This window comes from Paracidovorax sp., assembly GCF_057642795.1.
Window position 1 is genome coordinate 112,450 of record NZ_JBXYZY010000029.1, and the last position, 56,076, is coordinate 168,525.

Here is a 56,076-nt window from a genome sequence, read left to right on the forward strand (position 1 = left end):
AGGTGATGGAGATCGACGCCGCGCTCTACCCGCGCAAGCAGATCGAGCGCATCGGCATCGCGCCCTGCACCAGCATGTTCCAGCACGGCGAGAACGACCACCGCATGGCCAACGACTGGCGCCCGGAGATCCACGACTCCGACGGCCTCTCGATGTGGCGCGGCAACGGCGAATGGGTCTGGCGCCCGCTCACCAACCCGCCCACGCTGCAGTTCAACGCCTTCGCCGACGAAAACCCGCGCGGCTTCGGGCTGCTGCAGCGCGACCGCAACTTCGACCACTACCAGGACGACGGTGTGTTCTACGAACGCCGCCCCTCGCTCTGGGTCGAGCCCAAGGCCGACTGGGGCAAGGGCTCCATCCAGCTGGTAGAGATCCCCACCGTCGATGAAACCTTCGACAACATCGTCGCCTTCTGGAACCCGGAGCGCAAGCCGCAGGCCGGCGAGGAATGGCTGGTGGGCTACCGCCTCTTCTGGGGCGCTGACACGCCGGCGCACCTGCCACTGGCGCGCTGCGTGGCCACCCGCACCGGGTTGGGCGGCGTGGTGGGCAAGCCGCGCACGTATTTCTCGTGGCGCTTCGCGGTGGACTTCGCGGGCGAAAGCCTGCGGGGACTGGGGCGCGACGCCAAGGTCGAGCCCGTTATCACCGTGAGCCGCGGCCAGGTGGAGACCACCTCGGCGCGCCCGCTCGAGGCCGTCAACGGCTGGCGCGCCATGTTCGACCTGCGGCCCGGCGACGACAGCACCGAGCCCATCACCGTTCGCCTCTTCCTGCGCGAAAACGGCCGCCCGATCACCGAAACCTGGCTCTACCAGTGGGTGCCGCCTGCGCCGGCTGATCGCAAACCCTACTGAGCGCCGCCGTGCTGCGGCCACTAAAATGGACCGCAGCACGCTTGTAGCACGACGCACGCACGCCACCGCAGGAGACACGGAACATGGCCCACGACACCACCACGGCACACCACGCCAGCGAAACGCACGCCCCCGATGCCATCGAGGCCGTGGTGCCGCTCATGCCCCTGGTGCTGCCCGCCGTGGGCGCAGTCATCATGTTCCTGCTGGCATTCATCGCCATCTACATGGCCTGACGGCGCACCGCGCACCGCCCGACTGCAAGCCCCGCACCGCGGGGCTTTTTGCATTTCGGGCGCCCTGCGGTTTCGTCTTTCGCCTTCGTATCCGTATCCGTCTTTTTTCTTCGCAAGGAACCCTACCCATGAGACCCGGCCACGCACTCGTCCTCTTCTCCGGCGGGCAAGACTCCACGACCTGCCTGGCGTGGGCGCTGACCCACTTCGAGCATGTCGAGACCATCGGCTTCGACTACGGCCAGCGCCACCAGGTGGAGCTGCAGGCCCGCACCGAGGTGCTGGCCGCCGTGCGCGAGCGATTCCCGCAATGGGCCTGCCGGCTGGGCGAGGACCACATGGTCGATCTGGCCGTGCTGGGCCAGATCAGCGACACCGCCCTCACCCGCGACACCGCCATCCAGATGACCGCCGCGGGCCTGCCCAACACGTTCGTTCCCGGGCGCAACCTGCTCTTCTTCCAGCTGGCGGCCGCCGTGGGCTACCGGCGCGGCCTGCACACGCTGGTGGGAGGCATGTGCGAGACCGACTTCTCGGGCTATCCCGACTGCCGCGACGACACCCTCAAGGCGCTGCAGGTGGCCGTTTCGCTGGGCATGGGCCAGCGCTTCACCTTCGAGACCCCGCTGATGTGGATCGACAAGGCCGCCACCTGGGAGATGGCCCGCGAGCTGGGCGGCGACGCATTGGTGGACATCATCGTGCGCCAGTCGCACACCTGCTACCACGGCGTGCGCGACACCCTGCACAGCTGGGGCTATGGCTGCGGCGAATGCCCGGCCTGCGCGCTGCGGCGCGCCGGGCACGAGCAATGGGCGGCGCGCAGAGGCGCCTGAGCCGTCGCGTCAGGCGGCGCTGCCCTTGACGAGGTTCACCGCCAGGCGCAGGCCCTGCAGATAGCTGTCCACGCCGAAACCGGCGATCTGGCCCTTGGCGATCTCGGCGATCACCGAATGGTGGCGGAAGGCTTCGCGCGCATGGATGTTGGACATGTGGACCTCGACGATGGGGCACTTCAGGATGGCCAGCGCATCGCGGATGCCGTAGCTGTAGTGCGTCCAGGCGCCGGCGTTGATGAGCACGCCCTCCACCTGGTCGAAATACGCCTGGTGGATGCGCTCGGCCATCGCGCCTTCAAAGTTGGTCTGGAAGCACTCGACCGCCACGCCCAGCTCGCGGCCCAGCGTGACGAGCTGCGCGTCAATCTCTGCCAGCGTGGTCGTGCCGTATTGCTTCGGGTCGCGCTTGCCGAACATGTTCAGATTGATGCCGTGGAGTACGAGGAAGGTCATCGAGAGAGTCCTTGAGATCGCCATCCGCGATGGCGGTGGGATGGAAAAGAAGACAGCGAAAAAGAAAAAGGGACGCGAGGAGTGCCTCATCCGCCGCAGGCCGTGGCCACCCCCAGGGTGCCACCGGTGCCTGCAATGGCATGGCAATGCCGGTCTGGACAGTTGGCCGAGCCGGGATTCTCCCGCGAAGTCTGCCCGCATTCGAGCGCCGCGTCGCACAGCATGCCGGCACTTGACGCGGACCTTGCTCCGAGGGGTGTCGGGCGCCCCGAAATGCACATAACCTCATGCATCTTTTGCATGGATTTCCCGGGTGTCTGACAGACACGCCGAGGGTGCCTTCATAAAATCGTCACTCCAGCCGACCCGTGGAAGGCCAGGCGCCCAGGCTTTCGACGGTCTGAGGCCCCTGCGCATCCGACCACCCGCCGACTGAGCATTCCGCCGTTTTCTCAAAGGCAGCGCTCAGGAGTTCGATTAGCGTTTGCCGGCAGCCTGCACCGCCGTGCAGCGCGCTTCCTTTGAAAAAACGGTTTTTCAACTCCAGGAAGCTCCCGATGAACGCACCCACCATGCAAGGCCTCGATCTGCAGGCCCCCGCATACGTCAAGAACGCCCGCCTGCTGGCCTGGGTGGCCGACATGGCCGCCCTGTGCAAGCCCGCCAAGATCCACTGGTGCGACGGCTCGCAGGAAGAGTACGACCGCCTCTGCCAGCAACTGGTGGACGCCGGCACCTTCAAGAAGCTCAACCCCGCCAAGCGGCCCGGCAGCTACCTGGCCTGGTCCGACCCGTCGGACGTGGCCCGCGTGGAAGACCGCACCTACATCTGCTGCGAGAAGAAGGAAGACGCCGGCCCGACCAACAACTGGATGGCCCCGGCCGAGATGCGCAGCACGCTGCAGCCCCTGTTCGACGGCTGCATGGCCGGCCGCAAGATGTACGTCGTGCCCTTCAGCATGGGCCCGCTGGGCTCGCCCATCGCGCACATCGGCATCGAGCTCTCCGACAGCCCCTACGTGGCCGTCAACATGAAGATCATGACCCGCATGGGCAAGGCGGTGTACGACGTGCTGGGCGTCGACGGCGAGTTCGTGCCCTGCGTGCATACCGTGGGCGCGCCGCTGCAGGCCGGCCAGCAGGACGTGTCCTGGCCCTGCAACAAGACCAAGTACATCGTGCACTACCCCGAGACGCGCGAGATCTGGTCGTACGGCTCCGGCTACGGCGGCAACGCCCTGCTGGGCAAGAAGTGCTTCGCGCTGCGCATCGCCTCCACCATGGGCCGTGACCAGGGCTGGCTGGCCGAGCACATGCTGATCCTGGGTGTGAGCAATCCCGAAGGCAAGAAGTACCACGTGGCTGCCGCCTTCCCGAGCGCCTGCGGCAAGACCAACTTCTCGATGCTGGTCCCCCCGAAGGCCTTCGAAGGCTGGAAGGTCACCACCATCGGCGACGACATCGCATGGATCAAGCCCCAGGCCGACGGCAGCCTGCGCGCCATCAACCCCGAAGCGGGCTACTTCGGCGTGGCACCGGGCACCAACTACCACACCAACCCCAACTGCATGGCCAGCCTCGACAAGAACGTGATCTTCACGAACGTCGCGCTGACCGATGACGGCGACGTGTGGTGGGAAGGCATGGAAAAGGACACCGGCAGCCTGCCCGACCACCTGATCGACTGGCAGGGCAAGGACTGGACGCCCCAGATCGCCAAGGAAACCGGCGCCAAGGCCGCCCACCCCAACGCCCGCTTCACCGTGGCAGCCACCAACAACCCCGCGCTGGACGAAGCCTGGGACGACCCCAAGGGCGTGAAGATCGACGCCTTCATCTTCGGCGGCCGCCGCTCCACCACCGTGCCGCTGGTGACCGAGGCCCGCAACTGGACCGAAGGCGTGTACATGGCCGCCACCATGGGCTCCGAGACCACCGCCGCCGCCGCCGGGCAGCAGGGCGTGGTGCGCCGCGACCCGTTCGCCATGCTGCCCTTCATGGGCTACAACATGAGCGACTACTTCCAGCACTGGCTGAGCCTGGGCGAGCAGCTCGCCGCCTCCGGGGCCACGCTGCCGCGTATCTACACGACCAACTGGTTCCGCAAGGACGAAGCCGGCAAGTTCGTCTGGCCCGGCTACGGCGAGAACATGCGCGTGCTCAAGTGGATGATCGACCGCATCGAAGGCCGCGCCACCGGCCAGGAAACCGCCTTTGGCGTTGCTCCGAGCTATGCCGAGATCAACTGGAGCGGCCTGGACTTCACGGGCGCGCAGTTCGAGACCGTGACCCGCATCGACAAAGCCGCCTGGGCCGACGAGCTGAAGCTGCACACCGCGCACTTCGACCAGCTGGCCTATCACCTGCCGGCGCAGATGCTGGCCACCAAGGCCCAGCTGGAAGAGCGCCTGGGCGCCTGATGACCGCGCGCTGACCCGGCTCTGCGTCCGCACCGCGCGGGCCGCGCCGCCAAGAAGCCCCGCGCCACGCAAGTGGCCGGGGCTTTTTCATGCGCTGGCGCTGAAGCCATCAGCACATATAGCTATTTTTTTGATAGCAATCAGACTCCCCGGCCGTGTCACCGCCTCACCCCTGTGCCCCGCGTCAGCGCGCGACCGCGCCCAGTAGCCAGGCGCGACAAGCCGTGAGCCAGCAGGTGCCCGCTGGGGGCCGTCCTGGTAGGCCCGCCACCCGCGCAGCGAGGCCGCGTGCCGAAGGCTCGTCTTTGGACTCATTTCGCGCTGCAGCGCTTTCAACGCCTGCGCGAACAGCTATATTTTCAATAGCAGTTTTCTGCAGCACCCATGAAAAAGGGCACCTTGCGGTGCCCTGAACGCTTCTCGGGGATCGGCGGGCTCTGAGGCCCTGCGGGATCAGTAGTAGCGGCGGACGTTGTCCACGGCCATGCCATTCATGGCGCGGCTGAGGTCGGCCATGATGCGCGCATCGCGCAGGGCGGCGTTCCAGGTACGCTCATCTTCCTCTTCACGGCGCAGGGCTTCGACCCACAGGGCATACTGGGCGCGCAGGCTCAAGACCACGCGGCGGATCGGGCCGGCCAGCAGAGCCAGGGCGGCGAAGGCGACCATCCACAGCACCATCCAGGCTGCCAGCAGGTGGCCTTCGCCCCAGCTGTCGATGAACTTGTTGGCCACCACCAGCAGCGCGGCCACGATGGCGGCAAGCAGCAGGGAGGCGCCGGCACGGGCGCTGGTGACGTTGGCGTAGGCGCCCTTGAGGGTGGCGGCGGCGTTCTCGACGCGCTGCACGCCGGGGTGTTCGGTGCGGTAATCGACTTGGACGAAGCTGGTCATGATGTGAAACCCTTGTAAGCCGCTTGTGGCGAAATTGCCGGGCTAGTGGGGTGAATCATAGGGTTTACCCCAACCGCAGTCCACTTTATATCTTGAATCCCAGTCATTCATCCGAGTGATGATGAACGCATGCAGCCCCTCAATTTCAGAACCTTCGACCTGAACCTGCTGCGCGTGTTCGACGCCGTGATGTCGGAACGCAACCTGACACGCGCCGCCGAGACGCTGTCGCTCACCCAGCCGGCCGTGAGCAACGCCCTGCGCCGGCTGCGCGATGCGCTGGGCGACGAATTGCTGGTGCGCAGCGGCCAGGGCGTGGAGCCCACGCCGCGCGCGCAGGCGCTCTGGCCGGCGGTGCGCGCCGCGCTCGCGCAGCTGCAGCAGTCGCTCGCGCCGGGCGATTTCGACCCTGCGACAGCCAACACCGCCTTCGTGCTGGCAATGGCAGATGCGACGGGTGCCATGCTGATACCGCCACTGATGGAGATCCTCGAACGCGAGGCGCCAGGCGTCTCGCTGCGCGTGGTGCCGCTGACCACGCGCGACCCGCGCCAGTTGCTGGACGACGAGGCCGCCGACCTGGCCGTGGGCTACTTTCCCGCCGTGATGGCCGACCTGACGGCACGCGCGCAATCGGGCAACCTGGTCGCCTACGAGAGCACGCGCATCTACGACGGCGAATACGTCTGCGTGATGCGCCAAGGCCACCCGCTGGCGGGCGTGCCGCTGACGCTCGACCGCTTCTGCGCGGCCCGCCATCTGTTGGTGAGCTTTTCGGGCCGGCCCTACGGCTTCATCGACGAGGCGCTGACGGCGCTGGGCCGCGAGCGGCGCGTGGTGCTCACGGTGAACCAGTTCTTCACCGCCGGCCGCGTGGTGGCCGCCAGCGACCTGCTGACCGTGCTGCCGCGGCACTTCGTAGGCGTGGCCAGCCTCACGAACGAACTCGTTTGGCGACCGCTGCCCATGCCGCTGCCCACCGTGCATGTCGATGCGCTCTGGCACCGCAGCCGCCGGCACGACGGTGGCCACCGCTGGCTGCGCGACGCGATGGAGCGCTCGGGCCGCCGCAGCGGCGCACCCCAAGAGGCGCTCACGCCACAATCGGCGAAATGACGCAAGCGACGCCGACGAGGCAGAAGAAAACCACCATCCAGCTGCTGTCCGACCTGCACCTGGAAACCCACCCCCACTTCACCGCCACCCCCGCGCCCGGCGCCGACGTGCTGGTGCTGGCGGGCGACATCGGCTCCTACCAGACCGGCTCGCAGCTGGAAGACGAAGACTTTGGCCTGGCGCGCTTCTCGCCACTGCCCCAGCACGCGGGCTGGCCGGTCCCCGTGCTGTTCGTGCCGGGCAACCACGAATACGACGCACAGGACTTCGACGCCGCGCGAGTGCGCCTGCAACGCACCTGCGAGCGGCTGGGCATCGCCTGGCTGGACCGCGCCACCCTGGCGCTGGGCGGCGTGCGCTTCGTCGGCACCACGCTCTGGAGCGACTTCGACGCCCTGGCCGAACACGAGCACGCCCACGACGTCACGCGGCGCCTGCGCCTGCGCGACAAGGCCTTCCGCGCTGCGAACTTCTACCTGAAGAAGACGGGCGGCACGCGCGCGGGCGAGCCCTTCCTGGCAGAGGCCATGCGCGAAGAAGCCCTCGCCTGCCAGTCCTGGCTGCGCGATGCACTCGCAGCACCCTGGACAGAAGGGCCGACGGTGGCAGTCACCCACTTCGCGCCCAGCCTGCTGAGCGCCGACCCCCGCTACGGCCTGGTGCCCGGCACGGCCGGGTTCTGCAACGCGCTCGATGGCCTGCTGCCCCATGCCGACCTCTGGCTGCACGGCCACCTGCACGCACCCAGCGACTACACCGTCCAGGGTACCCGCGACGACGGCACGCCCTGGCGCTGCCGCGTGGTTGCGAACCCGCTGGGTTATGCCCGCAAAGGCGAGCAGGCATCGTTCCAGCCCCATGCAACCGTGACCGTATGATGGGCGGCACGGGGCACCATCCCTGCGCAGCGCGCGGCGCCGGAACCTGCCGGGCAATGACCCAGGTCAAGACGGCAGACGTTCGCCCGCTTTAGTCTGGCATTCCCCACCCTGGAGACATCGCATGAACATCCTGCTCGCCGTGGACGGCAGTCCCTACACCAAGAAGATGCTCGCCTACCTGGCCACCCACCAGGAGTTGCTGGCCGGCACGCACAGCTTCACCGCCGTTACCGTTCAGCCCCAGCTGCCGCCGCGTGCGCGCGCCGCCCTGGGCAAGCAGGTGGTGGACAAGTATTACGCCGAAGAGGGCGAGAAGGTCATGGCGCCGGTGGACAAGTTCCTCGCCCGCCACGGCGTGCAGATCAAGACCATCGTCAAGGTCGGCCCGGTGGGCGAGACCATCGCCAAGGTGGCCGACTCGGGCCGCTATGACCTGCTGGTGATGGGCACGCACGGCCACGGTGCGCTGGGCAATCTGGTGATGGGCTCGGTCAGCACGCAGGTGCTGGCCAACAGCCGCGTACCGGTGCTGCTCGTTCGCTGAGTGCTCCGGCCGCGTCAGCGCCGCGCGGCGAGGCCCGCCAGGCAGGTCTGCACCACCCAGTCCACGACCTGCTCGTCGCTGTAGCCGCCGCGTTCGCGCAGCAGAGTCAGCATGGGGTCGGCCGAGCGCGCGAAGAGCGCGCACACGATCAACTCGGCCGGCAGGGCGCTGCTGATGTCGCCCGACTTCTGCGCCTCCAGAACCCACTCCTGGACCTGCGTGCGCAGCAGGCTCAGCGATGCCTGATAGGGCTCGCACCCCCCCAGCGCGGCGGCCAGGCCCGAATTGCGGCTCAGCATGAGCGGCATCTCGTCGGTGAGCTGCAATTCGAGCAGCCAACGCAGCAGCAGACTCAGCCGGGCGAGCGCCGAGAGCGCCGGGTCCAGGCCGGCCAGGAACTGGTTGGCGCGCTCCACGGCATGCACCATGGCGGCCGCGCAGAGTTCGTCCTTGCCCGCGAAGTGTTTGTAGAGGCTGGCCTTGGCGATTCCAGCGGCGCTGGCCACCTCATCCACGGTCATGGCCTCGAAGCCCTTTTCCCCCATCAAACGGCTGGCGGCGACAACAATGGCCTGCTCACGCGCCTGGTGCATCTGCTCCTTGAAGGAGCGGCGGAGCTGCAAAATGTTCATCGCCATGATCTTATCGATAGCCTGACTCAACCCCGCCGAATCACCGGAGCGCGGCCGGCAACATGTTGCAAGACAGTCACACGTCGCACCGTCATGGCCGGCATGCGTGCGGCGTCAGCCGGGCGTGGACCGCAGCGCATGGGCTGCTGCACTGGTGAGCGCATCGGTCAGCGCGTCCAGCACGTCGGACTCCAGATTCCAGCAGTGCCAATAGAGTTGCACCGGCAGCGTATGGCCGGCAGCCAGGTCCACCAGCCGGCCATCGTCCAGCAGCGGGCGGGCCAGCGCCTCAGGAACCACGCTGGCGCCCCAGCCAGCGACCACGGCGCGGACCTGGCCTTCGGAGCTGGGCACGAACAACTGCTGCAGCGCCACGCGCTTCAGGCCGAAAGTGCGGGCGACGAATTCCGCCTGCAGGTCGTCCTTGCGGTTGAAGGCGACGAAAGCCACGTCGCGGAAGTTGTGCGCCGTCAGCCCTTGCGGGAGGTAGCGGCGAGCGAGGTCCGGCGCCGCCACGGCCACATAAGGCATGGCGCCGAGCGGCACGACCTTGCAGCCACGCAGAGCGCTCTTGAGCGTGGTCACGCAGCCCAGCACCTGGCCCGATCGCAGCCATTCCTGGGTGAAGTCCTGGTCATCCGCGATGATCTCCAGCGGCAGGCGCTGGCGCACCAGGGCGTGCAGCGCGTCCAGCGCCCAGGTGGCGATGCTGTCGGCGTTGATGGCGATGGAAATGCGCTCGTCCTCGCGCCCGCCGCCCGGCGCGCTGGGGGCGAGGTCCTGCAGGTCGCGCTCCAGGTCGGCGCGCAGCAGGCGCAGCTGCTTGGTGTGCTTGAGCAGCAGCTGCCCGGCGCTGGTGGGCTTGAGCGGCCGGCTGCGCACGATGAGCACCGATCCCACCTGCGCCTCCAGCGCGCGCAGCCGCTGCGAAACGGCCGACTGCGTGACGTTCAGGCGCTGCGCCGCGCGCTCGAACCCGCCCTCTTCCACGATGGCGGCCAGACACTCGAGGGCTGCGGGGTCGTAGGTGCTCATGGCGGACTCTCTATAAGTGTGTCTGATGAATTCGGAGCAAGTTTAATTTCGCTTTTAATTCAAGCCAACGGACAGCACACTGCACAGCTATGAAAACCATCGTTCTCGGCGCCGGCATCATCGGCATTTCCACCGCCTGGCATCTGCTTGAGCAGGGCCATGAGGTCACTGTGGTCGATCGCCAGCCCGATGCGGCGCTGGAGACGAGTTTCGCCAACGCGGCGCAGATCTCGGTGAGCTACTGCGAACCCTGGGCCAACCGCGACGCGCCCTGGAAGGCGCTCAAGTGGATGTTCGACAAGGAGGCGCCGCTGCTGTTTCGCCCGCAGTTCGACTGGGAGCAATGGCGCTGGGGCCTGAAGTTCCTGGCGCAGTGCAACGACGCCGCCTTCGAGCGCAACGTGCAGCAGATCGTGGCCCTGGGCGCCTACAGCCATGAGGCGCTGAAGGACGTGGTGCGCGCTACCGGCATCGAATACAACCGACTCGAACGCGGTATCGCCCATTTCTATACCGACGAGAAATCCTTCGACGCCGCTGGCCACGCAGTGGACCTGATGCGCCGCTACGGCGTGCAGCGCCGCCTGGTCAGCCGCGACGAGCTGCTGAAGATCGAGCCGGCCTTCCAGGCCTACGGCGACCGCATCAAAGGCGGCACCTACACCAGCACCGATGAGAGCGGCGATGCCCGCGTCTTCACCCAGGAGCTGGCCCGCCGCTGCGCCGAGCGCGGCGTGCAGTTCCTCTACGGCCACGATGTCGTGCGGCTGAACCAGGCCGGCGGTGCGATCGAATCAGTCACCGTGCGTGCCCGCGAAGCGGGCGCTGCCGTGCAGAACCTGACCGGTGACGCCGTCGTGGTGGCCTGCGGCAGCTACAGCGCGCCGCTGCTGCGCACCGTGGGCGTGAACCTGCCCATCTACCCCGGCAAGGGCTACAGCGCGACCTTCCCGCTGCTCAGACCCGAGGGCGCGCCCATGGTCTCGACCATCGACGACGGCAAGAAGATCGCCATGAGCCGGCTGGGCGGCTTCCTGCGCGTGGCCGGCACCATCGAGCTGGGCGGCTACGACCTGTCCCTGGACAGTCCCCTGGCGCGCGCCCGCTGCCACATGCTCTCGCGCCGCATCTCCGAGATCCTGCCCGGCGTGTGCGACACCCGCACCCCCGAAGAAGGCGGCAACCCGCAGTACTGGACGGGCCTGCGCCCGGCCACGCCCACCAACATCCCCTACATCGGCAAGACCCGCGTGGGCAAGCTGTGGGTGAACGCCGGCCACGGCACGCTGGGCTGGACGCACGGCGCGGGCTCGGGCAAGGCCATGGCCGAACTGCTCTGCGGCCGGCGCCCGGCCATGGCCTTCGGCTTCCTGGGCATGGGCGCGCCGGCAGGGCGCGCCTCCGCCACGCCGGTGGCCGCCTGATCACTCCGTGAACTGAACAGGGGCGCGCGGCGCCCCCCCATAGGGGCCTGGCGACCCTTAAGCCGGGAGCGGGCCCGGCACGCCGTCTTCCACCACGAACTGCGCCTGCGTGGCCACGGCGCTGTCGGCGCGCGCCACGTCCTGCACGGTGCGCAGCGTGGTCGTCCACCCTGAAGGCGTCACCTCGGCCACGCCGTAGCCGCGCTGGTCGGCCCGCGCGAGCAGCACGTGCGGATTGCGCCGCACCATGTCCTGCGCCTGTCCGGGTGTGACATGGCTGACTGAGCTGATCGAGGTGCCGCAAAACTCGCTGGCGATGGCGGGAGCACGCGCGTCAGAGACATCGGCCGGCACGCGGCAAACGTAGTTCTGATGGATATCGCCGCCGAGGAAGACGGTGTTGCGCGGGTGCGCGCCGGCCACCGCATCGAGCAGGCGCTGGCGGGCAGCGGGGTAGCCGTCCCAGGTGTCGGTGCTGTAGCGCTCCTCGGGCCAGGCGCGGGCATTGCGCTGCGAAAACAGCGTCTGCTGCGCCAGCACGCTCCAGCGCACGCCGCCGGCCGCGTCCTGCGCCAGGCCCTGCGCCAGCCAGCGTTCCTGCTCCAGACCCAGCAGCGAGCGGGCCGGGTCGCGCAGCGGCGGGCAGGCCTGGGGCGACACGCTGCCCTCGGGAGGCGCGCCGGCCGTGCGGCAGGCCTGCCGGTCGCGGTACTGGCGCGTGTCCAGCACGTGGAAATCCAGCAGCCGCCCCCAGCCGTAGCGCGCGTGCACGCGCACGGCGTCCAGCGTGCCCAGCCCGCCCAGGCCCCGGCGCAGCGCGCTGGCACGCAGCGGCATGTTCTCGTAGAAAGCCTGGTAGCCGGCGTTGCGGCGCTCGAGGAAGCCCTCGGCCGGCCCCTCGCCGAAGAGACCGGCGTAGTCGTTCTGCACCTCGTGGTCGTCCCAGGTCACGATCCACGGACAGGCGCGGTGCGCGGCCTGCAGGTCGGCATCGGTGCGGTAGAGCGCGTAGCGGTCTCGGTAGTCCGCCAGCGTCGTCGCCACCGGCAGCGTGTGGGTGCGCGCCAGCGGATGGCGCGGCGGCTTGGCCGGCATGGCGTATTCGTAGATGTAGTCGCCCAGGAACAGCACGGCGTCCAGGTCTTCGTCCACCATGTGGCGGTAGGCGGCGTAGTGGCCGTGCTCCCAGCGCTGGCACGAGGCGAAGGCCAGGCGCATGCGCTGCGGCAGCGCCTCGGGCGCCGGGGCGGTGCGGGTGCGCGCCACGGGCGTGGCCGCGTCGCCGTGCATGAAGCGGTAGAAGTACCAGCGGTCCGGCTCCAGGCCGGCCACCTCGACATGCACCGCATGGCCCAGCGGCGCCAGCGCCGTGGCCTGGCCCTGGCGCACGATGCGACGAAAGCCTTCGTCCTCGGCGACTTCCCAGCGCACCGTCAACGCGTCGTGCAGGCGGCTGCGGGGCGTGCCGACCGGCACGGTGCCAGGCACCGGGCCGTCCAGCAGACGAGTCCAGAGCACGAAGCCGTCGGGCGACGGCGCGCCGCTGGCCACGCCCAGCGGAAAGAGCGCGCGCTGGGCCAGGGTGGCGGACCAGCTCCAGCGCGGCTGCCAGGTGGCGGCAGCGGCGGCCGCTGCCAGTCGGATGAGTTCACGGCGTTGCATGGACCGGTCTCCCGGCGGCACGGCAGCCGGCCAGCCACCCGCGCGCCTGTCAATACACTACGGTTTTCATAGCAACCTGCGCTTGATATACGCGGGCTGCGGGCTTTTTCCGCCGAAGATTGCGCTCAATGCGCGTTACGGGCGGAGGCGTCGGCCAGATTGTTGTCCATCCAGCGCAGCAGGTCGCGCCACATCTGCAGCACCTGCCCGTCGTCGGGCATGTGCAGTTCGTGCTTGAGTTCGATGGTCACCACCGGCATGCCCTGGCGCACGCTGCCGTAGTGGCCCAGCGAACCCGGGAAGATGCCCAGCTGGTCCAGCCGCAGCTGCCCCAGGCGGTTGGGCGGTGGCAGCGGGCCGTCGTAGTCGAGCACGCCGTAGGGCGCGTGGATGCTCACCACCAGATCCGGCTTGAAGTCCGTGTCCATCTGCGTGTGCAGAAAGCGCGATTCGGGCTCCGACAGCGGCTGGGGCCCAGGCCAGCGGCGCGGATCGCGCCGGGTGCGCTTGTCCCAGTAGATGGGCGCGTCGCGCTCCCAGTTCGGCGTGGGGAAGTTGCGGTTCAGATCCACGCCCCGCGCATTCACACGGGTGGGCTTCTTGGCCAGCAGCCCGTCGGGATTGAGCACGGGGATGAAGCGCCAGTGCACCGGCTGGCGCGACACCACGGCGCCGTCCTGCGCCAGCTCGATCCAGCGCATCGCCAGCGCGGCGGCGGTCAGTTCGTCGCCATGCATGGCACCGACCACCAGCACGCGCAGCGGGCGCGCAGCAGCGCCTACCGCCTTCGTACCCTGCGAAGCGCCCTTGGACGGGAGCACGTCACGCCAGTAGAGCGGCGTGCCCTGCACCGAAAAGGCACCGCTCTCGGCCAGGTGCGTGGCGGCGCAATCCTTGCCGCCGATGGTGGGCAGGCGCTTGAGCAGGCGCTCGCAGGCCGCGGCGGCGGCCTGAGGCGATGCAGCCTGCACGGCTGCAGGGCCCGGGGTAGAGGCACTGCCGCGCCCGGTCGCGGGGCCCCCCTTGGCGGAAGGCTGCGGCACGGCGATCACCATCTCCACCGCCTTGGTCCCTTCGGGCAGCGGCAGCCGGGGGGCCGGGCCCAGCAGGCGCAGCGGCGCATCGGCCCCTTCCGCGAAGAGCGCCGCGCCCAGCGCACCGCGCGCGGTGTCGAGCCCTTCGTACGGCATTCGTGCCAGGCGCAGGCCGCCCGCGGCCAGAGCCAGCGCGGCGAGGGCCACCAGAGCGGCCGGCCAGCGCCACGGCATGGCCGGGGCGAAGGCGGTCCCGCCCGCCGGCATGCGGTCAGCGGCGGAGCGCATCAGTGCAGCACCCGGGCGCGAGCGGTGGCGAGGAAGTCCAGCAGCGCGCCGTCGAAGGCGTCGGGGTCTTCCAGCTGCGGCCAGTGGCCGACGTCCGGCAGCGAAATGTGGCGCGCATCGGGCAGCACATGGGCCAGCGCCTGCAGCGCCTCCGGCGGAGTGCAGCGGTCGTCGGCACCGCCCAACACCAGCGCGGGCAGCTGCAGCCGGGCGAAGTCGGCCGCGCTGCGCGCGAAGGCGGGAAGCGCCTGGAGCGCGCGCCGGTAGGCTGATGGGTTGACCTGGCCCAGCGCATGGCCCGCCAGGCGCATCCCCTCGGGCAGCGCACCCCTGCCGGCCTGTTGCGGCACCAGGGCCTGCGCCAACGACTCCATGGACTGGCCGGCGTCCAGCGCGGCCAGGCGGGGCGCCACCCAGGCGCTTTCGCCGGCCTCGTCCAGCGCCGGGCCGCCGGCGCAGAGCACCAGCCGGCGCACGGACTGCGGCTGGCGCAGCGCCACTTCCAGCGCCAGCATGGCACCCAGGCCATGGCCGACCAGCGAAACGGGGCCGCATTGCAGCGCCTCGATCAATCGGGTGCAGGCCAATGCCAGGCCCTTGAAGCCGTAGGGCTCGATCGGCGCGCTGCGGCCATAGCCCGGCATGTCCCAGGCGACGGCGCGGTAGCCGGCACTGGCCAGGGTTTCGACCTGCGGGGCGAAGGTGAGGTGATCGCCGTCCGCGTCATGCAGCATGAGAACGGTGTGGCCGGAGCCGAGGGTGGTGAAAGTGGGGAGCAGCGACATGGACGAGAGGCAGGGACGCAGCGGCGCAGGCCGTCAGAAAAGCCCACGCAACCCAGCGAAGCGGTTCTGGCTGGGGCGCTGGGGCGCGGACAGGAGCGGCAACGATGTAGAAGCGCTTGGGGCCGCTCTCAGTGCGCGCGGCTGCGGGGCGGAGGCCGGCCCATAATAGCCGACCCCTCCCTTCCCGACCGCCGCGTGCGCCTTTGCCTGTGACCCAGACCCCGCCCCGCATGACCACTGCCCGCGCCCCGGAATTCTCCGCGCGCGAATTCCGCGATGCACTGGGCATGTTCGCCACCGGCGTGACCATCGTCACCGCCCGTGCGGCCGACGGCTCGCTGGTCGGCATGACGGCCAGCTCGTTCAATTCAGTGTCGCTGGCGCCGCCGCTGGTGCTGTGGAGCCTGGCGCACAAGGCCTCGTCGCTGCCGGCCTTTGCAGCAGGCTCGCACTACGCCATCAACGTGCTGGCGGCGGACCAGCAGGCGCTGGCCGAGCGCTTCGCCACGCGCGGCATCGACCGCTTCGCAGGCGTGGAGCACCGCCCGGGCATCGCCGGCGCGCCGGTGTTGGCGGGGGCCGTGGCGGTGTTCGAATGCTTCAACCGCAGCCAGTACGTGGAGGGCGACCACACCATCTTCGTGGGCGAGGTGGAACAGTGCAGCCATCAGGCGGGCGCATCGCCCCTGCTCTACCACGGTGGCATGTTCTACGCCGAACACCCGCTGGGCCGGGCCCCGGCCATGGCGGGCGCCACCCAGAAATGAGAGCAGCCAGCCCTTGTGCACCAAGGGCTGGCTGCTGATTTGAGCGCGTGAAGAGACTGGCCGCACGCGGCCGGCCTCCTTTACTTGGCGGCAGTGTCGGGCAGCTCGATCTTGACTTCGAGCACTTCCAGGTTGTCCTGGCGCTCGAGCTGCACCTTCAGGTCGTCGGGACTGATCTTCACGTACTTGGAGATCACGGCGACGAGTTCACGCTGCAGTGCGGGCAGGTAGTCGGGCTCGGAGGCGTTGCGGCCGTTGCGCTCGTGCGCCAGGATGATCTGCAGCCGCTCCTTGGCGACGCTGGCGGTCTTCTTCTTTTCGCCGAGCAGGAAAGAGAGGAACGAAGCCATGGACTACCTCCCGCCGAAGATGCGCTTGAAGAAGCCGGGCTTCTCGGCCTCGACGAAACGCAGCGGCTTGTCTTCGCCGAGGAAGCGCGCCACCACGTCCTTGTACGCCTCGGACACGTCGGTGCCCTGCAGATGGATCGCGGGCGTGCCCTGGTTGGAGGCGGTGAGCACGCTCTCGGACTCGGGCACCACGCCGATGAGCTCGATACGCAGGATGTCCTGGATGTCCTCCAGGCTCAGCATCTGCCCGTCCTGCACGCGGCCGGGGTTGTAGCGCGTGATGAGCAGGTGTTCCTTGATGGGCTCACCGCCCTCGATGGCGCGGCGGGTCTTGCTGCCCAGCATGCCCAGGATGCGGTCGGAGTCGCGCACCGAGGAGACTTCCGGGTTGGTCACCAGCAGCGCCTCGTCGGCGAAGTGCATGGCCATGAGCGCGCCGCTCTCGATGCCGGCGGGCGAGTCGCAGACGATGTATTCGAAGTCCATCGCAGCCAGGTCGTTCAGCACCTTCTCGACGCCTTCCTGCGTGAGCGCGTCCTTGTCGCGCGTCTGGCTGGCGGCCAGCACGAACAGGTTGTCGCACTGCTTGTCCTTGATGAGGGCCTGGTTCAGGTTGGCCTCGCCATGGATGACGTTGATGAGGTCATAGACCACGCGGCGTTCGCAGCCCATGATCAGGTCGAGGTTGCGCAGCCCGACGTCGAAGTCGATCACGGCGGTCTTGTGGCCGCGCAGCGCGAGGCCCGATGCGAAGCTGGCACTGGTGGTGGTCTTGCCCACGCCCCCCTTGCCGGAGGTGACGACGACGATTTTGGCCATGTTGTGCTGATTCCCTGAAATGATGATCGCGGTGGACCTGAAATGAATTGGCGGAGGGACCGAAGAAGGCGGGCGCGGCGGCGTCAGAGCGGCTCGATGAGCAGCTTCTCGCCATCGAGCCGCACCTGCGCCGGCTTGCCGCGCACGTTGTCGGGCAGCTCGGTTTCGGTGGTGCGGTAGATGCCTGCGATGGAGACCAGCTGCGGCTCCAGGCAGGTGCTGAAAATGCGGGCGTCGGTGTTGCCGCGCGCGCCGGCGATGGCCCGGCCACGCATGGGCGCGTAAATGTGGATGTTGCCGTCAGCGATGACCTCGGCGCCGAAGCTCACCACGGCCATCACCACCAGGTCGCCCCCCCGGGCATAGACCTGCTGGCCCGAGCGCAACGGCTTGTCCACCACCACCGTGGTGGGGCCGGCGACCGGCACCTCGACTTCGCGCACGACCTCGCGGATCACCTCACGCACCGGCGCGGGCGCAGCGGCACGGGCCGCTGCCGCCTCGGGCGCGGCCACCAGGCCGGCGGCCAGCGCAGCCTGCATCTGCTCCGGGCTGCCGCCGCGCACCGCCACGGGCTGGGTTCGCATGGCGCGCAGCGAGGCGCTCAGGGCGGCGAAATCGACCGGCTCTTCGGCGTCGCGCACGGCGGCCAGATCGATCAGCACCGGGTCGTTGTCGAAAAAGCCGGGATCGTCGGCCAGCCGTGCGGCCAGGTCGGCAGCGAGCACGGCGGCATCGGTGGTCTTGAGCGCTACCGCCACCACGGGCAGCTGGGCGCTCTTGAGTTCAAAGCTGGTGCGGGCAGCGCCCGCCGTTTCGACGGCCATGGAACAGGAGGTGCGAGGAGGGAACGCTGCGCAACGAAAAACAGGAAGGGGGAAGCCCCGGACCCGGCGCACGGCACGCGCGCGCACGGGAAAGCGGGCAAGTGTACCGTGGGCGGGCCGCGCGGAGTTGCGTCAGATCGTGTCACGCCCCTGCGGCACACCGTCAATGCGCGTGCGGCGCGCACAGCGCACGAATACCCACGGAAATGACCCAAAGCCCTTGCACGATCTGCACACCCAGCTATCGAAAGCGAAGCAAGCGCCCCTCAGGGCCCTGGGGCTGCGGCGCGATCTCAGAGCTTGGGAATACGGATGCGGCTGATCATGAGCGAGCCCGACAGCGCGAACAGCATCACCAGCGGGTGCAGCGTGAAGCCGCCCAGCAGCACGCTGCCGAACCAGAGCTGCTCGCCCACCGCGCCCATGGCGGCGGCGAGCGACATCAGCCCCACCAGCACGATGGAGGTGGGAATGGGCGTGCCCTCGAAGTACTTGACCTTGCCCGAACCCTCGGAGAGCGTTTCGGCGGTGACGTTGTAGCGCGCGAGACGTGAGACGCCGCAGGCCACGAAGTAGGCCAGCACGATGCGGTCGTACAGCCCCTGCATGCCGCAGGCGTAGGCGATGATGGCCGGCGCCACGCCAAAGGAGATCACGTCGGCCAGCGAATCCAGCTCGCGCCCCATGGCCGAAGACTTCTGCCGCCAGCGCGCGATACGGCCATCGAGCACGTCGAAGATGAGCGCGGCCAGCACCAGCGCGGCCGCGAAATGGATGTGCCGCACGTCGCCCGCGGCCAGATAGGTCATGGACGAGAACAGCGCTCCCACGCCGCACACGGCGTTGCCCAGCGTGAACCAGTCCGCGAGATGGAACTCGCGGATCATCGAAAAGCGCTTGGGGGCGGGTGCATTCATGGAAACGGGTCCTCGAAGGAAACAGGAAGACGGGCAGGCAGACGATCGGACGGGCGACGAACAAGGCGACCCCGCCAGCGGCCCATTATCGAACGGGCCCATGGCGCCAGCCGTCAGGCAAGTCCTACGAAGGCGTTCGACCTGATTGAGGAGGGGGGCAGGGACGGGTCATCGCGCGATGCGATGCCACGCCGAGGCGGCAGGCAAGCCATGGCGGCGCGCCGCGAACGGACGTGGAACAGGTTCTCAGCATCAGCCGAGCGGTGCAGCGGTGCCGCCGGCGCGCGATGCCGCGAAGGCCACGAACCAGTCAAGGCTGCCCGGGTTGGCCATGGCGTCGCGGTTGACCACCTTCTCCGCGGGCTGGCCCAGCAGCAGCTTCTTGACGGGCAGCTCCTGCTTCTTGCCGGTCAGGGTGCGCGGCACCTCGGGCACGGCCAGGATGTCGTCGGGCACGAAGCGCGGCGAGAGCGCGTCGCGGATCGCCCCGGCGATGCGCTGGCGCAGGGCATCGTCCAGCTCGGCGCCGGGCCGCAGTGCCACGAAGAGCGGCATGTAGCTGGGCCGCCCCAGGTATTCGAGATCGACCACCAGGCTGTCAAGCACCTCGGGCAGCGCCTCCACCGCGCTGTAGATCTCGCTGGTGCCCATGCGCAGGCCGTGGCGGTTGATGGTGGCATCGCTGCGGCCGTAGATGATGCAGCTGCCCGTGGGCATGACCCGGATCCAGTCGCCGTGCCGCCAGACCGGCCCCATGGCGGCGGGCCCGTCGCCACCGCCCGGCCGGCGGCCGTGGCCGGGCGGGTACATGTCGAAATAGCTCGCCAGATAGCGTTTGCCGTCGGCATCGCCCCACAGATAGAGCGGCATGGACGGAATGGGCTGGGTGCAGACCAGCTCACCCACCGCGTCCACCACCGGCTGGCCCTGGGCGTCCCACGCCTCGACGGCGGCGCCGAGCATGCGGCACTGCATTTCTCCGGGTACCTGGGGGAGTTCGCGGTGGCCGCCGATGAAGGCCCCGCAGAAGTCGGTGCCGCCCGAGATGTTGTCCCACCAGATTGGTTCGCCCCCGCGCTCGCCTGCTTCGCATGGCTCGCTGCCCCCCAAGGGGGCCCCGCCTTGCTTGGGGCGGCCCGGCGCTGCGGCGGCGCCGTCATCGAGGGAGAGATCGCGCACACGTTGGAACTGCCGCGTTCCCCATTCCTGCACCTCGGGCGAGAGCGGCGAGCCGGTGGTGCCGAGCGCGCGGATGCGGGAGAGGTCGCCGCAGGCGGCCAGATCGACCCCGGCTTTCATGCAGTTGGCGTAGAAGGCCGCGCCCGCGCCGAAGAAGCTCACGCCGGTCTCGGCCGCGAAGCGCCAGAGCGTGCCCCAGTCGGGCCGCTCCCGGGTGCCGCCAGGGTTGCCGTCGTAGATCACGCAGGTGGTGCCCGAGAGCAGCCCGCTGGCCTGCGCGTTCCACATCACCCAGCCGGTGGAGCTGTACCAGTGGTAGCGCTCGCCGAAGGAGTTGGGCGCGTAGCTGCAGCCGATGTCGTTGTGCAGGCTTTTGAGCTGCAGCGCCACCAGCAGCATGCCGCCGTGGCCATGGACGATGGGCTTGGGCAGGCCGGTGGTGCCACTGGAATAGACGATCCAGAGCGGATGATCGAACGGAACCCAGCGCGGCTCGAAGGCTGCGACTTCTTCATCGTTTTGGCCGCTGGCGCTTGTGTAGTCTGCGCAGTTAGCTATTTTTTTTGAAGCATCGAGGTTATTCACCAACACCACGTGCTGCAGCGAAGGCAGCTGCGCGCGCAGCTCGGCCAGTACGCCGGTGCGGTCCAGGTCGCGCCCGCCGTAGGTCACACCGTCCACCGCGATCAGTGCCTTGGGGGCGATCTGGCGGAAGCGGTCCAGCACGGCGGCCGTGCCCATGTCGGGCGCGCACACGCTCCAGACGGCGCCCAGGCTCACGGTGGCCAGCAGCGCGACCATGGCCTCGGGGATGTTGGGCAAATAGGCGGCCACCCGGTCGCCCGGGCCCACGCCCTCGCGTTGCAGGTGCAGGGCCAGCGAGGCGACCTGCCGGCGCAGCTCGGGCCAGCTCATCTCGCGGTGCACGCCCTTTTCGTTGCGGCTGATGATGGCGGGCTGGCCCGCAGCATGGGCGGCGTCCACATGCCGCAGCGCCTGCCGCGCGTAGTTGACCTGCGCGCCGGGGAACCATTCGGCCCCTGGCATGGCGTTGCGCGCCAGCACCGCGCTATGCAGCGTGGGCGACTCGACCTCGAAATAGTCCCAAACGCTCTGCCAGAAGGCGTCCAGATCGGTGATGGACCAGCGCCAGAGCGCGTCGTAGCCGTCGAAGTCCAGGCCACGCTCGCGGCGCAGCCAGTCCTGGTAGAGGCGGATCTGGGGGATGAAGGGCGACGGTCCGGGCATCTGCGTGCCGGCCGCCGGGGTTACGGGGGCGGTGCTTGTCTCCATCGGCGCAGCGTAGCGCGGAGCGTTGGGGGCGTCATCCGGGGAAGGTCCCCGGATTGACAGCCCGCTCCCGGGCTGTGAACGCAGCGGCGGGCAAAGCCCAGCGCAGAGGTTCTGGCGAGGCGCCGCTTCGCGGGCAATACGGCTCGTACGATCGGATGCGGCGTCGATGCCAGAAAGGCTTTGCCCGTCACGTTCAGTCGGTTTGCTCGCGCACGCTGGTGATGGCGTAGCCCTTCTCGCGCAGCTGGCGGCCGGGCTCGGGAATGCCGAAATCGTCCCAGTGCGCTGCGGTCTCGTCCATTTCCTGCCCGGTCAGTTCGCTCTCCCAGTCGGTGTTGGTGGCTTCCTGGGGAATGGTGCGTCCTTCGGGCACCACCAGATGGGAATATTTGCCCTCGGTTTCTGATCGGCGATAGATGTCCACGCGCATGGTCGGGTCCTGGGTCGGGTTGAAAGGACACCCACTCTAGCCGCTGCGCCCGTCCGGCGGCGTAGGAAGACGTAGCGGCACGGCCGATGCCGGCGCGACGGACCTTCTTCTTGCGCCAGGGCAAGGCCGCCCGCCGTGGGCCGTCCCACAATGGCCGCCCCGCCCGCCGCCTGCAACGCCCTGGAGCCGCCCCCATGCCCGCATCCGCCCTGCCCCACCCCCACGGTACCGACACCGACGTGCTCATCGTCGGCGCAGGGCCCGCGGGCCTCTCGCTGGCGGCGGCGCTGGGCCAGGCGGGGCTGCGCGCCACGGTGGTCGAACGGCAGGACGAGGCCGCTCTGGGGGACCCGGCCCCCGACGGCCGCGAGATCGCCCTGACCCACCCCAGCGGCGAGCTGCTGCGCCGCCTGGGCAGCTGGCAGCGGCTGGCAGCGCACGAGATCGGCCGCATCGGCCGGGCGCAGGTGCACGACGGGCCGCTGGGCCGGCATGCCCCGCTGGAAGTGGCGCCGGCCGCCGGCAGCGGCGCCGGCCACCTGGGCTGGATCGTGCCCAACCATGCGCTGCGCCGCAGCGCCTGGCAGGTCGCGCAGGCCACGCCGGGCGTCACCCTGGTCTGCGGGGCGCAGGTGGACCGGGTAGCGGCGCTGCCCACGCAGGCCGAGGTGGACTTCACCCCCGCCGGCAGCGCCCCCGGCACGCCGGCCACGCGGCTGACGGCGCCGCTGGTGGTGGCCGCCGACAGCCGCTTTTCCAGCGCCCGGCGGCAGCTGGGCATCGCCGCGCAGATGACCGACTTCGGCCGCAGCGTCATCGTCTGCCGCATGCGCCATGCCGAGCCCCACGGCGGCGTGGCGCACGAATGCTTCGGCTATGCGCGCACCCTGGCGGTGCTGCCGCTGCCGGACGACCCCGAGGACGGAGCCCCCCAATGCTCGGTGGTGGTCACCGCCGGCGCGGCCGAGGCCGCCGCGCTGACGGCGCTGGATGCGCGCGCCTTCGCCGCCGAGGTGCAGGCCCAGTTCGGCCACCGCCTGGGCGCGATGCGCCTGGTGGGCGAGCGGCATCTCTACCCGCTGGTTGCCGTCTATGCCCAGCGCTTCGCCGGAACGCGTTGCGCCCTGCTGGGCGATGCTGCCGTGGGCATGCACCCGGTGACGGCCCACGGCTACAACCTGGGGCTGGCGGGGGTCGAAACCCTGGCCCGCACCCTGGCCGAGGCGCGCCGGCGGGGCGAAGACATCGGCGCGGCCGGCGTGCTGGCGCGCTATGAGAGCGCGCACCACCGCCGGGCTCTGCCCCTCTACCAGGGCACCAATGCCATCGTGCGGCTCTATACCGATGCCCGACCACTGCCCCGGCTGCTGCGCCGCTGGGTGCTGGAAGGCGCGCGCCGGCTGCCGCCGCTGCAGGCCGCCATCGCCGGCCAGCTCACCGGCCGCACCGCAGCCGCCGGCTGACGGGGGTGGCGAGGGAGTGAGGGACGCTGCCTCGCCTGAAAAGGGCCGGGCGGCGAAAGAACGCCGGTCTTTGGGCCCCGCGTACACACAACCGACAAACTCCGGTATTACCCTTGCGCCCCTTGCCGTCGGCCGCCCGCTTTTTTTTGTCGGGCCGGCCGGCCCGTCCGTTCCTGTTGCCGGCCCCCCGCCATGACCCAGCCCCAGCGCCGCGAGTTCCTCCCCCGCCAGATCGTGGACGCTCCCCCCAATCGCTGGGACTGGGCCCTGCTGCCCCTGGTGCTGGCCGCCATCGTGCTGCTGGCCTACGGCGCCGCCCAGATGGCCCAGCCCTTCCACATGGGCGACGCACTGCCGCTGTCGCTGGACCCGTGGCAGCTGCCCTACTACCTGCTGCGCACCACGCTGCGCATGTTCATCGCGCTGGGCGCCTCGCTGGTCTTCGCCTGCGTGTTCGCGGTGCTGGCGGCCAAGTACCGGCTGGCCGAACGGGTGCTGGTGCCGCTTTTGGACATCCTGCAGTCCATTCCCATCCTGGGGTTCCTCTCCATCACGGTGACGGGCTTCATCGCGCTCTTCCCCGGCAGCCTGCTGGGCGTGGAATGCGCGGCCATCTTCGCCATCTTCACCTCGCAGGCCTGGAATATGGCCTTCAGCCTCTACCAGTCGCTGCGCACCGTGCCGGCCGAGCTGCAGGAGGCCGCGCGCGTGTTCCAGCTCTCGGGCTGGCAGCGCTTCTGGCGGCTGGAACTGCCCTTCGCCATGCCCGGGCTGCTCTGGAACATGATGATGTCCATGTCCGGGGGCTGGTTCTTCGTGGTGGCGTCGGAGGCGATCTCCGTCTCGCACCAGGACATCAAGCTGCCCGGCGTGGGCTCGTACATCGCCATGGCCATCGAGGCGCGCGACCTGCCCGCCATCGGCTGGGCCATCGCCTGCATGCTGGTGGCCATCCTGCTGTATGACCAGCTGCTCTTTCGCCCGCTGGTGGCCTGGGCCGACAAGTTCCGTTTCGAGGAAGGCAGCTCCGACGCCGCCCCGCGCTCCTGGCTGCTGGACTGGCTGCGCCGCGCGCCGGCCACGCAGAGCATGGCCGGCTGGTGCCAGCGGCAGCTGGGCCGCACGCTGACGCTGTTCAAGCGCAGCCACGACGGCACCTCCATCCGTGCGCGCCCGGCCGCCCCGTCGGCCCGCGCCGAGCGGGTGTGGGACGCGGTGCTGGCCGCCGGTGTGCTCTTCGCCGTCGCCCGGCTGGTGCAGTTCGTCCACACCGAGGTGGGCTGGCACGAGGTGGTCCACGTCTTCACCTTGGGCGGGTACACGCTGGTGCGCGTGATGGTGCTGATCGCGCTGGCGGCCCTGGTGTGGGTGCCCATCGGCGTGTGGATCGGCATGAATCCGCGCTGGGCGGGGCGGCTGCAGGCGGTGGCGCAGTTCCTGGCCGCCTTCCCAGCCAACCTCTTCTTCCCGGTGGCGGTGATGCTGGTGGTGCACTGGAAGCTCAACCCGGACGTATGGCTCTCGCCGCTGATGATCCTGGGCACGCAGTGGTACATCCTCTTCAACGTGATCGCGGGCGCATCGAGCATTCCGAACGAGCTGCGCCTGGCCGCGCAGAACCTGGGCCTCTCCGGCTGGCTCAAGTGGAAGCGCTACCTGCTGCCCGCCGTCTTCCCCAGCTTCGTGACCGGCGCCATCACCGCCAGCGGCGGCTCGTGGAACGCCAGCATCGTGGCCGAATACGTGACCTGGGGCGACACCACGCTGCAGGCTCAAGGGCTGGGCAGCTACATCGCGCAGATGACGGCCTCCGGCGACTTCCCGCGCATCGCGCTGGGCATCGGCGCCATGGTGGTCTTCGTGATGGGGCTGAACCATTTCCTGTGGCGCCGCCTCTACCGCCTGGCCGAAGACCGCATGCATTTCTGACCCGTCGCAGCGCCCCTGAAGGCGACCCGCCCCCAAGACAAGAACAGACTCGAACCGACCCGGAGCCGTTTCCGCCATGACGCAATCCATCATCGAACTCCACGGCGTGGGCAAGGCCTTCCGCTCTTCCGACGGCCGCGAGCGCCCCGTGCTGCAGAAGGTCGATTTCACGCTGCGCGAAGGCGAGATCGTCGCCCTGCTGGGCCAGTCCGGCTCCGGCAAAAGCACGCTGCTGCGCATCATGGCCGGCCTGATCGCCGCCGATGAGGGCGAGGTGCGCTACCGCGGCCAGCCGCTGCACGGGCCGGCGCGCGCGATCAGCATGGTGTTCCAGTCGTTCGCGCTCTTTCCGTGGCTGACCGTGCAGCAGAACGTCGAGCTGGGCCTGGAGGCGCGCGGCGTGCCGCAGGCCGAACGCGCCACGCGGGCCGAGGCGGCCATCGACCTCATCGGGCTGGCCGGCTTCGAGGGTGCGCTGCCGCGCGAGCTCTCCGGTGGCATGCGCCAGCGTGTGGGCATTGCCCGCGCCCTGGTCACCCAGCCCGACGTGCTGCTGATGGACGAGGCCTTCTCCGCGCTCGACGTGCTGACCGGCGAACGCCTGCGCGAGGACATCCTTCAGCTCTGGCGCAGCGGCAGCATGCCCACCAAGGCCATGCTGGTCGTCTCGCACAACATCGAGGAGGCGGTGATGATGGCCGACCGCGTGCTCATCTTCGCCAGCGACCCGGGTCGCATCCGCAGCCAGATGGCTATCCAGCTGCAGCGCCCGCGCGATGCGGACGGCGCCGAAGTCCGCGCCCTCATCGACGAGGTCTATGCGCTGATGACCGCCGGCGCGCACCGCCCGGCCAGCGCCGCAGGCACGCCCGGTGCCGCAGCGCCCGACACGACAGCCAGCCCCGCCAGCCACCGCTTGCCCGAAGCCGACGTGGCCCGCATGGACGACCTGCTCGAAATGCTGGCCGATCCCCCCTTCGACGGCCGTGCCGACCTGCCCCAGCTGGCCGAGGAAGCGGGCCTGGCCGATGACGAGCTGCTACCGACCGCCACCGCACTCTCGCAGCTGGGCCTGGCCGCGCTCGCCCAAGGCGATCTGCAGATCACGGCGCTGGGCCGCCGCTACGTCGATGGAGCGCACGCGCTGCGCCAGGAGCTGTTCGGCCAACAGCTGATCTCGCATGTGCCGCTGATCGCCCACATCCGCCACAGCCTGGAGCAGGAAGCCACCGGCGAGCTGCCCGAGGCGCCCTTCCTGCGCCTGCTGAGCGAGCAGTTGGGCGAGATCGAGGCCGAGACCGTGCTGCGCACCGCCATCACCTGGGCCCGCCACGGCGAGGTGTTCGAGTACGACTACCTGACCGGCCGGCTGCGCCTGCCGGGCGGCGACACGGCGCAGGACTGACGCGCTGCCGCCGCCACCGCGCCACGGCATGGGCGGACGCGCCACCGCATGCCGAGCTTCTGCCAACCCACTGCAAAACCCGTTGTGACGCACATGGCGCTGACCAGCGAACGCAAGCCGGCCCGCCCTCGGGCGAAGGGGCACGGTGCCCGCGGCCTCGGCCCCGGGATGGGGCCTGCCGCCGCGCCGCTCACGCTGCCAGGCGCGTGGACAGCGCACCAGCAAAGGCGGCAAGATATCCGGACATCCACCACCAGCGCATCCCTCGCAGGCAACCTCAGGGAGGCCGAGCGGAACCTGAGCGACCTTGTAGCCGACGCGGCCGTTGGGCACAGTGCAAGAGGGACGGACTTCATTCCTCGGCCGCGGCGGCCCCACGGGGGCACGGCGCAGGCGAACGGGCGATGCCCCAGAACATCCCCGCCCGGCTCGGCGCCCCCGTTCGGCGCCACGGAGAACTTTGACCTTGAATAATTTCTGCATCAATGAGCTCCTCGAGCAGCTGTCGCAGTCCGTCTCCACCGCCCAGACTCTGGAGGAGCTTGTGCGGCCGTTGCTGGAGATGCTGCACGCGGTGACCGGGCTCGAATCCACCTTCCTCACCACCGTGGACGAGACCCTGGGCACGCAGCATGTCGTACATGTCCACAACGCTGGCGGCCTGCAACTGGACGCAGGCATGTCCGTGCCGTGGGCCGATTCGGCCTGCCTGCGCGCGATGCGGGAAAACCTGCGTTTCGCCAACGACATCCCCACGCGGTGGCCCGAGCTGGAAGTGACGCACCAGCTGGGCATCCAGACCTACACCAGCGCACCGGTCCGCACGAGCGACGGCCAGCTCTTCGGCACCCTGTGCGCCGTCGATACGCAGTCCCTGCCGCAGGCACCCCAGTCCGAACGCGTGCTGATCCTGTTCGCCAGCCTCATCGGCCGGCAGATGGAACGCGAGCAGCTCATCCACAAGCTGCTCGATGCCAACCGGCGCCTGGCCTCGGTCGCCGCGACCGACCAGCTCACCGGCCTGCCCAACCGCCGGGCACTGATGGAGGCACTCCAGCGCCTGCTGGGCCAGGGCCAGCGCCGACAGCTGGAGGTGCAAGTCGCCTTCCTGGACCTGGACGGCTTCAAATCCATCAACGACCAATACGGTCATGAGGTTGGCGACCAGTTGCTGACGGCCATCGCCCAGCGGCTGCGCGGCGCGCTGCGCGCGGAGGACTTCGTCGCGCGGCTGGGCGGCGACGAGTTCGTCGCCATCGGCCTGGGTGCGGCGCCACAAGGCGTTGCCGGCAAGCCCGGAACGGACGCCTGGGCACAGCGCCTGTCCGACGCCACGCGCGGCCACTTCGATCTGCCAGGCATCTCGCTCGACTATGACGGCGCCAGCGTGGGCACCCTCAGCCTGCATCCGGGCACGGCGTACGAGGCCGAAGCCGTTCTGCGTCAGGCAGACGAAGCCATGTACCGGCACAAGATGGCGCGGCGCCAGGCCCACGACGGCGCGACCCCGCCCGACGCACGGCCCCGGCGCTGACACCCGCGCGGGGCGCGGCCCGCCAGTGGCCCAGGCCCGCGGCGGCCGGCCATGCCCCCGCTCCGGCGCGGACAGCCCCTGGCCGGGATAATCGCGCCTTGCCCTCCCCCACGCCATCCATGTCCGATTCCGCCTGCCGCGTGCTGGCCGTCATCCCGCCGATGACGCAGCTGAACACGCCCTACCCGTCCACGGCCTATCTCACGGGCTTTTTGCGCTCGCGCGGGGTCGCGGCCTTCCAGGAAGACCTGGCGCTGGCCCTGGTGCTGCGCCTGCTTTCGCCCGACGGGCTCAGGGAAGTGGCCGAACGCGTGCGGGCCCTGCCCGAGCGGCAGCGCAGCCCGGCCGTGCAGTCCTTCGCGGCGCAGCAGGACCGCTATCTCGCCACCATCGGCCCGGCCATCGCCTTCCTGCAGGGGCGCGACAGCACGCTGGCGCACCGCATCGCGGGCCGCCACTATCTGCCCGAGGGGCCGCGCTTTTCCACGCTCGACGTCTATGTGGACGACGAGGGTGGCGACCCCCTGGGCTGGGCTTTTGGCGCCCTGGGCCTGCAGGACAAGGCCAAGCACGTGGCAACGCTCTATCTGAACGACCTGGCCGACGTGCTGCGCGATGCGGTGGACGAGCGCTTCGAATTCGTGCGCTACGCCGAGTCGCTCGCCGGCAGCCAGCCCACCTTCGACCCGCTGGCCGATGCCCTGGCCGCCGCGCCCACGCTGGTGGACGACCTGCTTGCGCAGCTCACGCACGAGGCCATCGAGCGCCACCGGCCCACGGTGGTGCTGCTCTCGGTGCCCTTTCCCGGCTCGGTCTATGCGGCCTTCCGCATCGCCCAGGCCATCAAGGCGCGGCACCCGCACATCGCCACCGTGCTGGGCGGCGGCTTCGTGAACACCGAGCTGCGCGAGCTGTCCGATGCGCGCGTGTTCGACTTCTTCGACTACGTCACGCTCGACGCGGGCGAGCGCCCGCTGCTGGCCCTGCTGGAACACCTGGAAGGCCGCCGCAGCCGCCAGCGCCTGGTCCGCACCTTTGTCCGCAATGACGACGGCGCGGTGCAATACGTCAACATGATGGAAGCCGACGTGGCCTTCGCCGAAGTCGGCACGCCCACCTGGGACGGCCTGCCGCTGGACCGCTACCTGTCGCTGCTGGACATGCTCAACCCGATGCACCGGCTCTGGAGCGACGGTCGCTGGAACAAGCTCACCGTGGCGCACGGCTGCTACTGGAAGAAGTGCAGCTTCTGCGATGTGGGTCTGGACTACATCGGCCGCTACGAGGGCGCCAGCGCCCAGGTGCTGGCCGACCGCATCGAGGCCATCGTCGCCGAGACGGGGCAGACGGGCTTTCACTTCGTCGATGAGGCCGCGCCGCCGAAGGCGCTCAAGGCCCTGGCCACCGAACTCATCGAGCGCAATGCGGGCATCAGCTGGTGGGGCAACGTGCGCTTCGAGAAGACCTTCACGCCCGAGCTGGCGGAGCTGCTCGCAGACTCGGGCTGCATCGCCATCTCGGGCGGGCTGGAAGTGGCCTCGGACCGGCTGCTGCAGCTCATGAAGAAAGGGGTCTCGGTGGACCAGGTGGCCCGCGTGACCCGCGCCTTCAGCGACGCGGGCATCCTGGTGCATGCCTACCTGATGTACGGCTTTCCGACCCAGACCGTGCAGGACACGGTGGACGCGCTCGAATACGTGCGCCAGCTCTTCGCCAACGGCTGCATCCAGAGCGGCTTCTTCCACCGCTTCGCCTGCACGGTGCATTCGCCCGTGGGGCAGAACCCGGCGGAATACGGCGTCACCCTCGCCCCGCTGCTGCCCGGCGGCTTCGCCAGGAACGACGTGGCCTTCATCGACCCGACGGGGGTGGACCACGACGCGCTGGGCACCGGCCTCAAGAAGGCCATCTACAACTACATGCATGGCATCGGGCTGGAAGAGGACGTGCGCGCCTGGTTCCCCTTTCATGTGCCGAAGACGACGGTGAACCGGCGGCGGATCGAAAAAGCGCTGGCCACCCGCGGCTGACGCGGCAAGGCGCGGCGCGCTACGCCAGCGCCCGGCCGCCCTTCTCCCGCGCCCTCATCCCCGTTTTCTGCGCGGCGCCGGCGTCGGCGGCGGCGCCACGGCACCGACCTTTTCCACCGCATCGGCCAGCAGATCGAAGGCCGGGCCGATCCGCTCGTCGGGCACGCATCCATAGCCCAGCAACAGCCCCGCCTGCGCGGACCGGGCCAGGCTGTAGTAGGCACTCAAAGGGCGGGCGACGATGCCGCGCTCCATGGCCGCGCGGCACACCGCCCAGTCGTCGCGCAGATGAGGCAGCCCCAGCACCAGATGCAGGCCCGCCTCGTCGCCCATCACCGGCAGCGCCTGGCCGAAGCGGCGGTTGATGGCCGCGATCAGCAGGCTGCGCCGCTCGGCATACAGGCCGCGCATGCGGCGAATGTGCGATGAGAGATAGCCCTCGTCGATGAACTCGGCCAGCACCGCCTGCTGCATGAGCTGGCCTTCGCGGTACAGCTCGGCCAGCCCTTGGGAGAAGAGATCCGCCAAGGGCGCGGGCACCGCCATGTAGCCCACACGCATGCCTGGGAACAGCGTCTTGCTGAAGCTGCTCAGATAGATCACCTGGCCGTTGGTGTCCAGGCCCTGCAGCGACGCCAGGGGGCGGATGCCGAAGCGGAATTCGCTGTCGTAGTCGTCCTCGATGATCCAGCAGTTGTGCTGGCGGGCGTACTCCAGCAGCATGCGCCGCCGCGCCAGGCTCATCACCATGCCCAGCGGGTACTGGTGCGAAGGCGTGCAGATGATGAGCCGGGGAGGCCGCGCCAGGTGCCGCGCTTCGGGGCGGATGCCCTCGGCATCCACGGGGATCGGGGTGAGCTTGAGCCCCGACGACTGCAGGATGCCCCGCAGCCCCCAATAGCACGGCTCCTCGATCCAGACATGGTCGCCCACGTCGCACAGCAGGCGCACGGCCAGGTCCACCGATTGGTGGATCCCGGTGGTGATGATGATCTGCTCGGGCTGGCAATTGGCCAGGCGCGCCACCCGCAGGTAATCGGCCAGCGCGCGGCGCAGGGGCCGGTAGCCGCCGCCCGGCGCATAGGTCATCAGCTCCGGCTGGGGGTTGCGCCAGATGCGGCTCTGCAGCCGGTTCCATGACTTCAGGGGGAACTCGGTGACATCGGGCACGCCAGGCATGAAGGCGCCCCACTGCAGCTTCGATACGCCGCTGAGTTCGATGGTGCGCTTGCCGCGCGCGGACAGCCGGTGGCGGTCTCGCACCGCGCGGCGCGGGGCGCCCTCGGGGCCTACTTCCACGCGGTCGGGCTGGGTGTCGGCCACATAGGTGCCGCTGCCGCTTTGCGTCTCCACATAGCCTTCGGCCAGAAGCTGCTCATAGACCTGGATCACCGTGTTGCGCGCGATGGAGAGGTCCGCGCTCAGCGCGCGCGACGAGGGCAGCTGCGTGCCCGTGGCCAGCCGGCCGGACAGGATCGCCTGCTGCAACAGGCGGTAGAGCTGCCGGTAGGCCGGCTCGTCGGCGTTGGTGTCGAGGTTTTCCAAAAGCCAATCCGAGAGGATGGAATACATGGCTTACCCGTAGAAAGTGGTTCCATCGAAATGGAAGAAATGGCTCTTCATTGTAGGACCGAGATTGCACACACTCTGTCCACGTTTCAACCACCGACCGCCCAATCGAGGAGCCGCCCATGGACAACCAGACACTGCAGCAACGCAAGGACGCCGCCACCCCGCGCGGCGTGGGCGTGATGTGCAACTTCTACGCGGACCGCGCCGAGAACGCGGAGCTCTGGGATGTCGAAGGCCGCCGCTACATCGACTTCGCCGCAGGCATCGCGGTGCTCAACACCGGCCACCGCCACCCGAAGGTGGTGGAGGCGATCAGCCAGCAGCTGGGCCGCTTCACCCACACCGCCTACCAGATCGTTCCCTACGGCTCCTACGTGGAGCTGGCCGAGCGCATCAACCGCATCACCCCCGGCAGCCACGCGAAGAAAACCGCCTTCTTCAGCACCGGCGCCGAAGCCGTGGAAAACGCCGTGAAGATCGCCCGCGCCGCCACCGGCCGCGCCGGCGTGATCGCCTTTGGCGGTGCCTTCCATGGCCGCACCATGCTCGGCATGGCGCTGACAGGCAAAGTCGTGCCCTACAAGGTCGGCTTCGGGCCCTTCCCCGGCGACATCTACCACCTGCCCTTCCCCAACGCACTGCATGGCGTGACGCAAGAGGCCGCGCTCAAGGCGCTGCAGCAGGTGTTCAAGGCTGACATCGACGCGGCGCGCGTGGCGGCCATCATCGTCGAGCCCGTGCAGGGCGAAGGCGGCTTCTACATGGTGCCGCCCGAGTTCATGCGCGCACTGCGCCAGGTCTGCGATGACCACGGCATCCTGCTGATCGCCGACGAAGTGCAGACGGGCTTCGCGCGTACCGGCAAGCTGTTCGCCATGGAACACTACGACGTGCTGCCCGACCTGATGACCCTGGCCAAGAGCCTGGCCGGCGGCATGCCGCTGTCGGCCGTGTGCGGCCGTGCCGAGATCATGGACGCCGCGCAGCCCGGCGGCCTGGGTGGCACCTATGCCGGCAATCCGCTGGCCGTGGCCGCGGCGCATGCGGTGCTGGACGTGCTCGAAGAAGAGCAGCTGGCCGAGCGCGCGAACCACCTGGGCGCCAAGCTCAAGGCGCGGCTGCAGGCGCTGCGCGGGCAGGTGCCGCAGATCGCCGACGTGCGCGGCCCGGGCGGCATGGTGGCGGTGGAGTTCAAGCACCCCGTTACCGGCGAGCCCGACGTGGATTTCCTCAAGCGCGTGCAGTCGCGCGCGCTGGCCGACGGCCTGCTGCTGCTGAGCTGCGGCACCTACGGCAACGTGATCCGCTTCCTGTTCCCGCTGACCATCTCCGACGCCACCTTCGACGAAGCGCTGGACGTGCTGGACAACGCGCTGCGCCAGGCCTGAGCCTGCAAGACAACCCCGCCGGAGAAAACCGCACATGCCTACCGCGCACACCAGCGAAACGCCCGCTGACAAGGACGTCCTTGTCAGCTTCCGTGGCGTGAAGAAGACCTACGATGGTGAGAACCTGGTGGTCAAGCAGCTCGATCTGGACATCTACCGGGGCGAGTTCCTGACCCTGCTCGGCCCCTCGGGCTCGGGCAAGACCACCTGCCTCATGATGCTGGCCGGTTTCGAGTTCCCGACCAGCGGCGAGATCCGGCTCGACGGCAAATTGCTCAACCGCGTGCCGCCGCACAAGCGCGACATCGGCATGGTGTTCCAGAACTACGCGCTCTTCCCCCACATGACGGTGGCGCAGAACGTGGGCTACCCGTTGCAGGTGCGCGGCATCGGCGGCGAGGCCCGCAAGCGCCAGGTGGCCGAGGCGCTGCAGATGGTGCGCATGGAAGCCTTCGGCGAACGCTTCCCGGCCCAGCTCTCGGGCGGGCAGCAGCAGCGCATCGCGCTGGCCCGCGCCCTCGTGTTCAAGCCCCAGCTGGTGCTGATGGACGAACCGCTGGGTGCACTCGACAAGCAGCTGCGCGAGCACATGCAGCTGGAACTCAAGGCGCTGCACCGCCAGCTGGGCGTGACCTTCGTCTACGTGACGCACGACCAGGGCGAGGCGCTCACCATGTCGGACCGCGTCGCCGTCTTCGACCAGGGAATCATCCAGCAGCTGGACCCGGTGGGCTCGCTGTACGAGACGCCGCGCAACGCCTTCGTGGCCAGCTTCATCGGCGACAGCAACCGCCTGCAGGGCCGCATCGGCCCGAACGAGGCGAGCCAGGCTGCAGGCCACTGCACGCTGCAGCTGCCCGATGGGCATGTGCTGCGCGGCGTGCGGGTGGCCGATGCCGCCACGGCCGGCCAGCCGGCGACCGCCAGCATCCGGCCCGAACGCATGCGGCTCGCAGAGGCTGCCCAGACCAGCACCGGCAACGTGCTGCGCGGCCAGGCCGCGGGAATCATCTATTTCGGCGACCACGTGCGGCTGCAGTGCGACATCGCCGGCCAGCCGCAGTGCTTCGTCAAGGTGCCGCTGGACACCCCCGCGCTGGCCCATCTCGCGCCCGGCCAGCCCGTGGCGCTGGCGTTCGAGCCCGAGCACCTGCGCATCTTCGCCTGAGTCTTCGTTTCACCCCCCGCCCCTCCACCACTGAAAGGCACTCACCATGCAACGCACTCCCCTCTACGCCACGGCCACGGCCCTGCTGCTTGCCTGCGGCACGGCCAGCGCCCGGGACCTGACCGTCGTGAACTTCGGCGGCGCCAACGGCAATGCGCAAAAGCAGGCCTTCGTGCAGCCGTTCGAGAAGCAGACAGGCCACAAGATCATCGGGGTCGAATACAACGGCGAGCAGGCCAAGGTCAAGGCCATGGTCGAAGCCCGGCGCGTGACCTGGGATCTGGTCGAAGTGGAAACCGGCGATCTCGCCCGGGGATGCGAGGAAGGCCTCTACGAAAAGCTGGACTACAGCAAGATCGGCCCCAAGACCGGCTTCATCCCCGAGGCCCCGCAGGAATGCGGCATGGGCATCTTCGTCTGGTCCACCGTGCTGGCCTACAACAGCGACAAGCTCAAGACGCCCCCGACCGGCTGGAAGGACTTCTGGGACGTCAAGAAGATCCCCGGCAAGCGCGGCATGCGCAAGACCGCGCTCTACAACCTCGAATTCGCGCTGATGGCCGACGGCGTCGCCGCCAAGGACGTCTACAAGGTGCTGGCCACGAAGGCGGGCGTGGACCGCGCCTTCAAGAAGCTCGACGAGATCAAGCCCTTCATCCAGTGGTGGGAAGCCGGCGCCCAGCCGCCCCAGTTCCTGGTGGCTGGCGACGTGGTGATGAGCACGGTGTTCAACGGCCGCATCGACGCTGCACGCCGCGAGGGCAAGGCGCTGGACGTGGTCTGGGACGGCGGCATCTATGACCTGGACTACTGGGCCATTCCCAAGGGCGCGCCCAACAAGGACCTGGCGCTCGACTACATCGCCTTCACTGTGGCACCGGCCCAGCAGGCCGCGTATGCCAAGCAGATCGCCTACGGCCCGGTGAACCAGGCCGCGCTCAAGCTGCTGGACGCCAAGACCCTGGCCGACCTGCCCAACGCCCCGGCCAACAGCAAGAACGCCGTGCTGCTCAACGGCGCCTTCTGGACCGACCACGGCGAGGAGCTGCAGCAGCGCTTCACCGCCTGGGCCGCCAAGTAAGCGCCCGGCGCCCGCTGCCATGAACGACGCCGCCGCACTGCCTCCGCTGCCCCCGGGCGGCGGCGCCCCTGCCGGGTCTTGCGACCATGCCTGCGACGACATCCCCGCTACGGCCGCAGGCCAGCGGCGGCTCAAGCAGGAACTGCACCGCGCCGAGCTGCGCAAGAAGGCCTCCGCGCTCGCATTGATCGCCCCGCTGGCGCTCTTTCTGCTGGTGGTGTTCGCCGTCCCCATCGGCGCGCTGCTGCAGCGCGCCGTCTCCAGCCCGGAGATTCCCGACGCGCTGCCGCAGGTCGTGGCCGCGCTGGAACACTGGGACCGCCGCTCGCTGCCGCCCGATGCCGCCTTCGCCGCGCTCGCCACCGACCTGGCTGCCGCACGTCAGGGCAACGGCGTGGGCGAGCTCGCGCGCCGGCTCAACAACGAGATCAGCGGCTATCGCTCCCTGATCACCAAGACCACGCGCGCCCTGCCCGCCGAAGGCGACGCACGGGCCGCGCTGATCGCCATCGACCCGCGCTGGGGCGAGCTGCCCTACTGGCAGGCCATCGCCAAGAACGGCAGCCGCACCACGCCGTTCTTCCTGCTGGCCTCGCTCGATCTGAAGCAGGACAACCTGGGCCACATCCAGAAGGCCCCTGACGACGGCGCGATCTACCTGGACATCTTTGGCCGCACGCTCTGGATCGGCGCACTCACCACCGGCCTGGCACTGCTGATCGCCTTCCCGCTGGCGTACTGGGCCTCCACCCTGCCCGCGCGGCAGGCCAACCTGGTGATGATCTGCGTGCTGATCCCGTTCTGGACTTCGGTGCTGGTGCGCATCGCCGCCTGGGTGGTGCTGCTGCAGCAATCGGGCCTGGTGAACGGCGGGCTGCAGGCGCTGGGCGTGATCCAGGAGCCGCTGGCCTTGCTGTTCAACCGCACCGGCGTGACCATCGCCATGGTGCACATCCTGCTGCCCTTCATGATCCTGCCGCTCTACAGCGTGATGAAGGCCATTCCGCCCACCTACCAGCGGGCCGCCATCTCGCTGGGCAGCCACCCCTTCGCTGCGTTCTGGCGCGTCTATGTGCCGCAGACCTATGCGGGCATCGCCGCCGGCGTGCTGCTGGTGTTCATCACCGCCATCGGCTACTACATCACGCCCGCGCTGCTGGGCGGTCCCGGGGACCAGATGGTGAGCTACTACGTCGCGTACTTCACCAACCAGGCGGTCAACTGGGGCATGGCCTGCGCGCTCGGCGCCCTGCTGCTGGCCGCCACGCTGGTGCTGTACGCCGTGTACCAGCGCATCGTGCAGACGAACGCCAACGCCAACATCCGCTGACCTCACCGGGGAACGACTTCCATGCGATCGCTGCTCCACACCTTCCCGCCCTATGCCACGCTGGCCGAACGCGTCTGGTACTACGCGCTGCGCATTGTGTGCGTGCTGGTGCTGCTCTACCTGGCCCTGCCCATTCTGGCCATCGTGCCTCTGTCGTTCAGCGACAGCAGCTTCCTGGCCTATCCGATCAGCGGCTTCTCGCTGCGCTGGTACCGCAACCTGTTCGAGGCCGAGGAATGGATGCGCGCCGCGAAGAACAGCTTCATCGTCGCGCCGGCCGCCACCCTCATCGCGACCGTGCTGGGCACCCTTGCCGCCACCGGGCTGAGCAAGGCGGAGTTCCGCGGCAAGGCGCTGCTGATGGCGGTGCTGATATCGCCCATGGTCGTGCCGGTGATCGTGGTCGGCGTGGGCATGTACCTGTTCTTCGCGCCGCTGGGCCTGTCGGACAGCTACACCGCGCTGATCCTGGCCCACGCCGCGCTCGGCGCGCCCTTCGTGGTCACGACGGTGCTGGCCACGCTGCAGGGCTTCAACCACAACCTGGTGCGCGCCAGCCTGAGCCTGGGGGCCGGCCGGCTCACCACCTTCTTTCGCATCACCCTGCCGCTGATCGCGCCGGGCGTGATCTCGGGCGCGCTCTTCGCGTTCGCCACCTCGTTCGACGAGGTGGTGGTGACCCTCTTCCTGGCCGGTGCCGAGCAGGTCACGCTGCCGCGCCAGATGTTCACCGGCATCCGCGAAAACATCAGCCCGACCATCGCGGCGCTGGCCACGATCCTGATCGTCTTCTCCACCACGCTGCTGCTGGCGCTCGAATGGCTCAGAGGCCGTGCCGCCCGCCGCGGCGCCTGAGGCAAAACCACCCATGCTCACACTGAAAAGCCCCTCCCTCCTGCGCCAGCAGGCCTTCCTCGCCGGCCGCTGGTGCGACGCCGACAGCGGCGCCACCTTCGCCGTCACCAACCCCGCCACCGGCGAGGTGATCGGCCACGTGCCCGACATGGGCGCGGACGAAACGCGCCGCGCCGTCGACGCGGCCCAGGCGGCCTGGGCGGGCTGGCGCCGCCGCACGGCCAAGGAGCGCAGCGCCATCCTGCGCCGCTGGAACGACCTGATGCTCGCGCATGCCGACGACCTCGCGGCGATCATGACGGCCGAGCAGGGCAAGCCGCTGGCCGAATCGAAGGGCGAGATCGCCTACGCCGCATCGTTCATCGAATGGTTCGCAGAAGAAGGCAAGCGCGTGCATGGCGACACGCTGCAGTCCCCGGCCGGCGACAAGCGGCTGCTGGTGGTCAAGGAACCCATCGGCGTCTGCGCCGCCATCACGCCCTGGAACTTCCCGGCCGCGATGATCACGCGCAAGGCCGGCCCCGCCCTGGCGGCCGGATGCACCATGGTGCTCAAGCCGGCCGAAGGCACGCCCTTCTCGGCGCTGGCCCTGGCGGCCCTGGCCGAAGAGGCGGGCGTGCCGGCCGGCGTCTTCAGCGTGGTGACGGGCGATGCGCGCGCCATCGGCGGCGAACTCACCGCCAACCCCATCGTGCGCAAGCTCAGCTTCACCGGCTCGACCGAGGTGGGCCGCCTGCTGATGGCGCAGAGCGCGCCCAGCATCAAGAAGCTGTCGCTGGAGCTGGGCGGCAATGCCCCCTTCATCGTGTTCGACGATGCCGACCTGGACGCCGCCGTGGCCGGCGCCATGGCCTCCAAGTTCCGCAACGCCGGCCAGACCTGCGTGTGCGCCAACCGGCTCTACGTGCAGGCCGGCGTCTATGACGCTTTCGCCGAAAAGCTGGTGGCGGCCGTGCGGGCGCTCAAGGTGGGGCCGGGCACCGAGCCCGGCGTGGAGCAGGGCCCGCTGATCGACGCGGCGGCGCTGGACAAAGTCGAAGCGCACATCGCCGACGCCGTCGCCCAGGGCGGCCAGGTGCTGACGGGCGGCAAGCGCCATGCGCTGGGCGGCACCTTCTTCGAGCCGACCGTGGTGGCCGGCGCCCGGCCCGGCATGCAGGTCGCGCGCGAAGAGACCTTCGGCCCGCTGGCCCCGCTGTTCCGCTTCGAGACCGATGCCGAAGTGGTGCAGCTGGCCAACGACACCGAGTTCGGCCTGGCCAGCTATTTCTACAGCCGCGACATCGCCCGCGTCTGGCGCGTGGCCGAGGCCCTGGAATACGGCATGGTCGGCATCAACACCGGCCTGATCTCGAACGAGGTCGCGCCCTTCGGCGGCGTGAAGCAGTCGGGCCTGGGGCGGGAGGGCTCGTCCTACGGCATGGACGACTATCTGGTCGTGAAATACCTGTGCATGGGCGGCCTCACGAGCCTTTGAACGGGCCAGCGGCCCGGCCGAGAGGGAGCGCCAGCGCCTGAACGCTATCAAAACAATAGCTTCATGCGCTCATCCGAAGGGCGCAAAGCGGCGTTTGAACCCACACCCGGCCAGCCGTGCCGCTTGCGCCCCTCCCCGTTTCAGCGCCGGTCAGTTCTCGATCATCTCCCGCACCTTGCCGGCCAGCGCCTCCATGTCGAAGGGCTTGGTGATCACCTGCATGCCGTACTCCAGCAGGCCGTTGCCCACCGCCGCGTTCTCCGCATACCCGGTGATGAAGAGCACCTTCAGCTGTGGCCGCGTCACCCGGGCCGCATCGGCCACCTGGCGGCCGTTGAGCCCGCCGGGCAGACCCACGTCGGTCAGCAGCAGATCAACGCGCCGGTCGGACTGCAGGATGTGCAGGCCCGCCTGCCCGTCGCCGGCCGAGATGACCTGATAGCCCATGTCCTGCAGTTCCTCCACGATCAGGCTGCGGATGGTGCCCTCGTCCTCGATCACCAGCACCACCTCGCCGTCGGCCTGGTGGGCGTAGCGGAGTCGTTCCTCCTCCAGGTCGGGCTCGGCCTCGCCCACGTGGCGTGGCAGATAAAGGCACATGGTCGTGCCCTCGCCAGGTTCGGAATAGATACGCACCTGGCCTCCCGACTGCCGCACGAAGCCATAGACCATCGACAGGCCCAGCCCCGTGCCCTGGCCCATGGGCTTGGTGGTGAAGAAGGGATCGAAGGCGCGGGCCACGACGTCAGGCGTCATGCCCGAGCCGGTGTCGGTCACGCAGATCGAGATGTACTGGCCGGGCGGCAGCTCGCGCTCGCTGGCAGCGCGGTCGTCCAACCATTTGTTGGCGGTTTCGATGGTGAGGCGCCCGCCGTGGGGCGCCATGGCGTCGCGCGCGTTGATGCACAGGTTGAGCAGGGCATTCTCCAGCTGCGGCGCATCGACCTTGGTGAGCCACAGCCCCCCGGCGCCCACCACTTCCAGCTCGACCGACGGGCCGACCGTGCGGCGCACGATCTCCTCGATGCCCGCCACCAGGCGGTTGACGTCGGTGGGCTTGGGGTCCAGCGTCTGGCGGCGCGAGAAGGCCAGCAACCGCTGCGTGAGCGATGCGGCGCGGCGCACCGAGGCCTGCGCCATGCCGATGTAGCGCTCGGCGTTGTCATAGCGCTGCGCGGCCAGGCGCTTTTCCAGCACCTGCAGGCTGGCACTCATGCTGCCCAGCAGGTTGTTGAAATCGTGCGCGATGCCGCCCGTGAGCTGGCCGATGGCTTCCATCTTCTGCGCCTGGCGGAAGTGCTCCTCCACCTCCATCAGCTCCTGCGTTCGCTGGGCCACCTTGCGCTCCAGCGACTCGTTCACCTCGCGCAACTGCGCCTCGGTGCGCGCACGCTCCACGGCCGTGCGCGTACGGCCGGCGACTTCGCGCATGAAGTCGCAATCCTCGTCGGTCCATTCACGCCGCGTCGCATTGCTGGCGAAAAGCAGCGCCACGAGCCGGCCCTGCTCCAGCACTGGAACATGCAGCAGGGCGGCCACGCGGCGCTCACGCAGGGCAGGCAGCGCGGTGCGGGTGCGCTCGTCCGCCGCCACGTCGGCGATGCGCACGATGCGATCGGCCTTGAGGTCATCGACGAAGCTGCCGTAATGGCGCAGGTTCAGCGTGCCGGCCACCGAAGGCATGTCCAGCCGCGTCCAGTCGGAAGGCACCGTGGCGTTTTCGGCGCTGTGGTCCACCAGGGCATACCCCGCACGGCTCACGCCCAGGGTGCGGCCCAGGAGCTCGGCGGCAGCAGAGCAGATGTCGTTGGCGGAATCCTGCGAGCGGAGCAGGTCGGTGAACTGCGCCAGCGCCGTGCGCCGCCGCTCGGCCTTCATGCGGCCCGTGACGTCCACGCCCTCCACGAAGATCCCGGTGACGACGCCGTGCGCATCGCGGATGGGCTGGAACACGAAGTCCACGTAGTGCTCGCCCACGGGCGATTCATAGCGCGCACCATGGGCCGTCAGGGCCTCGCCGCTGCGATAGACGCCGTCAAGCAGCTGCATATAGCCCTGCGAGAGCACCTCGGGCAGCGCCTCGGCGAGGGTCAGCCCGATGAGGGCGCGGGGCCCCACCAGGCGCCGGTAGCCGGGATTGGCCATCACGATGCGGTGCTCGGGCCCTTCGAGCATGGCCATGAAGCTGGGGGACTGCTCGAAGAGCTGGGCGAAACGCTCGCGCTCGGTGACCAGGCGCCGCTCTGCCCGCACCTTGGAAGAGGTGTCGGAGACCAGCGCAAGAACCCCGCAGGGAGTGCCCTGCTCGTCGGTGATCGGCGAATAGTGCAGGTTGAACCACACCGTCTCCGGGGTTCCGTGCAGGTTCAGCTCCAGCGCGATGTCTTGGTAGTCCAGCGTGCCGCCTGCCAGGCACACGCGCATCACGTGGCTGTTGAAGTCGCGCGCTTCAGGCCAGGCCTTGCTGACCGGCAAGCCCAGGATGCCCGGGTGACGCTGGCGGCTGAAAGCGGCGTAGCCCTGGTTGTAAAGCAGCGTGCCGCTCTCGCCCCAGAGCAGGGCCATGGGCATGGACGAGCGCAGCATCGTGGCCACGGCCAGCCGCAGATGCACCGGCCAGTGGCCAAGTTCGCCCACTGGCGTGGCAGCCCAGTCGAAGTCGGCGATGAGCTGGCCCATGGAGCCGCTGCCCGCCAGAAAGGGCGGAATGGAACGGGTTGAGCCAAGGGTGGTGGATGACATGCAGTATCAGCTTTCCGGTATGTCTTGTTTTCTCAGGCCGCCCGGGAACGCGCGTAGCGCCCAGGCTCGCGCGGCAGCGCAGGCCATGGCGGCAACGACAAGGCGCCGAGGCCTCCGGCGGGAAGAAAGAAGCGAAGACGTAGGCATCGCATGGCAGGCCCCTCCTCAATCCGGGTCCCGGTACACGGGAGCGGGCGTGGTACGCCCGCCCGGGGGGGCCGCGCCGGAACTGCCCCCGCCTGCGCCGAAGATGCGCCGCAGCGTCTCGCCCAGCCGAGCGCCGAGCGCCGTGCCCACTCCGGGAGCCACGGCGGTGCCCACGGCAGCGCCCGCCAGCGCGGCGGGCGGCAGGCTGATGGTGGGATCGGCCACGGTACCGCCGAAGGTCAGCGGCACACCGACCAGGCCCTCGACGAGATCGACGGCGATGTCGCCCTGCACCCGGCCGCTCTGCACCACAGCGGAGCCCGTGGCGGTGAGCACGCTGGAGGTGGCGCGCAGCTCCGAATAGCGCACGATGGTGCCGTTGCGGTCGGCTTCGGTGCTGACGACGCCGCTGAACCGGTCCAGCGGCGTGCTGCCTTGGCGCTGCTGGCCCGCGCTTTTCACGGCACGCTCCAGGTCGAAGGTCAGCAGGCGCGCATGGGACATGTCGAACCGGGTGCGGGTGTGCAGCGAGCGCAGGGCCTCGGCCGGATCGGCCCCCTCGGCGATGAGGTCGGCATGGCCGCTAGCCCGGCCCGCCACGATGGAGCGACGGTCGAACGCGGCCATGAGGCTGACCACATCGACCTTGCGGAAGTCGATGGCGCCGGTGACCTGCCAACGTTCGCCCAGCACCTTCAGGCGCAGCTCGCCCTGCTCGGTGCGGCCGCCGGCCGTGACGTCGGCGCGCCAGCGGTCTTCGTCGCCTTCGCGGGTGATCTCCAGGCGGGCCGGCTCGGCCGCGCCTTCGCGTTCCAGCCGCCCGCTGCGAGGGCGCCAGCCCGCCTCGAACCGCAGCTCGCCCGCATAGGCCAGCGCCCGGCCCGTGCGCGACACCCAGCGCACACCACGCCATTCGGCCCACTGCAGCGGAATGGCGGCGAGCCGAAGCGGGCCCAGGCCCGCATCGGCAGCATCGCCATCGTGCGCCTGGATATGGAATTCGGACAGCGACGCCTGCGGCACCGTGGCGCCTTCCAGCACCAGGCGCGTGATCGCCACGCGCCGGCGCAGCACATCAGACCAGGCCGCATCGGCAGTGACGCGTGCGGCGGTCACGGGCTCCGGCTGCTCGGTGGCCACCCCCTCCAGCACCAGCTGCGGTGCCGGCCAAAGGGACCAACGCAGCCGCTGGACGGTGACGGGCACGCCGAGCGCGTCCGAGGCCTCGGCCTCCACCCTGCGGGCCAGGGCCTCGTCGGAAGGCAGCCAGAGCCACAGGGCCAACGCAGCCAACGCCGCGACCGCCAGCAAGCATGAAGCCAGTGCGATCCACAAGGTGCGGCGCTGAAGCATGGGCGGGGCGGCGGACAACCAAAAGAGAAAAGGGGAAGCGGGGGGGCGGCAAGGGCCGGCGTAGCCGGCACGGCGGGCCCACCCCAGGCGCGATGTAGTCCGATTCGAGGGTACCAGCAGCGCACCCCGCCCGCCCGTCATCCCCTGGCTATAAACAGTGTGCGGCAAAAGCGCGGTTCCTGCTCGCTAGCCCCTACACTTCGCGCCGTCCGGGCGAGCCGCCCGCTGCACAGACACCCCCCAGAAACCCACATCCAATACCAAGGAGGTCCGCCCTTGTCCAACTACTTTCCCCGCTGGCGCGAAACCCGCGCAATCGAAGGCACCGTCGTCGCCCCGGACGAACGCCTGCCCTGGGGCCAGACCACCGTCATGGGCGTGCAGCACGTGATCGCCATGTTCGGCGCCACCGTGCTCGCCCCCATCCTGATGGGGTTCGACCCGAATGTGGCCATCCTGATGAGCGGCCTGGGCACGCTGATCTTCTTCCTGGTGACCGGCGGGCGCGTGCCCAGCTACCTGGGTTCGAGCTTCGCCTTCATCGGCGTGGTGATCGCCGCGTCGGCCTACGCCGGCAAGGGCCCCAACGCCAACATCGGTGTGGCCCTGGGCGGCATCATCGCCTGTGGCCTGATCTACACGCTGATCGGCGCGCTGGTGCAGGTCGTCGGCACCGGCTGGATCGAGCGTTTCATGCCGCCCGTGGTGACGGGCGCGGTGGTGGCCGTCATCGGGCTGAACCTGGCGAGCATCCCCGTCAAGAACATGGCGGCCAACAACTTCGAGAGCTGGATGCAGGCGGTGACCTTCGTCTGCGTGGGCCTGGTGGCCGTGCTGGCGCGCGGCATGGCGCAGCGCCTGCTGATCCTGCTGGGGCTCATCGCCGCCAGCATCGTGTATGCCGTGTTCACCAACGTGCTGGGCTGGGGCAAGCCAGTGGACCTGTCCGCCCTCGCGGCCGCGCCCTGGCTGGGCCTGCCCCGCTTCAGCGCGCCCGTCTTCAGCGGCCCGGCGATGCTGATGATCGCGCCCGTGGCCATCATCCTGGTGGCCGAGAACCTGGGCCACATCAAGGCCGTGACGGCCATGACCGGCCAGAATCTGGACCGCTACATGGGCCGGGCCTTCATCGGCGACGGCATCGCCACCATGGTGAGCGGCAGCGCCGGCGGCACCGGCGTGACCACCTATGCCGAGAACATCGGCGTGATGGCCGCCACCAAGATCTATTCGACCGCCGTGTTCCTGGTGGCCGGGCTGATCGCGCTGGCGCTGGGCTTCTCGCCCAAGTTCGGCGCGCTGATCCAGGCCATTCCGTTGCCCGTGATGGGCGGCGTCTCCATCGTGGTGTTCGGCCTGATCGCCGTGGCCGGCGCCAAGATCTGGGTGGATAACCGGGTCGATTTCTCCGACAACAAAAACCTCATCGTGGCGGCCATCACCCTCATCCTGGGCACGGGCGATTTCACGCTGAAGTTCGGCGAATTCGCGCTGGGTGGCATCGGCACCGCCACCTTCGGAGCGATCGTGCTCTACGCGCTGCTGAACCGCCGACGCTGAAGCCGGCAGGGCAGATGCCGCCTGCTGCTGTTGTGACGGTGGCGGTGGCGGTGGCGGTGGCGGTCACTTTGCTGCATCGGGGCCCGGGCCGGGCGTAAAACGCGGCTGCTACCATCTCGCGCTCCGGCGACCCGCCACCTTGCTGAAGATCAAGACCCATGCCTGCACAGGCCCCCGACACCCTGTCCGACCGCGTGCGCTACGCGGACTTCCATTCCCGCATCATGACCGCCGAGCAGGCAGCCGCCCTGGTGCCCCACGGGGCCAACGTGGGCATGAGCGGCTTCACCGGCGCGGGCTACCCCAAGGCGCTGCCCCAGGCCATCGCGGCGCGCGCCACCGCCGAACACGCGGCCGGCCGGCCCTACAGGATCAACGTGTGGACGGGCGCCTCCACCGCGCCCGAGCTGGATGGGGCCCTGGCCGAGGCCGATGCCATCGGCCTGCGCCTGCCCTTCAATACCGACCCGCGCTGCCGCCAGAAAATCAACGCCGGCAGCATCGACTTCATCGACATGCACCTCTCGCACGTCGCGCAGCAGGCCTGGTTCGGCTTCCTGGGCCCCATGCAGGTGGCGGTGATCGAGGTGCTGGGCGTGACCGAGGACGGCCACCTGATCCCGTCCACCGCCGTGGGCAACAACAAGACCTGGCTCGAGATCGCCGACCGCGTGATCCTAGAAGTCAACACCCGTCCGCCGGCCGAGATGGCCGGCATGCACGACATCTACTACGGCACCGCCATTCCGCCGCGCCGCGTGCCCATCGCGCTCACGCATGCGGACGACCGCATCGGCCAGCCCTACCTGAAGGTGGACCCGGCCAAGGTGATCGCCGTGGTACCCACCCACCAGGGCGACCGCGACAACACCTTCGCGCAGCCCGACGAGAACTCCCACCTCATCGCCGCGGCGATCATCGATTTCCTCGCGCACGAGATGAAGGCCGGCCGCCTGCCGCAGGAGATGCTGCCCATCCAGTCCGGCGTGGGCAACGTCGCCAACGCGGTGCTCGCGGGGCTGCTCACCGGCCCGTTCGAGAACCTGCTGGGCTTCACCGAAGTGCTGCAGGACGGCATGCTGGACCTGCTGCGCGCCGGCAAGATGAGCCGCGCATCGGCCACCGCCATCTCGCTCAGCCGCACGGCGTACGAGGACTTCGAGCGCAACATCGGCTTCTACCGCGACCGCATCATCCTGCGGCCGCAGGAGATTTCGAACCACCCCGAGCTGGTGCGCCGGCTGGGCGTGATCGCCATGAACTCGATGATCGAGGCCGACATCTACGGCAACATCAACTCCACCCACATCATGGGCTCGGCCATGATGAACGGCATCGGCGGCTCGGGCGACTTCGCCCGCAACGGCTACCTGTCGTTCTTCGTCACGCCCTCGGTGGCCAAGGGCGGGGCCATCAGCTGCATCGTGCCCATGGTCTCGCACGTGGACCACACCGAGCACGACACGCAGATCATCGTCACCGAGCAGGGACTGGCCGACCTACGCGGCCTTTCGCCGCGCCAGCGCGCGCAGGTCATCATCGACCGCTGCGCCCACCCCGACTACCGCCCCATGCTGCAGGACTATTTCGACCGGGCCCGCGCCGGCGCCGCGCAGCACACGCCGCACCTGCTGGGCGAGGCCCTGAGCTGGCACCAGCGCTGCCTGGAAACGGGCAGCATGCGTCAGCAGCAACCCTGAAGGGGCCGGTCCGCAGCGACCACGCAGGTTGCGAGGGCTCGCGCCGCCCGGCCCGCCTGCGTCGCCCCGGTGCCTGCGCGTTCGGGCGCAGCGCACCATAATTTCCTGCCGACCACCCCGCCCACCGGGCCAGGCCCGCGCGCCGACAAGACACCCGACAACAGGAGACCTGCCGCCATGCCGTCCATCTGGAAACGCCCCATCGAACTCGCAATGCTCAACACCGGCGCCCCCACCGCGCTCACCCACCTGGGCATCGAGTTCACCGAGATCGGCGAAGACTTCGTGCGCGGCCGCGTGCCGGTCGATGACCGCACCAAGCAGCCCTTCGGCCTGCTGCACGGCGGCATCAGCGTGGTGCTGGCGGAGACGCTGGGCTCCATCGGCGCGACCTTCTCGGCGCCCGAAGGTTGGCGCGCCGTGGGCCTGGACATCAACGCCAACCACCTGCGCTCAGCCACCAGCGGCTGGGTGACGGGCACGGCGCGACCGGTGCACATCGGCCGCACCACGCAGGTCTGGCAGATCGACATGGTCAACGACGAAGGCGAGCTGACCTGCGTCTCGCGCCTGACCATGGCCATGCTCGCACCGCGCTGAGGCGCGCTCTGATCCATCGCCTATAGCCATCAATTAGATAGCACCATCACCCCGCCTCTCGCGGGCGGCGACCGAGGCTGCACCGCCTTCGGCCCACACGTCGAGGCGGAAATCCGCCTCCTGCAGCGCCACGGCATGTTCCAGCGCCAGCCGGGCGTTCAGCCGGCTGTGGACGGCATCGCCTGCGAGCGCGCAACCCTCGATGGGGTGGCGCCAGTGGCAGGCGGCCACCACGCCGCCGGGCGCGAGGGCCGCGCGCGCACAGGCTGCCAGCCGGTCGATGTCGGCGGGTGCGAGGTAATAGACGAATTCGCTCAGCACGATCAGGTCGAAGCAGCCGGGCGGCCACTCATCCGGCAACCAGCGACGTGCGCAGGCCACATGGGCCTGGCCCGCCATCCGGGCGGCCGTGGCCGCCACGGCACGCTCGGCGCCATCGCTGGCCAGCAGCTGGCCGCAGCGCAGCGCGAGCGCCTCGGTGAGCAGGCCGGTGGCACAGCCGGGCTCGAAGGCGCTGGCATAGCGCGCATGCGGCAGACTGGCCAGCAGCAGGCTGCGCTTGCGCGTCTCGTACCAGCTGCCCTCGAAGCGCCAGGGGTCGCCGCTGGCGGCATAGAGCGCATCGAAGTCCTGGGCCGCATGGCGCGGCAGCGAGGCCGTCATGCGGGCGCGAAAAAGGTTTCGAATGGCCAGGCTGCCCGCTGCACGATGGCGGCATCCAGCACCGGGCCTGCGCCATCCACTCCCTGAGCAACGCCAGCACGCGGAGCGAGCTGCGAGCGGTGATGCGCCAGCGCCATCTGCTTGCGGGCCACCGCGCAGGCGGCTTCGGAGCCCCCCAGGCGCAGGGCGCGCAGCCGCTGCCACGGAATCTGCGCGTGGGCGGGATCGGCCCAGTGCCACATCCAGACCGGCGCCTCCCACAGCGTGGCGCCGGCGGCGCGGGCAGCCTCGGCAGCCGCTGCGCCGCAGGCTTCGTGATCGGGGTGGCCGTCCAGCCGCCAGGTGCTGACGACCACGTCGCCCGGGGCCAGCGCTTCGTGCAACGCCCGCGCAAGCGCAGGCCGCTGCGGCGCGACGCCGCCGTCGGGCAGCCCCAGCAGACGCAGCCCTGCACCCTGCAGGCCCAGGGCGCGCAGGCCGGCCACGCGTTCGTCACGCCGCGCGGCGGCCAGTGCGGGCGCGACCCAGCCGGGATCGCCCGCATGACTGGCCTCGCCGTCGGTCACGCCGATGATGAGGATACGCCCGCCCTGCTGGGCGTGGGCCTGCATCAGGAGGCCGCAGGCCAGCAGCTCGTCGTCAGGGTGCGGCGCCACCACCACCAGGCGGCAGCGGACCGGCACGATGTCCGCCACGCCCAGGCGTGTCACCGGCCGCGCGGTGATCCACTCCTGCCAGGCGGCAGGCGCATGGAGCGGCCGCGGGCCGATCTGGCGGGCAGCGGCAGCCAGCGGCGCGGCACGCGCGGCCTGCAGGCTTCGGAGGTCTTCCATCACAGCGACCATGGCAGGGTCTCCTCGTCGTGGTTCAGGGGTAGGGCGGCCACGCGCTCGCCCAGTGCGGCGTCATCACGCTCGGCATGGCTTTGCCGGATGAAGACGGGCAGATCGGCCGCCCGGCGGGCGAATTCGGCATCGCGGCAGAACGGCGTTGCGCCCAGCGCGCGGCCCACGTCGTCGAGCACTCGGCGGGCGCAGGCTTCGGCCGCCTGCCGCGCCCGGATGGCCTCGCGCAGCGCGTCATCCCTCGGGTGGGCGTCGATCCATGCGGCGGCCTGCTGCAGCAACGCGGCGGTGGCGCCCAGCACCACATCCACCCGGCCCAGCGCAGCCAGGCGGAAGGGGGTGCGCAGCGCAGCGGGCGACTGAGCCACCACGGCATGCAGCGCACCGGCCAGCGCGCGGGCGCCCCCCCACCAGCACGCTGCGATGCCCGCCCCGCCCTGCCAGAAGCCGGGCCGCGCGAGATAGTCGCCCACGCCGCCCACGAGCACGCCGCGGGCCTGATGGAAAGAGACATCGCCACTGGAGCTGTCTGCCATGCCGATGGCGCGCCAGCGCTGCGTGGAAACGCTGATGCCGGGCTGCAGCAGATCGACCGCCACCAGCTGCGGGCCGCGGCCGTCGGGCCACCAGGCGGTGAGCAGCGCGTGCGTCGAGTGTTCCGCGCCCGAGCACCAGGGCTTGGTGCCGGCCAGGCGCACCGCTCCTTCACCGCCATCGGTCTCAGCCTGCAGCGTCACTCGCTCGCCCGGTGGCTCGGCCGCCCAGGTGCACCACATCGACTGCGCATGGCTGCCGGCGATGTCCCGCGGTGCGTGCAGCTCACTCAGGATGGCCAGCGCATCGGTATGTCCTTCGTAGAGCTTGGCGAGCGAGAGATCATGGTGCGCCACCTCGGCCAGCGCCCGCCAGCGCTCCAGCGTGCGCCCTTGCGCGGGCAAGGGCAGCTGGGCATGTCCGGCGGCCACCAATTGCTGCATGCGCACGCCAGGGCCAAGGCGGCGGCCATCGGCCAGCGCGTCCTTCAGGCCCGACAACGTCGCCGCTGCGGGCACCGGCTCGCCGGCCGCATGCCGTGGCTCAGCGTCTTCCATGAGGGGGTTCATGCGATTGCTCCCGCTGCGGCGCAAGCCGTCGCCGTCGCCGCGCGCAGGCCTGCGAGGTGCGCGCCGAAACCGGCGGGCGCGCGGAAGCGGCTGCGCGCGCTGGTGGCCACGCGCGGGAGGTTCGTCCACGCAATCCGGGCACCCGAGGCTTCGAGCGCCCGCACCAGGGCCACGTCCTCGCCCGTGCGCAGCGCGGCAAAGCCGCCGGCCCGCTCATAGGCTGCCGCGCTCACGCCCAGGTTGGCGCCGTGGATGTGGCGATGCCCGGGCCGGTCGGAATAGCCTGCGTGATAGAGGCGCTGCACGTCGCTGCCGTAGCCGCACCAGTCGCGCACCTCGACCGTGCCGCAGACCGCATCGCTGGCCAGCCGGAGATGCTGCACGAGCCAGTCGGGCGCGACGGTGGAGTCGGCATCGGTGAAGCTCAGCCAGCGCGCGCCGGCCTTGAGCGCCTGGCGTGCGCCAGCCGCGCGCGCGGCGCCCACATTGCGCGCGTGGAGGCACACGGTCTGCACGCCCAGGCCCTGGGCGATCGACTCCGACGCATCGGAGCAGGCATCGAGCGCCGCCACGATGCACACGCCCTCGCCCGCCAACGTCACGTGGCGCGCCGCGGCCTGCAGCGACTGCAGGCAGTCAGCGAGGTAGCTCTCTTCGTCATGCACAGGCACGACGACGCCGATCATGGCCGCCCTCCGCGCACCGCCGCAACCTGGGGATCATCGTGATGCGCCATGGAATTCCTCTCTGGTGTGGCCTGCCAAGCTAAGGGACCAGGGCCCACCGGATCGTAGGAAGAGCGCCCGCCCTGCCGTAGAAGCCTGCACACGCGCCACAGCCCCAACGCGCAGCGCAGGGCGCTTGCGTGGCTTTTCTCTCACCCTCCTACACTCCACCGCGCCGGGTGCGGGCACAGTCACGACGATGGATGGCCGCGCATCGCCTTGGCTCGCGTGCGCTTAGCCTGTCCCTGCCTGCTCCCATTCACCGAACCGGAAATCCGCCCATGACAGCCTGCGAAGCCCTTTGCCCATGAACCCCTGGGCCCTCCGTCTCGTGCAGCGCGTGCGCCATGCAGCCTGGGGCGTTCCGGGCCTGCCGGTGATCGCGCTGGCGGTGCGCAACTACGTGTTGCACCAGAGCGCCAACCAGGCCGGCAGCATGGCGTTTTCCACCGTGCTGGCGATGTTCCCGCTGCTCATCCTGCTGTCGGCCAGCGCCGGGTACATCGGCCAGCCTGGCGATGCGGCGGCGCTGGTGCAGCGCGTGCTGGACTACGCCCCCGCCGTGGTGCGCGAGGCCTTGCAGCCCGTGGTGCTGGAAGTGCTGGCGCAGCGCAACCAGGCACTGCTCACGATCGGCGTGGTGGTCACGCTGTGGACGGCCTCTTCGGGCATGCAGGCCGTGCGCACGGCACTCAACCGTTCCTACGGCATCGAGCGCGGCATGCCGTTCTGGAAAGCGCGCATCAAGGTCACGCTGTTCACCGTGGTGGTGGGCGGCGGGGTACTGCTGGCGTTCAGCTCGGTCATCGTCATGCCCTACGTGTGGCAATTGCTGGAGCAGCAGATGGGCGCCGACCCCGACGCGCCCTGGCTGCGCAACAGCGTGCGCTACGGCACGGCCTTCGTCGTGGTGGCGGTGCTCTATGCGCTGCTCTATGGCGGCCTGCCCGACCTGCGCCAGCGGCTGCGTACGGTGGTGCCGGGCGCCATCGTGGGCGCGGCGCTGTGGGTGGGAGCGGCCGCCACGCTGTCGTACACCCTGCGCAGCGCGGGCAAGCTGGCGTTGATCTACGGCAGCTTCACGGGGGTGGTGGCGACGCTGGTGTTCCTCTACGCAAGCGCGACCACGCTAATCTTCGGCGCGGAGGTGAACGGCGTGCTGCGCGAGCGGGCGCGCAAGCCGCAGGCCGAAGCGGAGGATGCCGCACCACAGGACGCTCCCGCCCAACCACTGGGCTCCGCCGATCAGCCAGGGTAGAAAACCGCCGCAAGCGCAGGCGAAACCTGCGCCTGCAGCTATTTTTTCAGGAGCAGACCGGCCAGGCGCCGGAGCGCGTCCTGGGCCGAGGCTTCCAGACCGCAGGAGCGCGTGATCATGAGATTGAGCCGCTGGCCCAGCCCCTCGACCATCATGCCGCCGTCCCGCTCGCGCACCATGCCATCGACGCCCCGCACGCAGGGGATGGCGGCGCTCACGCGCGCCTCGTAGCTGTCGGCAGGGACGTGGTAGGCCACCACCGGCTTGCCGAGCGCGATGGCGTAGCCGACCTCGAACACCGTGCCCGAATCGGGCTCCAGTCCGCGGAAGGCCTGCAGGTTGGCGGCCACGCCGTCGGCCTGGCGCAGCAGCTCGATGTTGCCTTCGTAGATGCGCTGGGCCAGGGCATCGTCCGAGCCGCGCGCCGCATGGGTGTCCACCTGCGTGTCGGTGGGGGCCATGCCTTCCAGGCCCAGCGCGGCGCACTGCGCCTTCAGGCGCGCGAACAGTGCCGGCGCGTCGGGATGGAAGACGTCGGGGCCTGCCAGATAGATGCGTGGGCGCATGGCGGCTCCGCTGCGCAGCGTCACAGGCCCAGCTGGGTCAGGGCGGCCTGCAGGCCGGCCAGGCCGCCCACGCGCTGGTCGTTGATGAAGACCTGAGGCATCTGGCGCACGGACGGGCCGCACTTCTGGAAGAAGGCCAGGCGCTCTGCCTCGTCGTCGATCCGGATCTCCTCGAAGGGCATGGAGCGCGCCTTCAGCAGCACCTTGGCAGAATCGCACTGCGGGCAGGCGGACTTCGAGTAAATGACGATCTTCAGTTCCATGGGCGCGTAGTCTATGCGCCCTCCGATGCCTGCGGCGGCTGCTGCGCTGCCATGCGCTGGCTCTTCCAGTACACGTCGTCGCCGCCGTCCATGCGGTTGAGCACACGGGCCAGCACGAACATCAGGTCCGACAGGCGGTTCAGGTAACGGCACGGTGCATCGCGCAGCGGCTCTTCGGCGCCCAGCGCCACCACCGAGCGTTCGGCCCGCCGCGCCACCGTGCGGCAGACGTGCGCCTGCGCAGCTGCGCGGGTGCCGGCCGGCAGGATGAATTCCTGCAGCCGGGGCAACGTGGCGTTGTACTGCGCGAGGGCCTCGTCCAGCTGGGCGAGCGCCTCGTCCTTGAGCAGCTCGAAGCCCGGGATCGACAGCTCGCCCCCCAGGTTGAACAGTTCGTGCTGCACGCTCACCAGCAGCTCGCGCACCGCATCGGGTAGTGGCTCGCACAGCAGCAGGCCGATGTGCGAATTGAGTTCATCCACATCGCCCATGGCATGCGGACGCCGGCTGTTCTTGGAGACGCGGGTGTTGTCGCCCAGCCCCGTGGTGCCGTCGTCGCCGGTGCGTGTGGCGATCTGTGTCAGGCGATTGGCCATGTCTGCATTCCCTTGTGTGTGTGCGCGGCAGGGCCGGCATTGTCAGCGAATATGCGCCGGGCCGTGCGCCGCGGGCGCTTTGGAGGGTATCGACCCCCTCCGCGGGCCTGAGCCGTGCGCGTCATGGGGCCCTGGGCTGCAAGAAATGGCCTTGGAAATGGCCCTGAGGAGGTACGGGTCTGGCGATGGCGAGAAGGCGGCCCGCCGCAGTGGAAGACCCGGGGCTCAGACACCGCAGAACATTTCCGCCGCGGCGTGAGATCGTTCACCGGCTGCCGCTGGCCCCACTCGCTGCAACCGCGGCAGAGTGCGGGGCTGCGTTCACCCCCTGCTCAGGACGCTGCGTGCGCGAAGCCTCGTGCGCTGGATGCCCGCGCGACAAGGCCCGGGCGATCGGGCAGGGCCACGGCATCCGCGCTGAATACGGGCGTCGGCCCGGCCATCGCTCGCCCCGTCGTGGATCTCGCCTCCGCGCTCTAAGCCTCGTCTAAGTCACGGCTCCTACGATGGACTCGTCGCTGAAGAGCCGTCGATCGCAACCCCCGGGAGTCATCCTCCCCTCGCGCACCGCACGACGGCTGCAGGCGGCAAAGCCACGGGGCACCAGACGGCGCTCCGCCAACACCACCGATACCCAGGAGTGACATCATGCGAGTTCTTCCCTACCTCACCGCACTGGCCCTGACTGCCGTAACCGCCACCGCCGCGCTGGCCCAGGCGCCTGCACCGGCAGCCGCCGCACCGGCCAAGCCCATCGTCAAGACGACCTGCGCCGACTACGTCGCGCTGAGCGAGACGGTCAAGCCCAAGTTCATCTACTACGCGGTGGGCCACTCCAAGAAGGGCAACAAGGAAGCGGTGTTCGAGGAAGACTCCATCGACAAGATCAAGCCCCAGCTGGACGAGTTCTGCGCGGTCAACCTGACCAAGTCGGCCTACGAGAAGGTGCTCGCCAGCAGCATGGCCACCGACCCGGGCAACGCGGCCCACCACGCCCACCCGGCCAAGCACGCCAAGTAAGGACGCTCCTCTTGCCCACGCGAAACAGGCCTGCATTGCAGGCCTTGTTTGATGGGGGCACGCTTCGGCCGCGAGCGGGCGGGCCACGCCAAAAATCGGCGGCCGCAGCACGAGCGGCCAGGGCGGCCGCTGCAAGAAAAGTGGGGAGCGCTGCGGCGCACGGCCCGCCCGCAAGAAGCGGGCGCCGGCCGGTCAGGCCGCCATTTCCAGCTGCATCACGATCATGCTGACCAGCGTGCTCACCGTGGGCCGGCCGGTTTCGATGGTGAATTGGGCGGCCTCGCGGTAGAGCGGGTCCCGCTGGGCATGGAGTTCGCGCAGGCGCTCCAGCGGGTTGGCCACCTGCAGCAGCGGGCGGGCCTTGTCGTGGCGCACGCGCCTGAAGATCTCGTCGGGCGTGGCGCGCAGGTACAGCACATGGCCGAATTCGCGCAGCACAGCGCGGTTGGCCGGCCGCAGCACCACGCCGCCGCCGGTGGACAGCACCATGTCGCCCGGCTGCGCGGCCACTTCGGCCAGCAGGGCGGACTCGCGCTCGCGAAAGCTGTCTTCGCCGTGCTGCTCGAAATACGCGCGGATGCTGGTGCCCAGCACCTGTTCCAGCCGATGGTCCAGATCCAGAAAGGGCACGTCCAACCGGCGGGCCAGCTGGCGGCCGACGGTCGATTTGCCGGAGCCTGGCATGCCGACCAGTGCGCAGCGCGTGTGCATTCTTTCTTTCCTGTCTGTCTCGGGTGGATGGGGCGTCGTGACAGCCGTCGAGTGTACGGCCCGCGGGACGCCGCCAGCCCCTGGCACGCGCGGCGGGGCAAGCACGTTCGCCGCGCTGGTGCTATCGGTATCTGCTGACAGTCGCTGCCCGACGACAGGGCGACAATGCCCTGCATGACCATCTCCCTCAAGGACCGGCTGGCCGATCGCGCCCAGTGCCTGCTGCGCCCCGTGGCGCCGTTGATTCGCGCCGCCAATCTGTGGATGGACGTGGACGGGCCGCGCATGAGCGCCGCCATGTCGTTCTACGGCATGCTCAGCCTAGCCCCCCTGCTCCTGCTGCTGGTGGGCGTGCTGGGCTGGTGGATCGACAAGTCCTACCTGGAGACCAACCTGATCTCCCAGGTGCAGCACGTGGTGGGCGACCGGGGTGCGGAAGTGATCCGCGCCGCGCTGGCCAGCGCCCAGGCGCCGTCCGAAGGGCGGCTGGCGTCGATCTTCGGCTTCGTGCTGCTGCTCTCCGGCGCGACCGGGGTGTTCGTGGAGCTGCAGTCCGCGCTGGAGCGCCTGTGGACGGGCGGGCAGCCGGTGCCGCAGGTCAAGGCCGCCTGGTGGCGCATGGCCTCGCTGCGCCTGCGCGGCCTGGGCTATGTGATGGCGATTGGCTTTCTGCTGCTCATCTCGCTGGTGGTCTCGACCGGCATCAACATGGTGAGCCATTGGGCGACCGGCACGCTGCCCGAAGGCGCAGGCACGCTGCTGCTGGTGGTCAACGAACTGGTGGCCTTCGGCATCGCGGTGGGCCTCTTCGTCGGGCTGATGCGCATCGGCGGAGGCCCCAAGCCGTCGATGACCTGCCTGGTGTTCGGCGCGGTGGTGGGCGCCATCCTGTTCACGGTGGGCAAGCAGCTGCTGGCGTTCTATCTCTCGACGGCGGCCGTGGTCTCGGCCTATGGCGCCGCGGGCTCGCTGGTGGTGCTGCTGATGTGGATCTTCTTCTCATCTGCGGTGCTGCTCTTCGCCGCCGCCTGTGCGCGCGCGCTGCAGGAAACGCGCGACGAGTACGCCAAGCACGCAGGTCTGCAAAAGCACCAGCCCGAGCGCGACGCTGCGGAAAAGGCCCGCACCGCCTGAACGGAGGGCCGGCCCCCACACGGCCGCACGGGCGATGTGGCCTGCGTGCGACATGGGCCGCTAAGCCGAGGCGTTGGCTTACAGAGCCGCCACGCGCTCTTACGGCGGTTACAAATAGACCCGGCTTGTAAAGCACCCCTGGCGGTACGCTGCGGCGACAACTCCAAGGAGGA

General features: G+C 69.5%; 50 protein-coding genes (1 of these 50 only partly in view). 26 read left to right on the plus strand and 24 right to left on the minus strand.

Going from position 1 to position 56,076, the window contains the following annotated elements; all coding sequences use genetic code 11:
• From AC3A84_RS11725 to queC, 3 genes are all read left to right on the plus strand, one after another.
• Positions 1–860, plus strand: the 3' portion of a protein-coding gene (locus AC3A84_RS11725; RefSeq protein ID WP_487969796.1) for an OpgD/OpgG family glucan biosynthesis protein. The gene continues 742 nt to the left of window position 1, outside the view; the window shows 860 of its 1,602 coding nt (coding positions 743–1,602); its start codon lies beyond the left edge, outside the window; the stop codon is at positions 858–860.
• Positions 861–943: 83 nt separating this feature from the next.
• The gene (locus AC3A84_RS11730; protein ID WP_487969797.1) at positions 944–1,096 is read left to right on the plus strand and encodes a hypothetical protein; all 153 of its coding nucleotides are present in this window, start codon (positions 944–946) and stop codon (positions 1,094–1,096) included.
• A gap of 128 nt (positions 1,097–1,224) precedes the next feature.
• On the plus strand, positions 1,225–1,932 hold the full coding sequence (queC, locus tag AC3A84_RS11735) for a 7-cyano-7-deazaguanine synthase QueC (protein ID WP_487969798.1): 708 nt from the start codon (positions 1,225–1,227) through the stop codon (positions 1,930–1,932).
• Positions 1,933–1,941: 9 nt separating this feature from the next.
• Here queC and aroQ read toward each other — a convergent pair whose 3' ends face one another.
• Positions 1,942–2,388, minus strand: a complete 447-nt coding sequence (aroQ, locus tag AC3A84_RS11740; protein ID WP_487969799.1) for a type II 3-dehydroquinate dehydratase — start codon at positions 2,386–2,388, stop codon at positions 1,942–1,944.
• A gap of 557 nt (positions 2,389–2,945) precedes the next feature.
• Here aroQ and AC3A84_RS11745 point away from each other — a divergent pair.
• Positions 2,946–4,808, plus strand: a complete 1,863-nt coding sequence (locus AC3A84_RS11745) for a phosphoenolpyruvate carboxykinase (GTP) (RefSeq protein WP_487969800.1) — start codon at positions 2,946–2,948, stop codon at positions 4,806–4,808.
• A gap of 453 nt (positions 4,809–5,261) precedes the next feature.
• Here the strand turns inward: AC3A84_RS11745 and AC3A84_RS11750 are convergent, their stop codons facing one another.
• A complete protein-coding gene (locus tag AC3A84_RS11750; protein ID WP_487969801.1) occupies positions 5,262–5,702 on the minus strand; it encodes a hypothetical protein in 441 nt (146 codons plus the stop codon).
• Positions 5,703–5,831: 129 nt separating this feature from the next.
• On the opposite strand from AC3A84_RS11750, the gene AC3A84_RS11755 reads away from it, so the two are divergent.
• From AC3A84_RS11755 to AC3A84_RS11765, 3 genes are all read left to right on the plus strand, one after another.
• Positions 5,832–6,818, plus strand: coding sequence for a LysR family transcriptional regulator (locus AC3A84_RS11755; RefSeq protein ID WP_487969802.1), 987 nt, complete (start codon positions 5,832–5,834; stop codon positions 6,816–6,818).
• A complete protein-coding gene (locus AC3A84_RS11760; RefSeq protein ID WP_487969803.1) occupies positions 6,815–7,696 on the plus strand; it encodes a metallophosphoesterase in 882 nt (293 codons plus the stop codon). The genes AC3A84_RS11755 and AC3A84_RS11760 overlap by 4 nt, the downstream gene beginning before the upstream one ends.
• A 124-nt stretch (positions 7,697–7,820) precedes the next feature.
• On the plus strand, positions 7,821–8,243 hold the full coding sequence (locus AC3A84_RS11765; RefSeq protein ID WP_487969804.1) for a universal stress protein: 423 nt from the start codon (positions 7,821–7,823) through the stop codon (positions 8,241–8,243).
• 14 nt (positions 8,244–8,257) lie between these two features.
• On the opposite strand, the gene AC3A84_RS11770 is transcribed toward AC3A84_RS11765, so the two are convergent.
• Together AC3A84_RS11770 and AC3A84_RS11775 are read right to left on the minus strand one after the other, a co-directional pair.
• The gene (locus tag AC3A84_RS11770) at positions 8,258–8,881 is read right to left on the minus strand and encodes a TetR/AcrR family transcriptional regulator (RefSeq protein WP_487969805.1); all 624 of its coding nucleotides are present in this window, start codon (positions 8,879–8,881) and stop codon (positions 8,258–8,260) included.
• Positions 8,882–8,989: 108 nt separating this feature from the next.
• Positions 8,990–9,910 (minus strand): LysR family transcriptional regulator ArgP, encoded by a 921-nt coding sequence (locus tag AC3A84_RS11775; RefSeq protein WP_487969806.1) that lies wholly within the window; start codon positions 9,908–9,910, stop codon positions 8,990–8,992.
• An 89-nt stretch (positions 9,911–9,999) separates the two neighbouring features.
• Between AC3A84_RS11775 and AC3A84_RS11780 the strand changes: the two genes are divergently transcribed.
• Positions 10,000–11,334, plus strand: a complete 1,335-nt coding sequence (locus AC3A84_RS11780; protein WP_487969807.1) for a D-amino acid dehydrogenase — start codon at positions 10,000–10,002, stop codon at positions 11,332–11,334.
• A 57-nt stretch (positions 11,335–11,391) separates the two neighbouring features.
• Here the strand turns inward: AC3A84_RS11780 and AC3A84_RS11785 are convergent, their stop codons facing one another.
• The 3 genes from AC3A84_RS11785 to AC3A84_RS11795 all read right to left on the minus strand — a co-directional run bounded on the left by AC3A84_RS11785 (position 11,392) and on the right by AC3A84_RS11795 (position 15,103).
• Positions 11,392–12,996 carry an alkaline phosphatase D family protein gene (locus AC3A84_RS11785; RefSeq protein WP_487969808.1) on the minus strand — a complete coding sequence of 535 codons (1,605 nt, stop codon included), beginning with the start codon at positions 12,994–12,996 and terminating at the stop codon, positions 11,392–11,394.
• A gap of 125 nt (positions 12,997–13,121) precedes the next feature.
• Positions 13,122–14,318 (minus strand): M14 family zinc carboxypeptidase, encoded by a 1,197-nt coding sequence (locus AC3A84_RS11790; RefSeq protein ID WP_487969809.1) that lies wholly within the window; start codon positions 14,316–14,318, stop codon positions 13,122–13,124.
• A complete protein-coding gene (locus AC3A84_RS11795) occupies positions 14,318–15,103 on the minus strand; it encodes an alpha/beta fold hydrolase (protein WP_487969810.1) in 786 nt (261 codons plus the stop codon). The genes AC3A84_RS11790 and AC3A84_RS11795 overlap by 1 nt, the downstream gene beginning before the upstream one ends.
• 230 nt (positions 15,104–15,333) lie before the next feature.
• Between AC3A84_RS11795 and AC3A84_RS11800 the strand changes: the two genes are divergently transcribed.
• Positions 15,334–15,870, plus strand: coding sequence for a flavin reductase family protein (locus AC3A84_RS11800; RefSeq protein ID WP_487969811.1), 537 nt, complete (start codon positions 15,334–15,336; stop codon positions 15,868–15,870).
• Positions 15,871–15,950: 80 nt separating this feature from the next.
• Here AC3A84_RS11800 and minE read toward each other — a convergent pair whose 3' ends face one another.
• The 6 genes from minE to AC3A84_RS11830 all read right to left on the minus strand — a co-directional run bounded on the left by minE (position 15,951) and on the right by AC3A84_RS11830 (position 21,685).
• On the minus strand, positions 15,951–16,220 hold the full coding sequence (minE, locus tag AC3A84_RS11805; RefSeq protein WP_092937849.1) for a cell division topological specificity factor MinE: 270 nt from the start codon (positions 16,218–16,220) through the stop codon (positions 15,951–15,953).
• 3 nt (positions 16,221–16,223) lie between these two features.
• Positions 16,224–17,039: a septum site-determining protein MinD gene (gene minD / locus AC3A84_RS11810; RefSeq protein WP_487969812.1), complete on the minus strand. Its 816-nt coding sequence runs from the start codon at positions 17,037–17,039 to the stop codon at positions 16,224–16,226.
• Between the two features lie 83 nt (positions 17,040–17,122).
• On the minus strand, positions 17,123–17,866 hold the full coding sequence (gene minC, locus AC3A84_RS11815; protein ID WP_487969813.1) for a septum site-determining protein MinC: 744 nt from the start codon (positions 17,864–17,866) through the stop codon (positions 17,123–17,125).
• Positions 17,867–18,159: 293 nt separating this feature from the next.
• Complete coding sequence (gene pssA / locus AC3A84_RS11820) at positions 18,160–18,783, minus strand: CDP-diacylglycerol--serine O-phosphatidyltransferase (protein WP_487969814.1); 624 nt, start codon at positions 18,781–18,783, stop codon at positions 18,160–18,162.
• 252 nt (positions 18,784–19,035) lie between these two features.
• The gene (locus AC3A84_RS11825) at positions 19,036–21,210 is read right to left on the minus strand and encodes an acetoacetate--CoA ligase (protein WP_487970068.1); all 2,175 of its coding nucleotides are present in this window, start codon (positions 21,208–21,210) and stop codon (positions 19,036–19,038) included.
• Between the two features lie 238 nt (positions 21,211–21,448).
• Entirely contained in the window at positions 21,449–21,685 is a 237-nt protein-coding gene (locus AC3A84_RS11830) for a DUF6139 family protein (protein ID WP_487969815.1), read from the minus strand.
• 194 nt (positions 21,686–21,879) lie between these two features.
• On the opposite strand from AC3A84_RS11830, the gene ubiM reads away from it, so the two are divergent.
• The 5 genes from ubiM to AC3A84_RS11855 all read left to right on the plus strand — a co-directional run bounded on the left by ubiM (position 21,880) and on the right by AC3A84_RS11855 (position 30,046).
• The gene (gene ubiM / locus AC3A84_RS11835) at positions 21,880–23,148 is read left to right on the plus strand and encodes a 5-demethoxyubiquinol-8 5-hydroxylase UbiM (protein WP_487969816.1); all 1,269 of its coding nucleotides are present in this window, start codon (positions 21,880–21,882) and stop codon (positions 23,146–23,148) included.
• 192 nt (positions 23,149–23,340) lie between these two features.
• Positions 23,341–25,077: an ABC transporter permease gene (locus AC3A84_RS11840; protein ID WP_487969817.1), complete on the plus strand. Its 1,737-nt coding sequence runs from the start codon at positions 23,341–23,343 to the stop codon at positions 25,075–25,077.
• A gap of 76 nt (positions 25,078–25,153) precedes the next feature.
• Positions 25,154–26,482 (plus strand): ABC transporter ATP-binding protein, encoded by a 1,329-nt coding sequence (locus AC3A84_RS11845; protein ID WP_487969818.1) that lies wholly within the window; start codon positions 25,154–25,156, stop codon positions 26,480–26,482.
• Between the two features lie 466 nt (positions 26,483–26,948).
• A complete protein-coding gene (locus tag AC3A84_RS11850) occupies positions 26,949–28,016 on the plus strand; it encodes a sensor domain-containing diguanylate cyclase (protein WP_487969819.1) in 1,068 nt (355 codons plus the stop codon).
• 119 nt (positions 28,017–28,135) lie between these two features.
• Complete coding sequence (locus AC3A84_RS11855; RefSeq protein WP_487969820.1) at positions 28,136–30,046, plus strand: B12-binding domain-containing radical SAM protein; 1,911 nt, start codon at positions 28,136–28,138, stop codon at positions 30,044–30,046.
• Between the two features lie 54 nt (positions 30,047–30,100).
• Here the strand turns inward: AC3A84_RS11855 and pdxR are convergent, their stop codons facing one another.
• Positions 30,101–31,618 carry a MocR-like pyridoxine biosynthesis transcription factor PdxR gene (gene pdxR, locus AC3A84_RS11860; RefSeq protein WP_487969821.1) on the minus strand — a complete coding sequence of 506 codons (1,518 nt, stop codon included), beginning with the start codon at positions 31,616–31,618 and terminating at the stop codon, positions 30,101–30,103.
• 119 nt (positions 31,619–31,737) lie between these two features.
• Between pdxR and AC3A84_RS11865 the strand changes: the two genes are divergently transcribed.
• Genes AC3A84_RS11865 through gabD form a run of 6 tightly spaced genes read left to right on the plus strand, consistent with a single transcriptional unit; the run spans position 31,738 to position 38,917 of the window.
• Positions 31,738–33,006, plus strand: a complete 1,269-nt coding sequence (locus tag AC3A84_RS11865; RefSeq protein ID WP_487969822.1) for a 4-aminobutyrate--2-oxoglutarate transaminase — start codon at positions 31,738–31,740, stop codon at positions 33,004–33,006.
• Between the two features lie 34 nt (positions 33,007–33,040).
• A complete protein-coding gene (locus AC3A84_RS11870; RefSeq protein WP_487969823.1) occupies positions 33,041–34,174 on the plus strand; it encodes an ABC transporter ATP-binding protein in 1,134 nt (377 codons plus the stop codon).
• A gap of 46 nt (positions 34,175–34,220) precedes the next feature.
• A complete protein-coding gene (locus tag AC3A84_RS11875) occupies positions 34,221–35,255 on the plus strand; it encodes an ABC transporter substrate-binding protein (protein WP_487969824.1) in 1,035 nt (344 codons plus the stop codon).
• A 19-nt stretch (positions 35,256–35,274) separates the two neighbouring features.
• Positions 35,275–36,585, plus strand: coding sequence for an ABC transporter permease (locus tag AC3A84_RS11880; RefSeq protein ID WP_487969825.1), 1,311 nt, complete (start codon positions 35,275–35,277; stop codon positions 36,583–36,585).
• Between the two features lie 21 nt (positions 36,586–36,606).
• Positions 36,607–37,440 (plus strand): ABC transporter permease, encoded by an 834-nt coding sequence (locus AC3A84_RS11885; RefSeq protein WP_487969826.1) that lies wholly within the window; start codon positions 36,607–36,609, stop codon positions 37,438–37,440.
• A gap of 13 nt (positions 37,441–37,453) precedes the next feature.
• Positions 37,454–38,917: an NADP-dependent succinate-semialdehyde dehydrogenase gene (gabD, locus tag AC3A84_RS11890; RefSeq protein ID WP_487969827.1), complete on the plus strand. Its 1,464-nt coding sequence runs from the start codon at positions 37,454–37,456 to the stop codon at positions 38,915–38,917.
• A 150-nt stretch (positions 38,918–39,067) separates the two neighbouring features.
• Here gabD and AC3A84_RS11895 read toward each other — a convergent pair whose 3' ends face one another.
• On the minus strand, positions 39,068–41,659 hold the full coding sequence (locus AC3A84_RS11895; protein ID WP_487969828.1) for an ATP-binding protein: 2,592 nt from the start codon (positions 41,657–41,659) through the stop codon (positions 39,068–39,070).
• Between the two features lie 165 nt (positions 41,660–41,824).
• Positions 41,825–43,159, minus strand: a complete 1,335-nt coding sequence (locus AC3A84_RS11900) for an AsmA family protein (RefSeq protein ID WP_487969829.1) — start codon at positions 43,157–43,159, stop codon at positions 41,825–41,827.
• Between the two features lie 276 nt (positions 43,160–43,435).
• Between AC3A84_RS11900 and AC3A84_RS11905 the strand changes: the two genes are divergently transcribed.
• The 3 genes from AC3A84_RS11905 (at position 43,436) to AC3A84_RS11915 (ending at position 47,019) form a co-directional block, all read left to right on the plus strand.
• A complete protein-coding gene (locus AC3A84_RS11905; protein ID WP_487969830.1) occupies positions 43,436–44,719 on the plus strand; it encodes a solute carrier family 23 protein in 1,284 nt (427 codons plus the stop codon).
• 158 nt (positions 44,720–44,877) lie between these two features.
• Positions 44,878–46,419, plus strand: a complete 1,542-nt coding sequence (scpC, locus tag AC3A84_RS11910) for a succinyl-CoA:acetate CoA-transferase ScpC (protein WP_487969831.1) — start codon at positions 44,878–44,880, stop codon at positions 46,417–46,419.
• 177 nt (positions 46,420–46,596) lie between these two features.
• Positions 46,597–47,019, plus strand: coding sequence for a hotdog fold thioesterase (locus tag AC3A84_RS11915; protein WP_487969832.1), 423 nt, complete (start codon positions 46,597–46,599; stop codon positions 47,017–47,019).
• A gap of 33 nt (positions 47,020–47,052) precedes the next feature.
• Here AC3A84_RS11915 and AC3A84_RS11920 read toward each other — a convergent pair whose 3' ends face one another.
• The 4 genes from AC3A84_RS11920 to AC3A84_RS11935 are packed head-to-tail and all read right to left on the minus strand — an operon-like array spanning position 47,053 to position 50,316.
• Positions 47,053–47,682: an SAM-dependent methyltransferase gene (locus AC3A84_RS11920; RefSeq protein ID WP_487969833.1), complete on the minus strand. Its 630-nt coding sequence runs from the start codon at positions 47,680–47,682 to the stop codon at positions 47,053–47,055.
• A complete protein-coding gene (locus tag AC3A84_RS11925; RefSeq protein WP_487969834.1) occupies positions 47,679–48,527 on the minus strand; it encodes a PIG-L deacetylase family protein in 849 nt (282 codons plus the stop codon). Before AC3A84_RS11925 ends, AC3A84_RS11920 begins: the two co-directional genes overlap by 4 nt.
• A complete protein-coding gene (locus tag AC3A84_RS11930) occupies positions 48,515–49,630 on the minus strand; it encodes an acyl-CoA dehydrogenase (protein ID WP_487969835.1) in 1,116 nt (371 codons plus the stop codon). The genes AC3A84_RS11925 and AC3A84_RS11930 overlap by 13 nt, the downstream gene beginning before the upstream one ends.
• A complete protein-coding gene (locus tag AC3A84_RS11935; protein WP_487969836.1) occupies positions 49,627–50,316 on the minus strand; it encodes a glycosyltransferase family 2 protein in 690 nt (229 codons plus the stop codon). Before AC3A84_RS11935 ends, AC3A84_RS11930 begins: the two co-directional genes overlap by 4 nt.
• A 346-nt stretch (positions 50,317–50,662) precedes the next feature.
• On the opposite strand from AC3A84_RS11935, the gene AC3A84_RS11940 reads away from it, so the two are divergent.
• Entirely contained in the window at positions 50,663–51,613 is a 951-nt protein-coding gene (locus tag AC3A84_RS11940) for a YihY/virulence factor BrkB family protein (RefSeq protein ID WP_487969837.1), read from the plus strand.
• Between the two features lie 38 nt (positions 51,614–51,651).
• Here AC3A84_RS11940 and AC3A84_RS11945 read toward each other — a convergent pair whose 3' ends face one another.
• From AC3A84_RS11945 to AC3A84_RS11955, 3 genes are read right to left on the minus strand one after another with little or no spacing between them, the layout of a single operon-like run.
• On the minus strand, positions 51,652–52,179 hold the full coding sequence (locus tag AC3A84_RS11945; RefSeq protein WP_487969838.1) for a nucleoside 2-deoxyribosyltransferase: 528 nt from the start codon (positions 52,177–52,179) through the stop codon (positions 51,652–51,654).
• A 20-nt stretch (positions 52,180–52,199) separates the two neighbouring features.
• Positions 52,200–52,442, minus strand: a complete 243-nt coding sequence (locus AC3A84_RS11950; RefSeq protein WP_487969839.1) for a glutaredoxin family protein — start codon at positions 52,440–52,442, stop codon at positions 52,200–52,202.
• 11 nt (positions 52,443–52,453) lie between these two features.
• Positions 52,454–53,038 (minus strand): cob(I)yrinic acid a,c-diamide adenosyltransferase, encoded by a 585-nt coding sequence (locus tag AC3A84_RS11955; protein ID WP_487969840.1) that lies wholly within the window; start codon positions 53,036–53,038, stop codon positions 52,454–52,456.
• A 648-nt stretch (positions 53,039–53,686) separates the two neighbouring features.
• Here AC3A84_RS11955 and AC3A84_RS11960 point away from each other — a divergent pair.
• The gene (locus tag AC3A84_RS11960) at positions 53,687–54,058 is read left to right on the plus strand and encodes an HdeA/HdeB family chaperone (protein ID WP_487969841.1); all 372 of its coding nucleotides are present in this window, start codon (positions 53,687–53,689) and stop codon (positions 54,056–54,058) included.
• A gap of 192 nt (positions 54,059–54,250) precedes the next feature.
• Here the strand turns inward: AC3A84_RS11960 and AC3A84_RS11965 are convergent, their stop codons facing one another.
• Positions 54,251–54,769 carry a shikimate kinase gene (locus tag AC3A84_RS11965; RefSeq protein WP_487969842.1) on the minus strand — a complete coding sequence of 173 codons (519 nt, stop codon included), beginning with the start codon at positions 54,767–54,769 and terminating at the stop codon, positions 54,251–54,253.
• 165 nt (positions 54,770–54,934) lie between these two features.
• Between AC3A84_RS11965 and AC3A84_RS11970 the strand changes: the two genes are divergently transcribed.
• Positions 54,935–55,903, plus strand: coding sequence for a YihY/virulence factor BrkB family protein (locus AC3A84_RS11970; protein ID WP_487969843.1), 969 nt, complete (start codon positions 54,935–54,937; stop codon positions 55,901–55,903).
• The last annotated feature ends 173 nt before the right edge of the window (positions 55,904–56,076 follow it).

Bases quoted from the DNA above. Each gene is read 5' to 3' on its own strand.
- AC3A84_RS11800 (WP_487969811.1), top strand. From the start codon at position 15,334: ATGACCACTGCCCGCGCCCCGGAATTCTCCGCGCGCGAATTCCGCGAT.
- AC3A84_RS11920 (WP_487969833.1), bottom strand. From the start codon at position 47,682: ATGACGGCCTCGCTGCCGCGCCATGCGGCCCAGGACTTCGATGCGCTC.
- AC3A84_RS11765 (WP_487969804.1), top strand. From the start codon at position 7,821: ATGAACATCCTGCTCGCCGTGGACGGCAGTCCCTACACCAAGAAGATG.
- AC3A84_RS11825 (WP_487970068.1), bottom strand. From the start codon at position 21,210: ATGCCCGGACCGTCGCCCTTCATCCCCCAGATCCGCCTCTACCAGGAC.
- AC3A84_RS11945 (WP_487969838.1), bottom strand. From the start codon at position 52,179: ATGCGCCCACGCATCTATCTGGCAGGCCCCGACGTCTTCCATCCCGAC.
- AC3A84_RS11770 (WP_487969805.1), bottom strand. From the start codon at position 8,881: ATGGCGATGAACATTTTGCAGCTCCGCCGCTCCTTCAAGGAGCAGATG.
- AC3A84_RS11745 (WP_487969800.1), top strand. From the start codon at position 2,946: ATGAACGCACCCACCATGCAAGGCCTCGATCTGCAGGCCCCCGCATAC.
- AC3A84_RS11855 (WP_487969820.1), top strand. From the start codon at position 28,136: ATGTCCGATTCCGCCTGCCGCGTGCTGGCCGTCATCCCGCCGATGACG.
- pssA (WP_487969814.1), bottom strand. From the start codon at position 18,783: ATGAATGCACCCGCCCCCAAGCGCTTTTCGATGATCCGCGAGTTCCAT.
- AC3A84_RS11885 (WP_487969826.1), top strand. From the start codon at position 36,607: ATGCGATCGCTGCTCCACACCTTCCCGCCCTATGCCACGCTGGCCGAA.
- minE (WP_092937849.1), bottom strand. From the start codon at position 16,220: ATGGCTTCGTTCCTCTCTTTCCTGCTCGGCGAAAAGAAGAAGACCGCC.
- AC3A84_RS11970 (WP_487969843.1), top strand. From the start codon at position 54,935: ATGCCCTGCATGACCATCTCCCTCAAGGACCGGCTGGCCGATCGCGCC.
- pdxR (WP_487969821.1), bottom strand. From the start codon at position 31,618: ATGTATTCCATCCTCTCGGATTGGCTTTTGGAAAACCTCGACACCAAC.
- AC3A84_RS11875 (WP_487969824.1), top strand. From the start codon at position 34,221: ATGCAACGCACTCCCCTCTACGCCACGGCCACGGCCCTGCTGCTTGCC.
- queC (WP_487969798.1), top strand. From the start codon at position 1,225: ATGAGACCCGGCCACGCACTCGTCCTCTTCTCCGGCGGGCAAGACTCC.
- AC3A84_RS11915 (WP_487969832.1), top strand. From the start codon at position 46,597: ATGCCGTCCATCTGGAAACGCCCCATCGAACTCGCAATGCTCAACACC.
- aroQ (WP_487969799.1), bottom strand. From the start codon at position 2,388: ATGACCTTCCTCGTACTCCACGGCATCAATCTGAACATGTTCGGCAAG.
- minD (WP_487969812.1), bottom strand. From the start codon at position 17,039: ATGGCCAAAATCGTCGTCGTCACCTCCGGCAAGGGGGGCGTGGGCAAG.
- AC3A84_RS11925 (WP_487969834.1), bottom strand. From the start codon at position 48,527: ATGGTCGCTGTGATGGAAGACCTCCGAAGCCTGCAGGCCGCGCGTGCC.
- AC3A84_RS11935 (WP_487969836.1), bottom strand. From the start codon at position 50,316: ATGATCGGCGTCGTCGTGCCTGTGCATGACGAAGAGAGCTACCTCGCT.
- AC3A84_RS11895 (WP_487969828.1), bottom strand. From the start codon at position 41,659: ATGTCATCCACCACCCTTGGCTCAACCCGTTCCATTCCGCCCTTTCTG.
- AC3A84_RS11865 (WP_487969822.1), top strand. From the start codon at position 31,738: ATGGACAACCAGACACTGCAGCAACGCAAGGACGCCGCCACCCCGCGC.
- minC (WP_487969813.1), bottom strand. From the start codon at position 17,866: ATGGCCGTCGAAACGGCGGGCGCTGCCCGCACCAGCTTTGAACTCAAG.
- AC3A84_RS11870 (WP_487969823.1), top strand. From the start codon at position 33,041: ATGCCTACCGCGCACACCAGCGAAACGCCCGCTGACAAGGACGTCCTT.
- AC3A84_RS11840 (WP_487969817.1), top strand. From the start codon at position 23,341: ATGACCCAGCCCCAGCGCCGCGAGTTCCTCCCCCGCCAGATCGTGGAC.
- AC3A84_RS11775 (WP_487969806.1), bottom strand. From the start codon at position 9,910: ATGAGCACCTACGACCCCGCAGCCCTCGAGTGTCTGGCCGCCATCGTG.
- scpC (WP_487969831.1), top strand. From the start codon at position 44,878: ATGCCTGCACAGGCCCCCGACACCCTGTCCGACCGCGTGCGCTACGCG.
- AC3A84_RS11780 (WP_487969807.1), top strand. From the start codon at position 10,000: ATGAAAACCATCGTTCTCGGCGCCGGCATCATCGGCATTTCCACCGCC.
- AC3A84_RS11795 (WP_487969810.1), bottom strand. From the start codon at position 15,103: ATGTCGCTGCTCCCCACTTTCACCACCCTCGGCTCCGGCCACACCGTT.
- AC3A84_RS11940 (WP_487969837.1), top strand. From the start codon at position 50,663: ATGAACCCCTGGGCCCTCCGTCTCGTGCAGCGCGTGCGCCATGCAGCC.
- AC3A84_RS11900 (WP_487969829.1), bottom strand. From the start codon at position 43,159: ATGCTTCAGCGCCGCACCTTGTGGATCGCACTGGCTTCATGCTTGCTG.
- AC3A84_RS11955 (WP_487969840.1), bottom strand. From the start codon at position 53,038: ATGGCCAATCGCCTGACACAGATCGCCACACGCACCGGCGACGACGGC.
- AC3A84_RS11790 (WP_487969809.1), bottom strand. From the start codon at position 14,318: ATGCGCTCCGCCGCTGACCGCATGCCGGCGGGCGGGACCGCCTTCGCC.
- AC3A84_RS11730 (WP_487969797.1), top strand. From the start codon at position 944: ATGGCCCACGACACCACCACGGCACACCACGCCAGCGAAACGCACGCC.
- AC3A84_RS11880 (WP_487969825.1), top strand. From the start codon at position 35,275: ATGAACGACGCCGCCGCACTGCCTCCGCTGCCCCCGGGCGGCGGCGCC.
- AC3A84_RS11785 (WP_487969808.1), bottom strand. From the start codon at position 12,996: ATGCAACGCCGTGAACTCATCCGACTGGCAGCGGCCGCCGCTGCCGCC.
- gabD (WP_487969827.1), top strand. From the start codon at position 37,454: ATGCTCACACTGAAAAGCCCCTCCCTCCTGCGCCAGCAGGCCTTCCTC.
- AC3A84_RS11950 (WP_487969839.1), bottom strand. From the start codon at position 52,442: ATGGAACTGAAGATCGTCATTTACTCGAAGTCCGCCTGCCCGCAGTGC.
- AC3A84_RS11755 (WP_487969802.1), top strand. From the start codon at position 5,832: ATGCAGCCCCTCAATTTCAGAACCTTCGACCTGAACCTGCTGCGCGTG.
- AC3A84_RS11760 (WP_487969803.1), top strand. From the start codon at position 6,815: ATGACGCAAGCGACGCCGACGAGGCAGAAGAAAACCACCATCCAGCTG.
- AC3A84_RS11965 (WP_487969842.1), bottom strand. From the start codon at position 54,769: ATGCACACGCGCTGCGCACTGGTCGGCATGCCAGGCTCCGGCAAATCG.
- AC3A84_RS11830 (WP_487969815.1), bottom strand. From the start codon at position 21,685: ATGCGCGTGGACATCTATCGCCGATCAGAAACCGAGGGCAAATATTCC.
- AC3A84_RS11845 (WP_487969818.1), top strand. From the start codon at position 25,154: ATGACGCAATCCATCATCGAACTCCACGGCGTGGGCAAGGCCTTCCGC.
- AC3A84_RS11930 (WP_487969835.1), bottom strand. From the start codon at position 49,630: ATGAACCCCCTCATGGAAGACGCTGAGCCACGGCATGCGGCCGGCGAG.
- ubiM (WP_487969816.1), top strand. From the start codon at position 21,880: ATGCCCGCATCCGCCCTGCCCCACCCCCACGGTACCGACACCGACGTG.
- AC3A84_RS11750 (WP_487969801.1), bottom strand. From the start codon at position 5,702: ATGACCAGCTTCGTCCAAGTCGATTACCGCACCGAACACCCCGGCGTG.
- AC3A84_RS11960 (WP_487969841.1), top strand. From the start codon at position 53,687: ATGCGAGTTCTTCCCTACCTCACCGCACTGGCCCTGACTGCCGTAACC.